General features: G+C 39.5%; 48 protein-coding genes and 2 pseudogenes (2 of these 50 cut by a window edge). 30 read left to right on the top strand and 20 right to left on the bottom strand.

Annotation, left to right across the window (positions count from 1 at the left end; genetic code table 11):
* Positions 1-702 carry the 5' portion of an MFS transporter gene (locus ACQV1I_RS24375; RefSeq protein ID WP_116333528.1) on the bottom strand. It extends 510 nt beyond the left edge of the window, so only the first 702 of its 1,212 coding nucleotides appear in the window; it begins with the start codon at positions 700-702; its stop codon lies off the left edge, out of view.
* A gap of 178 nt (positions 703-880) precedes the next feature.
* Here ACQV1I_RS24375 and ACQV1I_RS24370 point away from each other — a divergent pair, with 178 nt between their 5' ends.
* From ACQV1I_RS24370 to ACQV1I_RS24355, 4 genes and pseudogenes are all read left to right on the top strand, one after another.
* A complete protein-coding gene (locus tag ACQV1I_RS24370) occupies positions 881-1,255 on the top strand; it encodes a winged helix-turn-helix transcriptional regulator (protein ID WP_104031655.1) in 375 nt (124 codons plus the stop codon).
* Between the two features lie 906 nt (positions 1,256-2,161).
* Positions 2,162-3,225: pseudogene (locus tag ACQV1I_RS24365) on the top strand (NCS2 family permease).
* Between the two features lie 11 nt (positions 3,226-3,236).
* Positions 3,237-3,788 carry a phosphoribosyltransferase family protein gene (locus tag ACQV1I_RS24360; protein WP_116333529.1) on the top strand — a complete coding sequence of 184 codons (552 nt, stop codon included), beginning with the start codon at positions 3,237-3,239 and terminating at the stop codon, positions 3,786-3,788.
* Between the two features lie 139 nt (positions 3,789-3,927).
* Positions 3,928-4,224 carry a hypothetical protein gene (locus tag ACQV1I_RS24355; RefSeq protein ID WP_094700158.1) on the top strand — a complete coding sequence of 99 codons (297 nt, stop codon included), beginning with the start codon at positions 3,928-3,930 and terminating at the stop codon, positions 4,222-4,224.
* A 93-nt stretch (positions 4,225-4,317) separates the two neighbouring features.
* Here ACQV1I_RS24355 and ACQV1I_RS24350 read toward each other — a convergent pair whose 3' ends face one another.
* Positions 4,318-4,845 carry an NAD(P)H-dependent oxidoreductase gene (locus ACQV1I_RS24350; RefSeq protein ID WP_116333530.1) on the bottom strand — a complete coding sequence of 176 codons (528 nt, stop codon included), beginning with the start codon at positions 4,843-4,845 and terminating at the stop codon, positions 4,318-4,320.
* A gap of 205 nt (positions 4,846-5,050) precedes the next feature.
* Between ACQV1I_RS24350 and ACQV1I_RS24345 the strand changes: the two are divergent.
* A pseudogene (locus ACQV1I_RS24345) lies at positions 5,051-5,401 on the top strand (winged helix-turn-helix transcriptional regulator).
* A gap of 397 nt (positions 5,402-5,798) precedes the next feature.
* The gene (gene hmpA / locus ACQV1I_RS24340; protein ID WP_094700156.1) at positions 5,799-7,013 is read left to right on the top strand and encodes an NO-inducible flavohemoprotein; all 1,215 of its coding nucleotides are present in this window, start codon (positions 5,799-5,801) and stop codon (positions 7,011-7,013) included.
* A gap of 2 nt (positions 7,014-7,015) precedes the next feature.
* Here hmpA and ACQV1I_RS24335 read toward each other — a convergent pair whose 3' ends face one another.
* Entirely contained in the window at positions 7,016-7,531 is a 516-nt protein-coding gene (locus ACQV1I_RS24335) for a Crp/Fnr family transcriptional regulator (protein ID WP_094700155.1), read from the bottom strand.
* A gap of 167 nt (positions 7,532-7,698) precedes the next feature.
* On the bottom strand, positions 7,699-8,040 hold the full coding sequence (locus ACQV1I_RS24330; RefSeq protein WP_116333531.1) for a DoxX family protein: 342 nt from the start codon (positions 8,038-8,040) through the stop codon (positions 7,699-7,701).
* Positions 8,041-8,157: 117 nt separating this feature from the next.
* Here ACQV1I_RS24330 and ACQV1I_RS24325 point away from each other — a divergent pair, with 117 nt between their 5' ends.
* The 7 genes from ACQV1I_RS24325 (at position 8,158) to ACQV1I_RS24295 (ending at position 16,206) form a co-directional block, all read left to right on the top strand.
* Positions 8,158-8,877 carry a Crp/Fnr family transcriptional regulator gene (locus ACQV1I_RS24325; RefSeq protein WP_094700153.1) on the top strand — a complete coding sequence of 240 codons (720 nt, stop codon included), beginning with the start codon at positions 8,158-8,160 and terminating at the stop codon, positions 8,875-8,877.
* A gap of 197 nt (positions 8,878-9,074) precedes the next feature.
* On the top strand, positions 9,075-10,370 hold the full coding sequence (locus ACQV1I_RS24320) for a helix-turn-helix domain-containing protein (protein ID WP_116333532.1): 1,296 nt from the start codon (positions 9,075-9,077) through the stop codon (positions 10,368-10,370).
* 16 nt (positions 10,371-10,386) lie between these two features.
* Positions 10,387-10,521 carry a hypothetical protein gene (locus ACQV1I_RS24315; RefSeq protein ID WP_255193636.1) on the top strand — a complete coding sequence of 45 codons (135 nt, stop codon included), beginning with the start codon at positions 10,387-10,389 and terminating at the stop codon, positions 10,519-10,521.
* A 166-nt stretch (positions 10,522-10,687) separates the two neighbouring features.
* On the top strand, positions 10,688-11,512 hold the full coding sequence (locus tag ACQV1I_RS24310) for a Cof-type HAD-IIB family hydrolase (protein ID WP_116333533.1): 825 nt from the start codon (positions 10,688-10,690) through the stop codon (positions 11,510-11,512).
* Positions 11,513-11,906: 394 nt separating this feature from the next.
* Positions 11,907-12,476, top strand: a complete 570-nt coding sequence (locus ACQV1I_RS24305) for an RNA polymerase sigma factor (protein WP_116333534.1) — start codon at positions 11,907-11,909, stop codon at positions 12,474-12,476.
* On the top strand, positions 12,469-13,971 hold the full coding sequence (locus ACQV1I_RS24300) for a DUF4179 domain-containing protein (protein ID WP_116333535.1): 1,503 nt from the start codon (positions 12,469-12,471) through the stop codon (positions 13,969-13,971). The genes ACQV1I_RS24305 and ACQV1I_RS24300 overlap by 8 nt, the downstream gene beginning before the upstream one ends.
* A 516-nt stretch (positions 13,972-14,487) precedes the next feature.
* Positions 14,488-16,206: a methyl-accepting chemotaxis protein gene (locus ACQV1I_RS24295; protein ID WP_116333536.1), complete on the top strand. Its 1,719-nt coding sequence runs from the start codon at positions 14,488-14,490 to the stop codon at positions 16,204-16,206.
* An 89-nt stretch (positions 16,207-16,295) separates the two neighbouring features.
* Here the strand turns inward: ACQV1I_RS24295 and ACQV1I_RS24290 are convergent, their stop codons facing one another.
* The 3 genes from ACQV1I_RS24290 to ACQV1I_RS24280 are packed head-to-tail and all read right to left on the bottom strand — an operon-like array spanning position 16,296 to position 19,224.
* Complete coding sequence (locus ACQV1I_RS24290) at positions 16,296-18,140, bottom strand: SH3 domain-containing protein (RefSeq protein WP_116333537.1); 1,845 nt, start codon at positions 18,138-18,140, stop codon at positions 16,296-16,298.
* On the bottom strand, positions 18,137-19,078 hold the full coding sequence (locus ACQV1I_RS24285; RefSeq protein ID WP_116333538.1) for a hypothetical protein: 942 nt from the start codon (positions 19,076-19,078) through the stop codon (positions 18,137-18,139). Before ACQV1I_RS24285 ends, ACQV1I_RS24290 begins: the two co-directional genes overlap by 4 nt.
* Positions 19,075-19,224 carry a hypothetical protein gene (locus ACQV1I_RS24280; protein ID WP_176452377.1) on the bottom strand — a complete coding sequence of 50 codons (150 nt, stop codon included), beginning with the start codon at positions 19,222-19,224 and terminating at the stop codon, positions 19,075-19,077. Before ACQV1I_RS24280 ends, ACQV1I_RS24285 begins: the two co-directional genes overlap by 4 nt.
* Positions 19,225-19,429: 205 nt before the next feature.
* On the opposite strand from ACQV1I_RS24280, the gene ACQV1I_RS24275 reads away from it, so the two are divergent.
* The 9 genes from ACQV1I_RS24275 (at position 19,430) to ACQV1I_RS24235 (ending at position 35,136) form a co-directional block, all read left to right on the top strand.
* Positions 19,430-21,211 (top strand): vWA domain-containing protein, encoded by a 1,782-nt coding sequence (locus ACQV1I_RS24275; RefSeq protein WP_094700141.1) that lies wholly within the window; start codon positions 19,430-19,432, stop codon positions 21,209-21,211.
* Positions 21,212-21,226: 15 nt separating this feature from the next.
* Complete coding sequence (locus tag ACQV1I_RS24270) at positions 21,227-24,616, top strand: tubulin-like doman-containing protein (protein ID WP_438769909.1); 3,390 nt, start codon at positions 21,227-21,229, stop codon at positions 24,614-24,616.
* Positions 24,617-24,635: 19 nt separating this feature from the next.
* Positions 24,636-26,984, top strand: coding sequence for a hypothetical protein (locus ACQV1I_RS24265; RefSeq protein ID WP_116333540.1), 2,349 nt, complete (start codon positions 24,636-24,638; stop codon positions 26,982-26,984).
* The gene (locus ACQV1I_RS24260; protein WP_116333541.1) at positions 26,981-28,267 is read left to right on the top strand and encodes a vWA domain-containing protein; all 1,287 of its coding nucleotides are present in this window, start codon (positions 26,981-26,983) and stop codon (positions 28,265-28,267) included. Before ACQV1I_RS24265 ends, ACQV1I_RS24260 begins: the two co-directional genes overlap by 4 nt.
* A gap of 19 nt (positions 28,268-28,286) precedes the next feature.
* Positions 28,287-28,922, top strand: coding sequence for a beta-mannanase (locus ACQV1I_RS24255; RefSeq protein WP_116333542.1), 636 nt, complete (start codon positions 28,287-28,289; stop codon positions 28,920-28,922).
* A gap of 11 nt (positions 28,923-28,933) precedes the next feature.
* On the top strand, positions 28,934-30,199 hold the full coding sequence (locus ACQV1I_RS24250) for a TRAFAC clade GTPase domain-containing protein (RefSeq protein WP_176452376.1): 1,266 nt from the start codon (positions 28,934-28,936) through the stop codon (positions 30,197-30,199).
* Entirely contained in the window at positions 30,199-32,700 is a 2,502-nt protein-coding gene (locus tag ACQV1I_RS24245; RefSeq protein WP_116333543.1) for a hypothetical protein, read from the top strand. Before ACQV1I_RS24250 ends, ACQV1I_RS24245 begins: the two co-directional genes overlap by 1 nt.
* A gap of 222 nt (positions 32,701-32,922) precedes the next feature.
* Positions 32,923-33,654 (top strand): alpha/beta hydrolase, encoded by a 732-nt coding sequence (locus ACQV1I_RS24240; RefSeq protein WP_116333544.1) that lies wholly within the window; start codon positions 32,923-32,925, stop codon positions 33,652-33,654.
* Positions 33,655-34,107: 453 nt separating this feature from the next.
* Positions 34,108-35,136, top strand: coding sequence for a fatty acid desaturase (locus ACQV1I_RS24235; RefSeq protein WP_116333545.1), 1,029 nt, complete (start codon positions 34,108-34,110; stop codon positions 35,134-35,136).
* Positions 35,137-35,234: 98 nt separating this feature from the next.
* Here ACQV1I_RS24235 and ACQV1I_RS24230 read toward each other — a convergent pair whose 3' ends face one another.
* The 3 genes from ACQV1I_RS24230 to ACQV1I_RS24220 form a co-directional block, all read right to left on the bottom strand.
* A complete protein-coding gene (locus tag ACQV1I_RS24230) occupies positions 35,235-35,702 on the bottom strand; it encodes a YecA family protein (RefSeq protein ID WP_116333546.1) in 468 nt (155 codons plus the stop codon).
* A gap of 93 nt (positions 35,703-35,795) precedes the next feature.
* The gene (locus ACQV1I_RS24225) at positions 35,796-36,488 is read right to left on the bottom strand and encodes a class I SAM-dependent methyltransferase (protein WP_116333547.1); all 693 of its coding nucleotides are present in this window, start codon (positions 36,486-36,488) and stop codon (positions 35,796-35,798) included.
* 91 nt (positions 36,489-36,579) lie between these two features.
* Complete coding sequence (locus ACQV1I_RS24220) at positions 36,580-37,635, bottom strand: methyltransferase domain-containing protein (RefSeq protein ID WP_116333548.1); 1,056 nt, start codon at positions 37,633-37,635, stop codon at positions 36,580-36,582.
* Positions 37,636-38,044: 409 nt separating this feature from the next.
* On the opposite strand from ACQV1I_RS24220, the gene ACQV1I_RS24215 reads away from it, so the two are divergent.
* Together ACQV1I_RS24215 and ACQV1I_RS24210 are read left to right on the top strand one after the other, a co-directional pair.
* Entirely contained in the window at positions 38,045-40,057 is a 2,013-nt protein-coding gene (locus ACQV1I_RS24215) for a methyl-accepting chemotaxis protein (RefSeq protein ID WP_116333549.1), read from the top strand.
* Positions 40,058-40,307: 250 nt separating this feature from the next.
* Positions 40,308-41,285, top strand: a complete 978-nt coding sequence (locus ACQV1I_RS24210) for an iron-hydroxamate ABC transporter substrate-binding protein (RefSeq protein ID WP_116333550.1) — start codon at positions 40,308-40,310, stop codon at positions 41,283-41,285.
* A 91-nt stretch (positions 41,286-41,376) separates the two neighbouring features.
* On the opposite strand, the gene ACQV1I_RS24205 is transcribed toward ACQV1I_RS24210, so the two are convergent.
* Complete coding sequence (locus ACQV1I_RS24205) at positions 41,377-43,059, bottom strand: family 10 glycosylhydrolase (RefSeq protein WP_116333551.1); 1,683 nt, start codon at positions 43,057-43,059, stop codon at positions 41,377-41,379.
* Between the two features lie 292 nt (positions 43,060-43,351).
* Between ACQV1I_RS24205 and ACQV1I_RS24200 the strand changes: the two genes are divergently transcribed.
* The 6 genes from ACQV1I_RS24200 to ACQV1I_RS24175 all read left to right on the top strand — a co-directional run bounded on the left by ACQV1I_RS24200 (position 43,352) and on the right by ACQV1I_RS24175 (position 48,657).
* Positions 43,352-44,080, top strand: coding sequence for an amino acid ABC transporter ATP-binding protein (locus ACQV1I_RS24200; protein ID WP_018671145.1), 729 nt, complete (start codon positions 43,352-43,354; stop codon positions 44,078-44,080).
* A gap of 36 nt (positions 44,081-44,116) precedes the next feature.
* Positions 44,117-44,965, top strand: a complete 849-nt coding sequence (locus ACQV1I_RS24195) for a glutamate ABC transporter substrate-binding protein (RefSeq protein ID WP_018671144.1) — start codon at positions 44,117-44,119, stop codon at positions 44,963-44,965.
* A gap of 91 nt (positions 44,966-45,056) precedes the next feature.
* Positions 45,057-45,710, top strand: coding sequence for an amino acid ABC transporter permease (locus ACQV1I_RS24190; protein WP_094700126.1), 654 nt, complete (start codon positions 45,057-45,059; stop codon positions 45,708-45,710).
* 14 nt (positions 45,711-45,724) lie between these two features.
* A complete protein-coding gene (locus ACQV1I_RS24185) occupies positions 45,725-46,375 on the top strand; it encodes an amino acid ABC transporter permease (protein WP_094700125.1) in 651 nt (216 codons plus the stop codon).
* A gap of 81 nt (positions 46,376-46,456) precedes the next feature.
* On the top strand, positions 46,457-47,743 hold the full coding sequence (locus ACQV1I_RS24180; RefSeq protein WP_116333552.1) for a sensor histidine kinase: 1,287 nt from the start codon (positions 46,457-46,459) through the stop codon (positions 47,741-47,743).
* Positions 47,725-48,657 (top strand): response regulator, encoded by a 933-nt coding sequence (locus ACQV1I_RS24175; RefSeq protein ID WP_116333553.1) that lies wholly within the window; start codon positions 47,725-47,727, stop codon positions 48,655-48,657. The genes ACQV1I_RS24180 and ACQV1I_RS24175 overlap by 19 nt, the downstream gene beginning before the upstream one ends.
* Before the next feature lie 53 nt (positions 48,658-48,710).
* On the opposite strand, the gene ACQV1I_RS24170 is transcribed toward ACQV1I_RS24175, so the two are convergent.
* The 9 genes from ACQV1I_RS24170 to qoxB form a co-directional block, all read right to left on the bottom strand.
* Positions 48,711-50,045: an MFS transporter gene (locus ACQV1I_RS24170; RefSeq protein ID WP_094700122.1), complete on the bottom strand. Its 1,335-nt coding sequence runs from the start codon at positions 50,043-50,045 to the stop codon at positions 48,711-48,713.
* A 3-nt stretch (positions 50,046-50,048) separates the two neighbouring features.
* Entirely contained in the window at positions 50,049-51,098 is a 1,050-nt protein-coding gene (locus tag ACQV1I_RS24165; protein WP_236645722.1) for an ABC transporter substrate-binding protein, read from the bottom strand.
* Positions 51,099-51,121: 23 nt separating this feature from the next.
* Positions 51,122-51,907, bottom strand: a complete 786-nt coding sequence (locus ACQV1I_RS24160) for a DUF3919 family protein (protein WP_094700120.1) — start codon at positions 51,905-51,907, stop codon at positions 51,122-51,124.
* Positions 51,908-51,991: 84 nt separating this feature from the next.
* Positions 51,992-53,413 (bottom strand): sensor histidine kinase, encoded by a 1,422-nt coding sequence (locus ACQV1I_RS24155; protein WP_094700119.1) that lies wholly within the window; start codon positions 53,411-53,413, stop codon positions 51,992-51,994.
* Positions 53,414-53,421: 8 nt separating this feature from the next.
* On the bottom strand, positions 53,422-54,093 hold the full coding sequence (locus ACQV1I_RS24150; RefSeq protein ID WP_018671135.1) for a response regulator transcription factor: 672 nt from the start codon (positions 54,091-54,093) through the stop codon (positions 53,422-53,424).
* 113 nt (positions 54,094-54,206) lie between these two features.
* Positions 54,207-55,157 carry a mannose-6-phosphate isomerase, class I gene (gene manA / locus ACQV1I_RS24145; protein WP_018671134.1) on the bottom strand — a complete coding sequence of 317 codons (951 nt, stop codon included), beginning with the start codon at positions 55,155-55,157 and terminating at the stop codon, positions 54,207-54,209.
* A gap of 248 nt (positions 55,158-55,405) precedes the next feature.
* Positions 55,406-55,690 (bottom strand): cytochrome aa3 quinol oxidase subunit IV, encoded by a 285-nt coding sequence (gene qoxD, locus ACQV1I_RS24140; RefSeq protein WP_018671133.1) that lies wholly within the window; start codon positions 55,688-55,690, stop codon positions 55,406-55,408.
* 1 nt (position 55,691) lies between these two features.
* Complete coding sequence (gene qoxC / locus ACQV1I_RS24135; RefSeq protein ID WP_018671132.1) at positions 55,692-56,288, bottom strand: cytochrome aa3 quinol oxidase subunit III; 597 nt, start codon at positions 56,286-56,288, stop codon at positions 55,692-55,694.
* Positions 56,285-57,671, bottom strand: partial view of a cytochrome aa3 quinol oxidase subunit I gene (qoxB, locus tag ACQV1I_RS24130; RefSeq protein ID WP_438769902.1) — the 3' portion only. It continues 557 nt past the right edge of the window; only the last 1,387 of its 1,944 coding nucleotides appear in the window; the start codon falls outside the window, past its right edge; its stop codon occupies positions 56,285-56,287. The genes qoxC and qoxB overlap by 4 nt, the downstream gene beginning before the upstream one ends.

The raw sequence follows: 57,671 nt of genomic DNA, 5'->3' as shown, positions 1-57,671 counted from the left end.
AAGTAACGGGGATAAATAAGTAAAGACAACAAATGTGCCCCCATACCCAATAGCAGTAATGATGAACGCAAGGAGCAATCTCCCATTAGTAACCAGTTTAAGCTGTTCTCGTAGTGGTGTTTTAGTTCCTTTACGCAAATCGGAAGGAATTAAAATCATATTGGCTATGAAAGCTAGGATGCCAATTACGACGATTCCAATAAAAGCAGCACGCCATCCTAATTGCTGTCCAATAAATGTACCCAAGGGCACCCCAGTAACAGTCGCCACTGTAAGTCCCGAAAACATAAAGGCGATAGCACTAGCCCTGCGGTTTTCTGGTACCAGATCAGCGGCGATCGTGGAACCAATTGACATAAATACACCATGTGAAAATGCGGAGATGATTCGTGCTATCAGCAGTATGACAATCCCATTTGCAGTGGCGGCAAGAGTATTTCCTATAATAAAAACCAGCATAATCCAAAATAATAATGATTTGCGTGGGATGCTAGAGGTTAGGGACGTTAAAATCGGAGCCCCAAAAGTTACCCCTAGCGCATATAAAGTAACGGTTAATGCTGATGTTGAAACGGATATATTTAAGTCATCAGCGATAAGCGGAAGTAGTCCCACACTGATGAATTCTGTTGTTCCAATTGCAAATGCACTTATCGCTAACGCAAGGAGCGCCAACGTACTTCTCTTTCGATCTAATAACATTCGCTCCACTCCTACAGTATGGTATTACCGGCCGGTAGATGCTATTATGATTTATTATAATAAAAAAGAATAGTACGCACTAAAAAGTAATATATGAACCGGAAAGTAATATACTTACTAAAAAGTAACATAGGTACTGAAAAGTCCCTATAGACATGTTTAGGAGGGATAAGCTGTGATTAAGAAAAAATATAATATTTCCGTTGAAGCGACCCTAGAAGTCATCGGCGGTAAATGGAAATGTGTGATTCTTTGCCATTTAACTCATGGGAAAAAACGCACAAGTGACTTAAAACGTATTATGCCAGGCATTACACAAAAAATGTTAACGCAACAGCTTAGAGAATTAGAACAGGACGGCATTGTAAATCGGATTATCTATAATCAGGTTCCTCCAAAGGTGGAGTATGAGCTAAGTGAGTATGGGTGGAGCTTAAAGCCGATATTGGATTCCTTATGTACATGGGGAGAGAAGCATATTGTTAAGGAATACGGAGATAAATTCGCTGTATTGGAAGATAACATATTAAATAATAGGGATAAAGACATGTAAGACATTACCTAAATAAAGATACTCTAAAAGCCTACGAAGGAATTACTCGTAGGCTTTTTCCTAACCCCTGATTATTCTTAAGTCCCCGTTTCGCTTCTGAACGGTTAGAGGTCGAAAACTCACTTATTCCACCTTCACATGAATCCAAATTTTAAAAAGGTTGTCTTTTGTCTAGTACATGTCGTGAACTGCAACATAGAATATAGCAAGTCAGACGATGGAGGTGAGACACATGAGCAAATTCCATCATAAAAAGAAGCATGTAAAGAAGCATGTAAAGAAGAAGGTAGTATTGTTCTGTAAATGCTGGGTCAAGAAAAAAAGAAAAAAACCTATTAGAAAGCCACATCATCCTTGCAAACATTAGTATGTAAGGGCAACAGCACAACGTGGTTTTGGGTGTAAAATGTGATAGGGTATATTGCACACTTCCAAATAAAAATCATGTGTAAAACAGCGTCTCACGTGTGAAATTACTGATTTACAGTATGAGCAAGGTGTTTACCTTGACTATTAGAGTTGAGGTAAACACCGTATCAAAGTCTATTCCGTAATAATAGATATCTAACCAATTGAAAAGCCTGTGATTTCCTAGAATAGATGGGGGATCATGGGCTTTTAGTTTTGATAACTTGTGTACGGAATAGCCAGTTATAAATCTGGCTATTTTTTTATGAAAAAAATGATTATATGTAACCTAAAATAAATGAAACGTACCCACCTTCAACTAGGAATCAAACCAATAAATTCTAGTTTTACCTTTAAAATACGAATGATACAACCTTTTGTTTTTATAAAATACATAAAAACACGAACGATTTAAAATTATAATTTGAAATAGATCGGATTCTGTGATATTTTACAGTTGTGAAAATTATTTAATATGACAGAAGGAGAAATTCAGAAATGGAATGGAAAGATATTATCGCGGCACTCAGCGTTGTACTTAACGGATTGCCACAGGGTCTACTTGCACTATCTCTGGGTTTTGCTTCCGTGCCTACAGCCTTAGCGTTCTTAATTGGTGCTACTGGAAATGCCATTACTGGCTCTGTAGCCGTTGTATCTTATCAAGTGGAGACGATTGCATTAGCTGGAACGCTGGGAAAAACGATGAGGGACAGGCTATCCATGATTTTTGTCGGGGGAGCAATTATGGCCACGATCGGTCTATTTGGTTTCTTAGAGAAAATCGTACACTTCATTGGACCTGTCATTACAAGTGGAATGATGGCTGGCGTTGGAATCATGCTGGCTCGAGTTTCTTGGGATATGGCGCGCAATAATATGCCTGTTGGGGTCGTTTCGATGAGTACAGGGTTACTCACCTATTTTGTAACAAGAGACCTAGTTTATACCGTTACAATTTCCGTTCTTATTTCTAGTCTCATTTCTCTACTTCTCTTACAAAAGGTACTACTATTAAACCGCTAGCAAATGACCGTTTTGCTTTTCAGAAACTATCGTTTTCAGCGAGTATTTTACGAGGGGCTATGGCGATGGTTTGTCTCAATATTGGCGCAAATATTGCTTTTGGCCAAATTAATGGTGAAATTGCCAAGTCGGATGTGAACATCGACACGCTTAGCGTGATTAGCAGTGTTGCTGATATGGTGTCGGCCCTATTTGGCGGGGCTCCTGTTGAAGCGATCATTTCTGCCACAGCAGGTGCTCCCCATCCTGTTGCCTCAGGTGTCTTGATGATGGTAGTCATGGCGGCCATTCTTCTAGCAGGCTTGTTGCCAAAAATCGGTCGTTATATCCCTAGTGAATCTATCTCTGGATTTCTGTTTGTTTTAGGTGCAATTGTAACTGTGCCTACCAATGCTATTTCCGCATTGACTGGTGGCGAAGCTTCATCTAGTTTGGTAGGTGGTGTAACCATGGTAGTTACCGCGATTTCAGATCCATTCTTTGGGATGATAGCAGGCTTACTTATGAGAGCATTAATCAGCTTATTTGGGATGTAGGAGGGAGTATAATGGAAAAGACTTATACGCTAGAGGTCGCAGGAATCACTCGGCATTTACCAATTATTCCGATTACAGAAAATCTTAGTATTGCTAGTTTTGTCATTCTTGGGGATACAGAGCTGGTAACCGTAGCAGCACCACTCCTCGCTGCAAAGCTACCTGAAGTTGATGTGGTAATTACCGCAGAAGCTAAGGGGATTCCCCTCATTCATGAGGTTTCACGCGTACTTCAGATGAAGAAGTATTATGTTGCTCGTAAAAGCACAAAGCCTTATATGCAAACACCATTAATTAATGAAGTGGAATCAATTACTACTCAGAAAAAACAGGTTCTCTGCCTAGATGGGGCAGACGCCAGTGAGATTGCAGGTAAACGTGTTGCCATCATAGATGATGTAATTAGTACCGGTAAGTCTTTGCAGGCTATTGAGGATTTGGTCATTCAAGCTGGTGGTATTGTGGTGGCTAGGGCGGCTATTCTTGCTGAGGGCGAAGCGGCCAAGCGAAGTGACATTTTATTTTTACAAGAACTTCCGTTGTTTCCTAATAAGATAGAGTAGGTAGTAGAAAATATCAATTGCATATTCAAGCTCGTATCCCCTTCTATAGGCTAGGCTGGAGGGGGTTTTTACATAGATAGGAAGAAAACATAAAACATCGGTAAAAAATAAAAAGTATAGTAATACCGAATTTTTAGTCATGTATTCGTATACCGGTTTTGAAGCTGTCACCTCTGCTACATATGTGTCTTTATTCCAGAACGACAAAGGGAAGGTAAAGCGAATTAGCACACTTAAAGTGTTTGATGCAAAAGAAGTAAAAGATCTTTGGCGTGAGCAGGATGTTGTTTACAATGACAAGACGAAACAAATATTTGCTTTTAACCATGCTATGAAGGTGACGCAGACAGGTGTTGGCAAAGGAGATGTGCTGGAGGCCTGCATCATTGGTTATAAAGAAGGAAAGCTAGTAAAGGTGAGCGACATAAAGAAATAGATAATAAAAACAGCCTATTTATTCTTAAAAAGGGTGAAATAGGCTGTTTTTGTATCATATGTTTTAAAGTAATAAAAATAGCAAAAGTAGTAATTAAGATTTCAAAATATGTGTCACATAATCTATAGCGCTTTGTTCTACTTCTTCATCTGTAAGGTGTTGTTCAGCACCGTAAATAGCAAATATAGGTATAAATTTCATGCCTGTATAAATGCAGGTTGCCTGAAAAGGTCTTGTCAGTTCACTCAAAGTGAATTGATTGGCTCCTCCAGCCTGATAATCAGCTTGAAGCCCACCAATTGAGATAGCGAGACCTAATTCCTTACCTTGTAGCTTATCTCCTAGAGAGCCATATGCCCATCCATGTGTAAAAACATCGTCAAGCCATTTTTTGAGTAATGGAGGTGAACTATACCAATAGAAAGGGAATTGGAAAATAACACGTTCATGCTCCATCACTAGTTTTTGCTCGTGTTCAATATCAAATGTCCAGTCAGGATAGGTTGAATATAATTGGTGAACGGTAATGGTATCTGAATGTTTCGTTAATTCCTGTACCCATCTTTTATTGATGCAAGAATCTCCAATATTGGGGTGTGCGACAATCACAAGAGTTTTCATGAGTTTGTTTTCCTCCTCGAAAAAGGTGTTTAAAAGGTGTTTAACAGAATACAGGAATGGCCATTCCGTAGCTTTATTTCTAATGCTAGTATGTAATAGATGTAACAAATTAGAAAGAACGTACTTAAAAGTGCTGTAGATACTTTAAAGTAACATAGGAACTTTTTTGTATGTAAGTACCTTAAAGTAACTATGGGGGCGTATCATGAAGAAATATAATTTTCCTGTTGAAGCGACGCTTGATGTTATCGGAGGAAAGTGGAAGGTTGTTATCTTGTGCATCCTATTGTGCGTTTAAGCTCGCAGGTTCTCTTTTTCTCTCCAGTAACCTGATATTACACAGAAAATGCTCACACAGCATTTGCGTGAGCTTGAAAGAGATGGGATTATTATTCGAACCGTATACAATCAAGTTCCACCAAAGGTCGAGTATTCCCTGAGTGATTATGGGAAAACACTTACCAAAGTTCTTGATTTTATGTGTGATTGGGGAGGAAGTCATATTGAAAAGAGGCAACAGGAGGGGGAATCAATTATGATTACCTGTACAAATTAGCAATATGAGAATGGTTGTAAGATAAATCATAGTTATGAAATCAAAAGGTTCTTATGATTTCATTTTTCTTCATGTCGTTAACCAGTTCATGAATAATGCATTGAAAAATAGTCATGAGGATATCCTGTTACTACCAATACGCCGAAGCGTCCAACCTATGTCTGTAATCCATTGGGCGAAAACAAACTATACTTCCGTTGTTGAGAGCATAGCTTACCAAGGAAGTTATTAACTCAAAATTCATTCCGCTTTGATGGATATTTGTATATGCGAGGTTACTAGAAGAAACTATCTTCGCAAATCTGTGCCTTTTACAGTGATCTTAATCACACAGGGTGACATTTCTCACTCTATATACTGAGGTCATACCACGCAAAACGAAAGTGAGGTAATGAAGATGCTAAGTGAAAAAACGATTCAAATCATTAAATCTACGGTACCCGTATTAGAAAAACACGGAATCGATATTACAAAACGATTTTATCAATTATTGTTTACAAAACATCCAGAACTGTTAAATATTTTCAATCATGCCAATCAGAAGCAAGGGAGACAACAGACGGCATTAGCCAATGCAGTGTATGCTGCGGCCCAATATATAGACAAATTAGAAACGATTATTCCTGTTGTAAAGCAGATTGGTCATAAGCATCGTAGTCTTGGAATTAAAGCAGAGCACTACCCAATTGTTGGGGAAAATCTGCTTGCTGCGATTAAGGATGTACTCGGTGATCTGGCTACAGACGAGATTTTGCAAGCATGGGCCGAGGCTTATGGTGTAATTGCAGATGCTTTTATCGGTGTAGAAGCTGAATTCTATAAGCAAGCAGAACAACAACAAGGTGGCTGGGAAGGATTTAGAGCATTCAAAGTGGACAGAAAGGTAAAAGAGAGCGACGTCATTACTTCTTTTTATCTTGTTCCTCAGGATGGAGAAGCGATCGCTTTATTTGAACCAGGCCAGTACGTTAGTGTGAAAGTGGACATTCCTGGTGAAGAGAACACCCATATTCGTCAATATAGCTTATCTGATGCTCCAGGCAAACCTTATTATCGAATCTCTGTTAAAAGAGAGGATGGCAAGCAGGATCAGCCTGCCGGTAAGGTATCTGTCTATCTACATGAACAGATCCAGCAAGGAGATGTGTTATTGCTTTCGGCACCGGCAGGGGATTTCGTTTTGGATCAAAAGGATGATCGTCCTGTCGTCCTCATAAGTGGAGGGGTTGGATTAACGCCTTTAGTTAGTATGCTTAACACACTTGTAGAGACGAATCCTAACCGCCAAGTAACCTTCATTCATGCGGCTCAAAACGGGCAGGTTCACGCAATGAGAGAACATGTGGAGGAACTTGCTCTTAAGCACTCGCAATTATCTGTTCATTGGTGTTATGACAATCCGACTGACCTTGATAGAGCAACAAAGGCTTTTCATAAAGAAGGCTATGTAGATCTATCTACATTAGAGCAAATGGTTCCATCTAAAGATGCCAGCTTCTATTTCTGTGGTCCGACCCCCTTCATGAAGGCTTTGTACCAGACACTGAAGGAATACCAAATTGCTGAAGCAGACATTCATTTTGAGTTTTTTGGCCCTGCTGATAGCTTGTAGGACTATGAATCCGGTTTAGAGGTAGATTGAGCTCGTAACAATCTATTTACAGTCTCACGGCGAAGTCCGATAAATTGCCCGATTTCATCCTGTGTTAGCACATCCGTCAAAGTGGTGGGAGCAATATAGAATTCAAACCAGGCTTGGAGCTTTCGCAATTTATCTGCTGCCGACACCTCAGTTAGTTGATCGATCCGATGCTGCATCATTCGTAGCTTTTCCTGAAGCTGTAAGGCAATGGTCCGGCAATTGTCTGGATTCTTCTGTAGCTCCTGATACCACTCCCGAGCATTGAGAACCTCGATCTCACAAGTTACAAGTGCGATAGCGGTTCCAAAATAGGGATTCGGACTAATGAGAGAATGGTGTGGGATGATTTCATTAGGCACAATAATATTAACCAAAGTTGTTGTCCCATCCTCGTGAATTCTAATAATTTTCAATAGGCCGCTTTTCAAATGGTACAGCGGGCCCGTTTCTCCTTGACGAAACAGAGTTTCACCCCTATGCAATCTCATAGTAACCTCCATAAGTAATAAAGCGAAAGTCGAACCTCCTGACTTTCGCTTTATTGTTTATTAATAGAGATTATAGCAGGATTAGCAGATATATGAAAAACTGATGTGAGGAAAAATGTGTTTACCCTTCAATTTTACATTACAATACGCTAAGTAAAGCTAATTTTTTACCCGGAAATCACTAAGATACATAAGATAAGTACAATAACAGCTCTAACTGACGTGATTGGTTTATGCTTCGCCCTAATGATATGAGCGTACAAGGCGGCAATCATAATTACAATAAAAATAGAAGCCGAAAACTTCAAAGTAGCAGGTATCCAAAAGGAGGCGATTACTCCAATGAAACCGATTAATTCGCAAGTGGCTGTGACGTACATGAGCCACATTGGATAGCCATAGTCATTCCAATGCTGAACCATTGTTTTTGAACTTGAAAATTTGTTGAAAATTGAAATGGAAAACAAACCAATACATACAATTTGGAAAAGTAAAATAGTGAAATGCATGACGGTACCCTCCTCTGATAAGATAAGTAAGATGAGATGTCTTTGAGGACAGTATAGTCGGGTTATTTGTAAAAAGATGTAGTCCAGACTACAATGGCAGCACTATAGGGGGATTGTATGGAAAAGATAAAATATTTATCAAGAATACAATTATTTAGTGAGCTTGAGGTAGAGGAATTAGAAAAAATTGAACCTGTTGCGCCGATTACAATTATGAAAAAAGGAACGCTGATTACAGCCCCACATCACACTCAAAAATTCTTATATTTAATCAAATCGGGAAAGGTTCGATTATATCAGATAACGTCAGAAGGAAGTGAGCTGACTCTTGATGTATTAGGTGTTGGACATATATTTGGAGAAGTCGGTACGTTTACAACAGGGTCTGAAAATCTGTATGCACAGACATGGGAGGATTCTCTGATCTGTACGATCGATAAATCTGAATTCGAGAAATTTCTGCAAAAGAAACCCGAGATTGCGTTAAAATTTATTGAAATTCTGTCTAAACGCTTACAGGAGGTAGAGGAGCTACTCGAATACATGGCGTATGGAAGCGTTCGAAAACGGCTTCTATTTTTATTACATAAACTATCGGATAAATTCGGAGTTAAAATATCCATAGGGGAGAGTCTGCATCAAGACGAAGGCTGGATTCAGCTTGATATAGCTGTTACGCATCAAGAATTAGCAGTAATGATGGGCAGTATTCGTGAGACAGTGACGGGATTATTACAAGATTTCACAGCAGAAGGTATTATTCGTAAAGGCGGCCATCGTAAACCGTTCCAAATCCATTGCTCTCGATTAAAACAAGCATTAGCAAAAGCAAAATAAAAGCAAATAACTAAATAAAGGGTAATTTCCCTTTAATTTTCATTAATAAATTACTTATTTAACAATAATTTCACCACTAATCTTTATTTATATTTACAATAATATACAATTAAACTAGAATTATAGAGGAGTAATTGAATGGAAGAGGATACCATTGGCGAATATTGTCCTGAGAAATTATGTCCTAAGGTGGGAATATGATGGAAGGAAATGGAGCAGTACTTTACTCCTCTCTAGGTGAATTAATAAAAAATAAAAGACAACAAGCAAATTTGAGTTTATCAGAATTGGGAAGGCTATCTGGTGTCAGTAAGGGCGTGCTCTCCAAAATCGAATCATGTGAAACCAAGAGACCAGAGCTACGAACCATAAAGGCAATTACAACTGTATTAGTATTGCCATATGAAGAGATTATCGAGAATTATATAGAAATACAGCAACGCGTGGAAATTTTATATGAGCTTCTTTTAGAGATGATTGAACTATCTAATACAACGTTAATTAGTAAGGTTGCTCAAAAAATTCTTGAAAATCCCCAAGAAGATACATATACAGCTTTAGAGCGTCTTTATGATCTATGCAATAGCATTACTAGCGATGAGATTAGACTTATTTTATATAGCGCTATCATTAAGTATGCTAGAGTACATGGAATACCAAATTATATAGCCAAACCGTCCTTACAAAAATACCTAATAGAGAGACAAGATTTCAAGAATTTAGAGGAGTCATTTAAAATTGGAGAAGAAATCAGTCATTATGCAGATTTTTTGTCTGAGGAAGAAAAAATCACTTTCTATTTTAGAATGGGTCTTCATGCATTTGCGATAAAAAAATATCAGCAATGTATTGAATTAACAAAGATGGGGCTTTTACGAGACCACACAATAAACGAGTTAAAAGTTAGAGCCTATCTAGCTATGATTAATGCCCTCTTATTATCAGGTAAATATGAGGAAGTAGAAAAGCATCTTTCTATCTATAAAACTTTTAATTTCCATTTTGTCCATGAATCAGCAATGTTAACTGGTGCAATCGTAAAGGCAAAGAAGAAGGACTATGAAGTAGCCATTCCATTATTACTAGATTGCTTACAAAATACGAGTGAGGATTCAAGAATTCATGCAGTAAATGAGCTAATTGAATTATATTTGCAAATGGAAAAGTTTGATTCCATTGCAGAATTACTTGCACAAGAAGATAACTTTTTGAAGGTTGAATCGAAAACACCTTATAAATATTATTCAATGGGATTATATTATCAATACAAAGGAAACTATCAAATTGTAATCAAATCATATGAGGAAGGATTGGATAGCTATCTTGTTAGTATGGAAATATACGGAAAAATAAATGCTTATCAAGAAATTAATGAATGTATGAAAAGTATTCTCTCTTTTTATTTCTCTATCAATAAATCTATAGATTTACAAATGGTGCAGAAGCTTCAAGACGTATATAATAGGATTATACAGAATAAAGATATTAATTAGCGTAGGAGGGATTGAGATGAAAAAGGCAATTTTAACGATTTTCATGACTTTAGCAATGGTAATTTCTATAGGTTCTATTGATTCTTTCTCTCATGTCGCAGAAGCTAGTAAACCTCATGTTATTCAGTATGTATATGATCCAGGATTTTAATTTTATCTCTGCTTAGAACGCTCCTAGGAGCGTTCTTTTTTATGAAAAAATACTGGTGGTCTATGAAACCAAAGTCATCCATCTAACTTTTTTTACACATAAATTACAAGATCAATGATATGATTATAGCGATTTATACAACTAGATTAGATTGGATGGTTTTGTCATGCAAAATTATAGAATGATTGTCCTCGATTTAGACGATACATTACTTCAAGATGATCACACCATTTCAACACGTACAAAAAGTGCACTAATGAAGGCACAAGAAGCGGGAGTAAAAGTAGTTCTCGCATCTGGTCGTCCCACGTATGCAATGACGCATGTTGCTGAAGAATTGGAGCTGGGGAAATATGGTAGCTTTATTTTATCCTTCAATGGTGCAAAAATTATAAATTGGAAAACAAAAGAAGAATTATTTAGTAGCACCCTACCAGTAGAAACTGTACATGAGCTATACGACATCAGTAAAAAAGAACAAGTTGGGATTCTCTCATATGATGGGGATGATATCGTAGCTGAAACCGTTACTGCTTATACCAAAAAAGAATCTGAGATTACGGGAATGAACATTAAAGAGGTAGAAAGCTTTACCCAAGCGATTACACGACCAGTAGTAAAAGTACTAATGGTAGACGATCCTACTAAACTAGCAATTGTGGAAAAGAAACTGCAAAAACAGCTAGAGGGTCAATTGAGTGTGATGCGGTCGAAGCCATTTTTCTTGGAGTTCACAGAAGCGGGTGTAGATAAAGGAACCAGCCTACATCAGCTTATTAATAAATTAGGGATTGAACAAGCAGAGGTTATTGCGATCGGTGATAGCTACAATGATCTTGCTATGATTACCTTTGCAGGGCTTGGTGTCGCCATGGGCAATGCACCAGATGACATTAAGGAAGTAGCTAACTATGTGACAGATACTAATATGAACCATGGTGTGGCAAAGGTTGTGGAGACATTTATTTTAAATAAAATGCTACAAGCATAGAAATCGGATTAATGATGATTTCTTTCCTGTACGTGTATGAAAGAAGCGTCAGTGAACATTTTTGTTCCTTTGACGCTTCTTTTTGTTGGTAACGTTTCTGACAAAGCTTATTTTTTAGTACAGTGTTTATAGTAATGCAATAGCAACCAAAGATTTATTCAAGTAAAGCCCTTATCTCCTGACGAAGCAACGGCTGTTGGGGGCGGAAATACCACGATGATTCACCTAAGTGTTTGAATTATCGATCACTTCATTAAAGAAAAGAATACATAGATTGCATCAATGGTCCAAGTACCGGTTTACCAAGTGAGGGAAAATTTTTTTCTCTTCCGATGAACCAAAGTACGAGAACTGGTGAATAAGGAGTGAAAGGGAAAACGAGGAGGTTTTTTACGTGGAGGAAAATCATCATTTTCCAATAGCTAGAGGAGGAGGGTCAGTTGGTTTTGAAGCACTTGTTCAGCCTCACTTAACTACGGCATTTCGAGTCGCTTTTTTAATCGTTCATGATTACCATTTAGCTCAGGATGCCGTTCAAGAAGCACTGTGGGAGGCGTATCAATCACTTTATCGCTATGATGAACGAAAAGGGACATCGTTTCGAGCTTGGTTTATGAAAATTGTGACACATCGGGCGCTTAATATGGTGCGTAGAAAGAAAAAAACGGAGGAATACGCAGACTCCATTGATCCTGACCAAAACCCATTGGAGAGTATTCTGCAAAAGGAGCAAGAGCAGCAGATTTGGCGAGCGATCCAATCGATGACGCCGAAGCATCGCTCTGCTGTTATTCTTTACTATTATGAAGAGTTTAGTATAGCTGAAATTGCTAAAATCCTTGGTGTGTTTGAGGGTACGGTAAAATCAAGGCTGCATAAGGCCAGAAAGCTAATCGCTGAGAAAATACAGGCTGAAAAAGAAACACAGGTAATGACCGAGATAGGAGTGATCATGCATGACTAATCTAGATAAACAGATTGCACAGACTCTAAAAAAGGTAGCTGGAGAGTTGGATCAGCCTACTTTTGTAATGCCTGACCGGGCTGTGGCCTATAAAAGAAAAAGGTCGCGTCTGCTAGGCCCTTTGATTTTGCCAGTCTCAATTAGCTGCGCCCTGCTTTTAACGGTCTCGGTGGGTTCATATGTATCGCCCACATTTGCAGCCTATGTGAAATCGTTATTTGAAGGCAGTTCTGATAAAGAGCTGCAAAATGCAGCAGAGGAGGGCTTTTCACAGAAGGTAAACGCCTCTGTTACGGATCAAGGCTATACTCTTGAAATAAAGGAGATATTGGCCGACCCAATGAGAATTGTGGCCGTATATTCGGTCAAGGATCAGCAGAATAACTTTATTCATCCGGATAAGATAGATCTAGGGAATGTAGAAGTAACTGATTTGAAAGGGAATCCATTTAAGAGGGTATCTAGCGAATTATTTACATTAGGATATGACGATGATAGTCAATACGGCTATATCACTCTGAAAAATCCAGTGGGGGAAAAACAACAGAAGCTTTTACTGCAAGTCAAGGGTAGTGAGATTGCCTCTGTTAAAGGGGACTGGTCCTTACAGATTCCTTTTGATTTAGAAAAATCAATTACGGCTTCAAAGGTGCTGCCAATGAATGGGACGTATACAACACCGCAGGGATTGCAAATCAATTTAAACAGCGTGATGTATTCACCGACTGCTGCGCGTGTCGAATATGAAACAAAATGGACGGAAGAGGCAAAGAAAAGATTAGTGCAGGAAAGCAAACAAGTGAAAGGAAAAATAGCTTCAGCTCCCCCTTATGTTCGCTATGATGATTATAAGCTGAATTTTCATGTTGAAAATGAAAAGGGAGAGAAAATAAAGGACCTAAATACGGAGATTGCTACTCCTCGCAAGTATCTAGATAAATATGGTCATTCTATACGGAAGTATGGATTTGCTCCTCTGTCTCCTGATCATCAATATACACTGGTATTGGATTCCTTAGTAAAAACAGAACCGTATAAGCTGGACATATCATTTGAGCCGAAGCAGCTTGGCGATAAACTTGTAAGAGTAGATCAGGATGGCAAAACGCTTGAGATCAAGTCAGTAACCTTTGACAAACCTCAAAATGAAGCATCTCCCAAGGATGAAAAGCATGCTACGATTACACTAGAGGCTTATGTAAAGGATATTGTTCAAATACCAAGTACAATTTTAGTGGATGATGATACCGATAAAATTATTAATCACTTTGATTGGACGATAAAAGATGAGAAGGGCAAAATATACAATGTAACAGGCGGAGATTTTAAAATGTTAGGAAAGGACGAACAAGGCAGAAACCATATCCGAATAAAATTGCAAAGTTATGAAATGAAAGAACTTCCGCAAAAGATCAGCCTTACATCCGAACTGGCAGAAAAGAGCTATGATCTGGATTGGAGAGTACCATTGCCAATGCCAAAAGAAGACAAATGAGAAGTGATGGTTGCGAGCAAAATAGTTGAAGCAAGGAAAATAATACTGAAATTTGTATAAGTAAGAAAATGGACAGGAAAATCAACTGTCCATTTTTTGTGTGATCCTTTTAGATTGAATATTTGTATAAGAGAGAATGGAAATAATCTACCTCATTCCATAAGAATGACAGCGCTTAGGCCTAGTAGCAAAAAAGCTATTAGGCTATAAATGTATATGCACATAGTAATCTCAGGAGTTACATAATTGTTGGATAGAATAAATTTTTACTATAAAAAGTTCGATAATAAAAAGAGAAGGGCTAGGTATACAAATACCTAAGAAAGGAGATTCATTTTTGTTTGGGTAAAGTAAATCATTATATTTATAATTTTTACTATTTGGATAAAAATTATAAATATCGACATTATTTTATTTTATTCGACAAAATTCATCACTTTTTTTAAATTACGTATCGTTTTTAGATTGGTGCATTATATAATTAAATTAGAAAATTCTACTAGTAAGGAGAACTCCATGCAAATATTTCAAAACTTGAAAATAAGAACGAAATTATTACTCATCATTTTAACGTCTATCTTATCTTTCGTAGCTTTATCGTCATTAGGGTACAGCGGATTAAAAAAGGGGGATGAAGCGGCTTTAGGCATGTATGAAGACTGTTTGCTTCCGATTCAGTGGCTAGGAGATTTAGAATCGAATTTCTTTAGGGTTCATATGAATGTTGTGGAATATATGATTACCACTGATGAAAAAAGGAACAATGAGATTGATAAAATCATCAATGAATTACGCGTAGAGAATGATGATTTAATCAAAAAATTGGAAAGCACCCGTATTCCAGTGGAAGAAAAAGAATTGTACGAAGGATTTAGTGCTAGTTTTGACAAGCTACGTGATCTTACAAGCAAAGCGATCTTATTGGCTAGTCAAAATAAAAACGCAGAAGCGTATGCGTATTATTTGTCTGAGCTTCGACCTTCTAGAACAGAAGCAATTGTTTCCCTTGACAAATTGCTTACCTACCTACAAGAAAAAGCAGATAAGATCCAAACTGAAAATTACAAGGAAGCCAATTTTACGGTCATCATGTTTGCTATTGTAGCCTTACTAGTTGTTATCTTTATTAGTATTATAGGCTACATTATCAGCAAATCAATAAAGCATCCTATCGATCTACTAGAAGCAGATATGAAGCAAGTAACCCAAGGAGATTTGACCATTCGCACCTCCTACGAATCAAAAGATGAGATGGGAAGTATCGTATCCTCTTTCAATAACATGTTAGAGAACCTTCAGCAGTTGATGGGAAAAGTCCAAGCAACAACAAATACGGTAATGACTTCAACAGACAATATGCTACATGAAACACAAAATGTTTCTGCTATTTCTAGTAATGCTGTAGTAACCATTGATGAAGTGAATCAACAAGTACAAAGACAAATGTTTAGTATACAGGAAAGTGCTAAGGCTATGGATGAAATGTCAACCGGAGTACAGAGGGTTGCCGAATCTTCGTCTACTGTTGCTGAATTAGCGATAACTACAGTGGAACAGGCAAAAGAGGGCAGTCAGGTAGTGGAACAATTCATTACACAAATGGATACGATTCATAATTCTGTAGAGGAAACATCGGCTGTTATAAGCCGTCTGCTGACTAATACACAGCAAATTGATAAAGCTTTGTTGTCCATCACTGATATTGCTGAACAGACCAATCTATTGGCGCTAAATGCGGCGATTGAGGCGGCACGTGCTGGTGAATTTGGAAGGGGCTTCTCTGTAGTTGCAGATGAGGTGAGAAAACTGGCGGAGGAATCAAAACAATCGGCAAGTGAAATCAATCATTTAATCACCTTTATCCAGCAGGATTCCAAAGATGCCGTTCATGTAATGGAGAAGGGGCAGCAAGAGGCAAAACAAGGAATCATTACGGCCAATGAAGCAGGCAAAGCCTTCTCTACTATTGTGGAAGAAATAAATGAGATTACGTATCAGATTCAAGAAGTATCTGCAACAACTGAGGAAATGTCAGCAGGTACAGAAGAAATAAATGCATCGTTAGCTGAAATATCATCTACTTCTACCCAAGTAGCTGGGTCTACCAATGAAACTGTACAATCTATTCAAGCTCAGTCAGCTTCTACAAATGAAATGGCTAATCATTCTATGAGAATGAATGAGACAGTCAAGGAACTAGAGAAGCTATTAGCTCAGTTTAAAATTCAAAACTGATAACCCCCTTTTATAAAAGTAGAAACAAAAACAAGCTGGCAGAATCTTGGATCTGCCAGCTTATTTACTACTAGGCTTCAATTTGCTTTTTATCTCTGGGTACCTACTTCACGCAATTGGTCAAGACGTACCCAACCAGAATTTCCGTTAAAAGAGATTTGGTACCAACCATTTTGATCAGCTACACCCTCAATCGAGCTTCCCTTTTTTATCTGACCAATTACACCATATTCCTCGCTTGGACCGGCATAAACATTGATGGATTCTTTAGAAGAGCCATTTACTTTAACGTTTTTGTTGGAATGTGGGGGCGAGTCATTGTCCGATGGCTCAGCCTCTTCTGTTCTTGGTTCAGCTTCCTCACTTGTTTCCGTGTCCGAATCTGTGTCAGGCTCAGTTTCAGGCGGTGACGACAGGTAGTCCCTTATCTTCTCTTCATATACAAGTCCATCAGCTTCTAGCTTAAAAGCTGCAACTTCATTTTCCCCTTTTCCCTCTGCATTTTCTACTATTACGGAACCCGGAGCTTCCACTGCAAATCCATCTGCCGCTATTTCAAATCGCTTTACCCAATCTTTTTTGGATAAATCAGGAACAAATCCATAATATGTAGAGAGACGATTTTTACCTGCTGCTTCCACAATAATGATGGGGGTCTCTTTACTAATTAATACATCTGAGATAGTGAGGTTTTTTAGTTTTGTATCTGAATCAAATGATTCATCTAAATACAGTACAGTATCACCATCAGGTATTTTCGCTGCCAAATGAAGATGTTGGTCTGCCTCTGAAATACCGGCTACATAAACGAGAGAACCCCATCGCTTCTCCCCTGTGAGGACTGATCCAAACGATTTATCTGGATATTTCTCCTTCAATAGGCGAGTCGGATCATACTTCGTCCAGTGTTCTTCTAATTCTGTTACGAGCTGGGATGTATCCTGAAGACCACTTAGCTTTTGATACAGTTCTCGTGCCTTATCAAACTGGTTTGCTTTTGTGTAACGTTCCGCTTGTTTTAGCTGAGAGGTGAGATGTTGGTCAAAGAGGCTGACTGCTTCAGAATTAGTAGGTAGCAGGTCACTAATCTGACGATAAGCCTTTGCCTGTGCAATAAATGTGTCTAGGTCTTTATTGCGTATCGAGCGCCTGATCTCAGAGCTAGCATACTTTTCTAGTAGAGTGATTAACCAATCACCTTGTATATCTACTTGTTTATAGGCACGTAAACTTCTGGAGGCTGATTCGATTATCTGTTCAAAGGTATTTCTGTTTGTTAGATCTCTATATTTCTTTTGATCATAGGAACGAAATAGGGTAATGAGCTCCTGTCTCTTCTGCTTTTCCCCACCAAAAAATTCATCTGGAATGGCGACAAGGGAATGAACAAAACGTTCATCACGATAATTCTTTTTGGTTAGGTTTTCCTGCATAGATGTGGTATAGGTCTTTTTGATAGTAAGGAAATAATTTTTTACAGTAGCTTCGATTGCATGACCATCTGAAATTTGCGTGAAAAAATGTACTAGTAACTGCTCTTCTTGCAGGGATTGTTGCTTAAACGTGTGATAGGTCGTATATAACCCTAGCATATTCTCTACATTGTTATCCCCTATTGCAGAATGAATCTGTTGGGAAATGGATTCTAGTTTCAGACGAATCGAGCGTAGTGCTGACAATGGCTTACTCCATACTTCATCGCCATACGTAATAGTCGTAATAGCTTCCGCTTTAGCGAAGCTTTCTTCCGCCGCGAGTAGATTTTTCTCCTGATAGTACTTTTTTGCTTGTTCATAGAAATCAATTTTTTTGAGGCTATATCTAATCTTTACACCCATGGCTACTAAAGCTAGTAGGAATAGAACTAGTAGGATATTCCGTATCCAAAGTGACCGTTGATAGACAGGGAGTAGTTTGCTAATAAATTTCTTCATAGCAAAACTTTCAGTTCGGGATCAAACGAGTAATGCTGATCCACTTGTTTCTTGGTAGCTTCATATAATTTGGCCCATTGACCATCTTGATGCGCACTAACCATTTTAGCTAAACGAATCAAACGCTCCTTAGGTAAGTATTCTATGAACTCAATAATAAAATCCTGATAGTGCTCTACATGGGCTCGTACTCGTAGGGATGCACCTGCGACCTGACCAAGGATTTGTGTACCATTACTTTCCTGAAGAATATACGACTTATTTGAAATAACATAATCTAGTACGGCCTGTTTTACTAGCCATGGCTGGACTTTTAGTACCTCATGAAGATAGGCAATAAAATGATGGTTGTAATCAGATGGAATCAGCGTATCTAACTCTAGCTCCATGTCCTTGCGCAGCACAAAGTGATTAAGATATTTAACCTTGAGAATTTTTACTAAATCAGAGTCGATAAAGTAGCCAACCTCTCGGATTTTTTCATAGGCATCCTTATATTTTTTTGCCTTTACATCAGCATCAATATCCTCTAGATGTTGATATAGAGCATTTTTTATATTCTCCTGCTCCGTGTTGATGAATTGTTCAAAATGAACATTTTGTTCGTAGGAGCCGTAGCGCTTCTGCATGAGCCAAAAGAGTACAAAGAAAAGAACACCTCCACTACAGGCGAGTATTAAATTCGTCGTTGTATCAGCAAAAATGGCTGCGAGACAGACAAATAGACCAATCCAAAGAAAGCTGATTTGAACGTTTCGTCTAGTAGTGGCAGCAGAGACAGCACGGATCGGAAGGAGTGTTACCGTTTTTTCGCAAAATGGGCATTCTGTATCCCATAAGACAGAATAGGAACGACATTTCGGACAATATTTTAAACGTTCAAAGGCATGGGTTGTTTTGATCGTCTTCCTGAATTGAACACCAGTTTTTGTCTTCATTTTTGTTCACCTTCATTATTTAACAGGGCATGAAGATACTGATCCATCTCAGCTTCTGTTTTACTTTTTCGTTTACATAGCCATAGTTGAGTGAAACGATAGCCCAGTAGTACCAAAGCAATAGCCAAAAAGATATAAGTTATCATTTATCATTCTCCAAATATTCAATGTCGAAATATGTAACATAATAGTACATACGTCCGTATAACGTTATATGGATCTTACATTGCTTTTCTCTTTTTTATTGTAAAATATAGTGGTAATCTTGTCATATAGTCACATTCTTTGCAATAGTTGTTCAAAAATATGGGTATTTTTTACAAAAAAATTAGGTAGCGGAGGTTCAATAACATGCTTCAATGTAAGAGAGTCTTTCAACATATATTGTGCGTGGGACTTCTGTTGGCTTCTCTAACCACAGGTGCCACGTTTGGTTTTGCACAGACTGGTGGAGACAAAATGGACGCTGTGTTGGTTGTAGACGTCAGCAATTCCATGACTCAAAGTGATAAAAACAAAGTAAGTAACGAAGCGATGAAAATGTTTGTGGATATGACCTCTATTCAGGGGAATAAGATCGGGGTCATCGCCTATACGGATAAAATCGAGCGCGAAAAGGCACTAGTTGAGGTTAAATCCGATCAAGATAAGCAACAAATCAAAGCTTTTATTGATAGTTTACAAAAAGGAGCTTATACGGATATCTCTGTAGGGGTCGATGAAGCAGTAAAAATCCTAGATGCAGGACATGACCCGGCGCATTCTCCCATCGTTGTGTTGTTAGCAGATGGGAACAATTTTCTAAATAAAGATTCCAACCGTACGCAACAGATGTCAGATCAAAAATTGCAAGATGCGGTAAAAGTGGCGAAAAGCAAAGGGTACCCAATCTATACGATTGGACTTAATGCAGATGGTCAATTGAACAGAACAACTTTGCAACAGATCGCGGCAGATACGAATGGTAAATTTTTTGAAACAAGTACAGCTGACAAATTACCACAAATTTTAAGCGAGATCTTTGCTAATCATTTGAAGCTGAAGGTTGTTCCTGTTAAAAGCCTTACTTCAAATGGAGCCTTTCAGGACGTAACGATCTCTATTCCTAATACCAATGTATTGGAAGCAAATATTTCTATTATGTCGAAGAATGCCGTACAGGTAAACTTGTTTGATCCATCTGGTAAGGCGGTACCAATTCCGTCTAACCAAGTCCATTTCTCGAAATCAAATGCGTATTCCATGGTTAAAATGTTAAAACCCCAGCAAGGTGATTGGAAGCTACAGGTCAAAGGAGTAGCTAAGGACAAGATTGATATTAACATGATCTTTAACTATGACTTGCAGCTCGCAATGGAGCCAATCCCTACTAAGACATATAAAGCTGGCGATGACATCCAAATTAAAGCGGAGCTAGTTAGTAATGGACAAAAAATGACTAGCACTGACCTTTACAAAAGCATGAAAGCAAAGCTACTGGTTAACGATTTAACCGACAACAAAACAAATGAAATTGAACTAACCAATACTGGTAGTGGATTTACTGGAAAATTTACTATTCCATCCTCCCATCAATACGAGATTAAGGTTAAAGCGGAGGATAGCAGTTTTTATCGAGAAACGCAGCCTGTTACTGTGGATGCAACAAATACAGGGGCAACGGGAGCACAGCAACCTACAACTGATCCAACAGTGGAAGAAAAGCCATTCCCGTGGTTGATGACGGTTGGTAGTACACTTGGTCTGATTTTACTTATTGCGATCGTTTTATATGTACTGTCCATGTGGAAGAAGGCAAACAAAGGATTTATGGGGCAAATGGCTATCGAAATTATCAATGAAGATACAGGCGAAAAGTCGAGTCCGCAGTATAAAAAACTAAATGGCTTTAAAGGAAAGGTCAAATTGCATCAATTGTTGCAGCTTGCTCCAGAGTTTCAGGAGACAGATAAAATCATTTTTGTACCAGGCAAAAATGACACGCTTATCATTCAAAACAAATCTGAATGTCAGATTGAAAAGGCTGGAAGAGTACTAGATGCAAGTAAAGGAAGGGAATTAAAAAGGAACGATCGAATCAAGGTAACCCTTTCTGGTGTAAACAAATCAGTCTTTATTGACTACATCATCTAGGAGAGGATCGATTATATGAGAGCAGTTGTGAGAGAACATATTCAGCAGTTGGATGTATCATTAGGCGGGGGTATCGTTAGTGAGAAGATTCGTGTAGATACGATTGATAACCCTATGCTTGTTATTGGTTTAGGTGGAACGGGGATTGATGCTTTGCTCCGTTTAAAATATCAGGTTAATAGACGCTTTAAGCTACCAGTTGATTCTTTATCGAAAAAGCGGAAGGAAAAACCGGACAATATTGAATTTGTAGCCTTTGAAACGAATGAGCATGATCGTAACAAGCGCTACAAGGGTATTGGACTTGATCCCATTTCGGAGTTTGTTTTGCTTTCCAATCCAGAGATTGGTGGAGTATTACAGAACAGAAGCATTTTAGAACCATACATTACGGATTGGCTCTCGCCTGAGCTGACGATCACAGATGGGATTAGTGGAGCATCAGGAGTTAGACAGGCAGGTCGTTTACTATTATTCACCAAAATTACACAGGTAGTCCAAACCCTTGAGAAAAAGATCAAGATGCTTACCGAGGGCACTAACAAGAAGCTGATCGTATTTATTTTAACTGGTATATCGGGTGGAACCGGTAGTGGTTGCTTCATGGATATTGCCTATATTGTTCGTGGTATTTTGGAACGGGAATTTGGCAGTGCGGGAGTAGATAAGGTTAATTCACTTGGCTATTTATTTACACCAGATGTTAACCTGTCTAATAAGAGCCTTAGCTCGCATACGCGCGATTACATTATGAAAAATGGTTATGCAGCGTTAAAAGAGCTGGATTATTGGATGAATGCAGACGAACGTATGGATCGCTTTAAACAACAATACGGCAATGTATTAAACGTCTCTTCTCCAATGCCTCCGTTCAATCTGTGCCATCTTATTTCGGCAACAAATCTTGAAGGTAAAGCATTAGAAAATGCCTACGATTACTGCATGAATGTTACGGCAGAGAATATTACCAACTTCATGGCTAGTGAAGAAAAACGGTCAGGCGAAGAGTTTGCGATTCATGATTATATTAGTAATATTCGCACCAACATTAATCAGATGCCAAAAGCATATGCGGCCAACTACCAATACAACGTAATAGGTGCTTCATCTGCGGTACTACCGATTGAAGAGATGACTACTTATTTGGCGTATCGATTATTTAAAAAGATGGAGAATATGTTTACCGCTGCTCCTACACAGGAGGATGCAGAAAAATTTGCTCGCAAATTAGGCATTGATATCGACTCGATTTCCAAAAGGTTTGAAGAGCGAGTTCCTGAACCTATCCCAGGCTACGAAAATAGTGAGCGTCTCAGCTATAGCAATGTCATTAGCCAACAGGTTGTTAGTATTGATCATGAGCTGGAGCAGGGCTATCTGGCTAAAGCGAGAGAGGAATACATCAAGTGTAAGAAACAGCTACCAGGTGAGCTGACCACTACATTTGGTGAGATGATTACAAGAGTATTTTTACATGCACAACAAGGACCATTTTATGCATCGCGTCTGATTCATTCCGATAAAGGCTTTTCCTTACTTAAAATGATCCTGTCTTATATTGAAAGCCTAAAATTGAATCTAGAAGGTTTCCCAAGAGAGATTGAGGGAGCGCGTGAAACAGCTAATGAGAAGCTAGGTGATGCTCGTAGTGCATTCATCTCAAAAGAAAGAAAGAAAAATAGCTATTTGGAAGCAAAAGTCACCGAATACCAGCTCCTTGCTGATCATGAAAAGCTAGAGCAAATGATCGAATTCTACGAGGAGCTATATCGTCGATTAAGTGATGAAAATAATCGGATTTATAGTGTATTTACGGAGATTTTAAATACGCTCAACCAAATCTTTGAAAAGAACGGTGACATCCTCATCAACGGTGGGGAGGAGCTGGATCGCACCGGAAACAAAACCTATTACTGGAATATTGTGAGTGTGCCTGACATTGCGAAAGTTATAGCTACTACTATTGATGAGAAGGATACAGATGATTTAATACGTGATTTCACTGCTGAATTGCTGAAACGCTCCGATAATTGGATCAAGGAAACGGAAGTGGATATCGTTGGTGCTATTTCTGACTTCTTATCTGATAAGTTCAGCGAGTTGATTACAACTTCTATGGAAGAGTTTTTGCTGATGAAATACGGGCAAGACGAAACCCTAGATCGTATCGTAGAACGAAAAATAGCTAGCAAATTAGATGAAGAGGCCATTCCGGTTTTCCATATCAGTAATAATCTGGGTAATATGGATTTTCCTTCGTGGGGCTTTGTCTCTGTACCACTTCAGGCTCCTTCTATTTTGAAGGGGATCAAGAACTATCAGAATACGTCAATTAGTGGCTCCCGATTTACCGTTAAGGAGAGCGGAGTTAAAAACCGTATTTTCTGGTTGAACACGAAAAATGGTGTCCCTTTGTTTGCTTATACTCCACTAAAAGTGTATGAGGAGAGCTATGAGCGAACCATTCTTGAAAAAGAGGGGGTTGGTCGTCACTTAGTCCAATCAGAAAAGCATAACTGGGCGTACCTACCATCTCCTATTCCAGAAAAATCTTGGGGAGAAACGTATCTGAATGCTCGCGTAAAAGAGTACAATGCTAGAGTTCGTGAGCTATTTGACAGAGCTATTCGTTTCGGATGCATCGTCGAAAAAGACAGTGAAAATAAAACAAGTAACCGATACGACTGTATCATTACAAAGCCTTTTGAAATCACTGCCTTTTTAGCCAAATACCAACTAGACAAAGATCCTTCTAAAGGTAGCCCAGGAGAGATCAAGAGATGTCTAGCTGAATTGAAGGGCTTTATGGAGCAGGGATTGGAGCAGGAGTATACAAAGGATCTGTTTGGTAGCATCAACGAAGAGATGGCCAAAGAAAATTTAATTCGCTCTCCAGAACTTATTCGTCTACTTCAGCAGGAAGTGCGTAAATATGAAGACATCGAGAGTATAATCAGTGAACTACAACAGATCATCCAATCGATCCAAGGTGAGGAAGAGCTGATCAATCGATTCATTGAAGCATTATACACTGGTACCATTTGTAAAAAAGGTGCGCTGTACGTGTATGATAAAGATGAAGAAGAAGAGGCTTGGGAGCCTTTCGTCAATTTGATGAAGGTGAACAAGCATGTAGAGTTTGCTATCTATAATCAGTACCGTAGCTTGGAGGGCAAACAAATGACGGCTCTTCAACGTAAAGCGAGTAAACGAAGCGACCAAATGACATCAGCGATTGATACCCAGGAATTGATCACGAAGCTGGAGGAAATCACTGCTGCTTTTCAGGAAGCAAAGAACGAGCTTGAGTACGATCGGGATGACTATGTAAATGGGGAAGACATGTATCGTTTTTATAAAAAGGTGTGGGCTAAAGTAAACGATATGCGTAAAACATTACAATAATAAATTAGGGGAGAAAAGCATGAGGGATTTGATTGAACAGTTCGCAACTCACTATGTTTCGGATTTAGAAAAACAACTGGATAGTGAGAACGGACAGCGTAGCATTCAGAACCCTGTGCTTTTTCTCTTTCTAGGGGATAAGAGCTTAGAGGCACTTCAGGCGATATATGCTACCAATGAACAGAAGTGGCAAAATAGCGAAGGAGTGCTCTATGTTCACGCCTATTCGGAAGAAACTCTACATCTTTCGAATGTGTATAGTTGCCGCTTACCACAGCCTTCTACTGATAAAAAAACAATGCGGGCTTCTCTGCATGAAATGTTTTATCAAGATGAATCATTGCTAATCGAATTAAATAAAATGATGAAGATGATAAGTGTTCGCGTAGCCGAAATGGGTAAGCTATTCACTTATCATCAACAAATTAATATCGCAGTAGTCACAAGAGCAGATGATATTGCCAATGTACTATTACCGGAATTTACGTTGCTTGTTAAAAGTTATCTTAATGAATTGTTTAAAAATGTCTCATTGGATTTGTATGTTTTGATACAGGAAAAGAACAATGGTCAGGAATTTGGATTTTCTACGTCGATAGGTGTTAGCTTCCTAGACGAATTAAATGAATACCAACAGAGTGATTACCAATTCTGTGCCGATCTTCAGATGACTGAGGATCGAGTGAAACTAGCTGTGGAGCACATTCGTTCTCCGCTCTATTCGCTTGTGTATATCCTAAGTGATAAAAATGAGCAGGGAATGTTTATAGATAACGGTAAGGAAGATAATTATGAGTTGATTAGCGATATCGTGCTGCTAAACAACAAACGAGTTGAATCGGAAGTACATGAGGGTAGTGAAAGCTATAATCGCACCCAATTTATACACAATATTACTGGAGTTACTGGACGACCTACATTTGCTTCGGCTGGACTCTCTAAAGTGAAACGACCTACTCGCGCTATTGCACATACTGTACTTGCAAAAGTGTATGATCACTTTCTAGAACGATTAAAGCGAAATTGGACGTATGATATCTCAGAAGTACTAGAGAGACTAGAGATCACAGATTCCCACATTCTACGAAAAGTAAGGTCGATTTTACCAGATGAAAGCAAGCTGGAAGAAATGACAGGTTTGATGACTTCGGGCGTTAGCTACAAAGAACTTACAAGCATGACTCTTAAAGAGGCAGAGGTAGCACTGTTCGAGGATAGTAGTCAGACCTTTTTTGCAACGAATTTTCTGCTCGATGCTCGGTCTAAACGAGATTCGCTTCAAGACAACAATAAGCTCACTCAGCTTATTAAAGAGAGGATTCTTGGAAATCCAAAATACGGATTATATGCCGCCTATCAAGTAACCTCGGGACATGACGCAGAGAAGAGCCTTACTGGTGTGTTGCGTTCCAGAATCAAAGAAACAATTCGACAGCTAGAGTATAGCAAGGATCAGCTAGAGGATATTTATCGTCAGAGGGTTGACCGACAAGAGATCAAAACGGGTGGCCTTTTCACCCGAGATAAAGAGCGTGTACGGAATTTTATACGCCATTTTTTCCCGATGATTTATGGAAAGAAGTATGAGATTTTGGGTTTGGAAATGGAAGTAGAGCTTCTTACAGATTATGAAAAACAATTGGAAGACATGCATCAGAAACTAAAACAACAGGTCATGCAGCTAGAAGAACTCAAGGTACAAGTCAGTGAAATGTCGCGACAAAGCATCCGTGAGGCTGTAGACTATCTAGATAAAAACATAGAAGAATACTACGGGGCTGTGGTACAGGAATCGATTAAAATAGTAGAAGCTAAACGTGGTGCGGGCTTTTACTTTGAGGATAGATACATGGGGAGCATCTCTCTACTATTAGATAAAGGAGTTACTGAAATGATCCAGCGGCTATGTGATATGTGCCGTAAGGAGATTATGACCAGTGGGACGTTCTCTCTTTCCTTTGAGGATGAACTTCTAGCCAGAGCGAATGTGACGGCTGCTTACGACAACAAGACTGTTTTGACCAGAGAGCAGTTATATAGAGATTTGGCTTTAGAATTGGAAAGTGGATCATCTGTCCATATAGAAGTCTTTCAATTTATGCAAAAGTATAGATATGAGGAAAAATACTTTTTTGCTGATTATACGAATGATTTTGTTCAATATGTATTTCGTACAGAGCAGGGAATACGGACTTATAAGCAAGGCTGTGTTCATGAAGCAAATAAAAGTGGGATTGAGAAAATCAAGCTCATGGGTGGTTTCGGTATCGAAGACCTCATGTATTACCGCAATAATAGGAAATATTATGAATCCTATAGGGAAAATGGCTTTTTATTTCGCCGACAAGGAGGGGGGCAATTGTCATGAGTCAAAAAAAAATAAGTCTGCTCATGGTTTTCTGTAGCTTGATTGGTGGAATAATCGGCTTTGTAGTAGGCGAGATGATTTTAAACCTTTTGTCTAATGAATTACCACAGTGGGTGGTTATGGGACTTTATTTTGGACAGTATGCTTTATTTGTTGGACTTATGTGTTTAATAGCTGAATTAATTTCACCACAATTAAACGGGCAAGGCTGGAGACAACGCTACGTCGGATTTTCATGGAAGATGCTTGTACCAAGTACATTCATCATGCTAGGTGTAGTCGCGATGCTTTTACAATTTTTCTATGGAACTAGTTTCCAAAGGACGTCCGGTTCGAACAATATTGTTATGCTACTAGATATTTCCTCTAGTATGCAGGATTCGGATAAGGACGGTCAGCTTTTTAAATCGGCAGCCGATGTGGTCCGCAGAATGGATAACGATACAAGTGTAGCAGTGATTACCTTTAATCAACAAGCAAGCATTCTACAGCCCTTGGTGCGATTGAACAATCAAAAGGTAAGAGATGATGTTATTCAAAAACTAAATAGTCATAAAGGCCCTTCTGGTGGTACTGATATAGAAGAGGCATTGCAAACCGCGTTAAACCATATCAACAGTGAGACAAATAATTCGGGAAATAACACGGTTATCCTCATGTCAGATGGTTATAGTGATGTAGATTTAGATAAGTCTCTCCAGCCATTCAAACAATCTCAAATCATTGTTCATACAGTGGGGATGAGTACGGTTAGCGCAGACGGAACCCAGCTATTGAAGCGCATTGCAGAAGAAACCAGTGGTAATTACTACGATATTGAACATACAGATCAAATCACAGGTGTGTTCGGTAAAATTTATGATATGAGTCGTCAAGATCGAGAGCTTGTAAAGGAAAGAACAGGCACAACCGAAAATAGCCTTTTCTACGCAATACTGCGTATTGTGAGCTTACTTGTGATTGGAGCATTATTAGGTTTGGCAGTAGGGCTATTCTTTGATAACAAATATATAGCCAAGGGCTTCACATTAGGGGGAATAGTGTCAGGTCTTCTCGCTGGATTGATACTTGAGAAGGGATTGGCATCTGGTATGTATCCAGCTATGGGTGTTCGGCTTGTAGCTGACTTGCTGTTAGCTGCTGTCATGCCTTTGTTTACGATTTTTATTCCTATGCCCAACCAAGGTCTATCCCCTGAGAAAAGTCGCTTTACCGGTGGTAGATATTTACCAGCGAAAAACAAGGAAGCTAGACAGATAAGCAATAATAAGTTTGATAGGTAGAGTAGGAGCATGATGTGTAATGAGTAGAACGGAAGAACTATCCAATGCGCTTATTAAGGATGTCACCTCCCACATGCAGGGTAACGAATGCGTTTTAAATTGGCACTGGGCAGAATCCGTTCCCTGCGTCTGCGTGTACAAATCTCGATTTGACACGCCGTTTGATTCTGACCAAATCAATGAGAAGGATATGAAGCTATATACACGTGAAGAGTACAAGGTGCATAGGGGATACCGTGAATATATCGATGGATATGGAAGATATACGTATCGAATTTTTCCGTGTCAGCTACAGAATGGCAGACCGGTTTTGCTAATCCCAGATGGTGAGGATCACATCATCCATGTTAGTTCAGGTAAGGCTAAAATCTACTATTCCTTTAAAAAGGGAAAAAAATGGTTTAGTCAGTATCAAACTTTACAGATTCGCATTTTTTCGGAGATTCTCATTCCAAAGGAAGCTTTATGTTATGTGAAAAAAGAAGGCTCTCCTCCAGCGAATAAGGATGATGGTACTCAGTATGCCTTTATCCGTGATCTTGAGCCGGGAGAGAACGTTATGCCTGAAATCGAGATCAAGAAAAAAGATTACATTCGCCTCTTTTTTACAGACGGAAAAAAATATGGGCAAAGCTATGAACTGATTCCTGAATAGGAGGGAACCACGTGTTTACATTTTTGAAGAGTATGTTTGATAAAAAACAGCCAATCAAGGAACGGCTTCCTTTTTATGATATTGTTTGTCCCTATTGTTTTGCGAAGTATTCCCCTGATCAGGTAGTATTTAGAGCCACACATCATCGTGATGATGACGAAAATTACGCGTTGCAGGAAGATGAAATTCTAAATCAGTATAGAGATAAATTTGGACTTGATTCGATTGAGGAGCTGGAGGCGGTAATTGACCCGGCTACGATACCGCATGAGAATCAGCTTTATGTTGATCAGGTTTTGGTAGGGCTGACTGATCGATACGGTATGGTTACCAAACGCAGACTTTGCCCGAAATGTCATAATGAACTCCCTATTACAGCGGGGAAGGCGCCAAGTAATATTATTTCGATCGTTGGTGCTTCTCAAGTGGGTAAGTCTGTCTATATGACTTCACTGATTCACACGCTACAAAATACAACTGCAAATCATTTTAACGCTGCCTGCATGCCATTAAACGCACAGATTAGTCGCAAATTCCGGGAAAATTACGAGGCGCCCTTATTTGAGAGAGGCCAACTGCTTGATTCTACTCAAAAGGAAAAGCGGCAGGAGCCATTTATTTTTCAATTTATTTTTAAAGATAGTGAACAAGCCCCGCTCATTCTGGTGTTTTTTGACGTTGCGGGTGAGGGAATGGTAGATCGTGAATATTTAGAGCTATATGCCTCCCATGTGAAGAATTCCTCAGGTATTCTATTCCTTGTTGATCCTCTGCAAATTAGAACGATACGCGACAAGATCATGTTTAATGTAGGCGATGAGCCAGGGGAGTTTACAGCGAGATATGATGAGCCACGTGAAGTTCTCATCACTCTATTTGAAAACTTCATCGGCTATGAGGAGCACAGTAAAACAAATATACCGACAGCTGTTGTTCTGACCAAAAGCGACATGCTGCACATGCTGAAGGAAGACGACAGTGAGTACATTAAATCAAATAGTAATGTGTTTCGAAATTTCGTTCATGAACAGTACCTTAACACGAGTGAATTTGAAAACATCAATGGAGAGATACGTCGCTTCATTGAAAAAGTAGATCGACCCTTTAAGGATGCACTGGAGGTTTATTTCACAAATACGGCTTATTTTGCTGTATCTGCACTGGGAAGTAACCCGGTTAACCAAAAGGTGACTGGCGTAGTGACGCCTGTTCGTGTAGATGAACCATTTATTTGGCTGTTACATCAATTGGATTATATTGATGGGAGGGAGCAATAGTGGGACGGCAGCATATTCAACAGCAGTACTATACGCGAGGGCGGCAAGGGATTTTCCGCTCAAACGAAGGATACGACACCGTCTCTAAATCTGCTTCTCTGGACAATTCATTTATCAAGAAGACGCTCCATCCGTTTTGTGTCTACAATGCTCCTAAAGAGCTACAGGAAAAGGGAGAAACACAGGTAGATAAGTATCCAGAGGCACTTTTCTGTTTTCGCGCTGAATCAGGCGAAATGGTAATCGGGAAAAGCGTTTATGTAGGAGCAGACTTTACAGGACAACGGAATACATTCTTTACGCATAATTATGTGATTCCGAGTGTACAACGGGATGAATTTTGCAAAACGCCAGCAAAGATTTTCGGTATTAGTTCCTTTACAAATCATCATGAAGAAACCAATGGGAAAGAGCTGCCTGAATTAGAGGATTTGCCATATCACAATCGTAGTACTGGTGATAAAAAGCAGATTTTAGCTCGGTTAGGGATTGATGAACAAGCATTTAAACAACTGCTATTCGCTACCATGAGCTCTCTATCAACAAAGAAAAAGGTATTTATTAGCTTAGATGTTGATATCAGTGAGACCTCTGAAGCTGCTACTCAATTAGTAGAGATTCTGTATGGGTGCTTACCTTATGAGATGCGTAGACAATTGGGGTTCCTTACCTATACAAATGAACCGGAGAGTAAAAAGTATCTTCATGTTATTTTTGTTGAAAAGGGTAGCATAAGGTCTGGTAACGGACATATGAATAAAGATTTTCTGTTTGATTTTGCAAACAAATCAATACTCCATGCTGATATTCAAGGTGAGCACGAGTATCTTACCTTTGCGTGGAATAATTTGAACGAGGCTGTTGTGCTCAAGTCATTTTACGAGTTTGCTGACGAAATTCTTGCAGGAGAGGATCTTGCTAAGGGCTTGAGCACTACCACCTATTATGAATTGTGTACGCTGTTTTTGATAGAAACAGGTCAGATGAACGTCTATGAGCGTAATAAAACGGCGGTATGGCAAGTACTTCTACAGTATATTCGTAATGAACGCTTGATGAACAAAAAGAGATTATTTGCGCTGTTTGGGCTTTTATTTGAGGCGGAAAAAATGGCTGTTGCCTCCAAGAGTCTCCCTTCCGTCGAGCTGATTACATTGATCAGCGAAGCGTATAATGTTGTAGAGAATCAAGATTCCCGTAAAGAGATCATTATGTATCTGATGGATATTCTTCTCAAGGGGAAAAGCTCTCAACAAACAGAGTACGTTACTCAGATATACAAGCAACTCTCAGGTAATCATGAATTGTTCAGGTTTATGATGAGTACCATTTTGAGCTATGAAAAGGTCGTGAAGCCTTTATTTGAGGAATATGTGGCCCAGCGCTTAGTAGGCTGCAACAAACTAGACGATGTAGTCAAGGAAATGAATTTTTGGGCGAATCATGCTTCCCAAGCATTTCAAAATCATTTTTTCATGAACAGAACGGAGCAAAAACTGCTGAGCTTATTGAAAGAAGAAAAACAAAAGGTAGAAGCGACACTATCGATTCATCAAATGTTGGGTAAGTGGCGAGTAGGTCACAGCTATACGAACAGGATTTTAGAAGAGATAGACAAATGTTTACTAAAGCATCTTTCTTTGGAGGCGTTATCCAAGGAGGATGTTAGGAAGGTCGTCTCTTTGTTTGAACATAAACCGCAAAGCTTTTTCACAGCGCTAGATTCACAGAGCGAATATAAGCTTGAGCTACTAATGAACGTCTTTTCCCTGGAGAAAGAGCCAGGTACTCCTATGCCCGAAGAGTTTTATCGGAATTGGGACAAGGATGACATCCAAATACAGCAGAAGCTGATTCGAAAGATGTTGGGCAGTCCATTAGACGAAGGTAGCTTTCCAAAGGTAGCGCTTGTTTTTTATCGTGGTGATTCCCAGAATTCACATGCGGTGTTTGATTTTGACGGTATGCTTACTTTTGTTGAGCAACATGGTGGAGACGAGACTACCTATCTGTTTATTCAGTGGCTATTGAAACAAAGGATGTTTTTGGTAGACAGAAAGCTTGTCCCTTCTTATCGTCTCGTATTGAAACAGTATCTTTTGCATGATCATGCTAAAAGGCTACGGGATAAAGAGTGGCGAAAACGTTGGTATGCCATTCGTAACCCGGAGTTTAGAGAAATGCTACATGAGGCAGAGAAGGAGTCGTCAAATGCTGTGGCGAGATTCTTTCGCCAGAACAAAGGTATGGCTGTGATCGGTTTGCTAGTGATGCTTACGGTAGGTACAGTCGGAGGTGTAATGCTTTATTCCAAAAGTCAGGCTCCTATTCCAGCGACGCTTCCTGCTACAGAAACGACGCCTGTTACTGGTGCAGTGGAGGATGTCACTCCGATATTTGTGGAGAAGGGACAAGCTGATTCCATAGAAAATACACCAATTTATATGCTTTTGCAGCCAAATGTTAAGCAGGTTATAGCGTCGTCTGTTCCAACTAAATAGAGCTAGCATACAGGAAAGAAGCCGTAGGATAAGATCAAGCTCCAGAACCCTACGTGTTACAAAGGGGACTAGTCATTTTCGACGGGTCTCCTTTTTTTAATTGAAAGCTCAAATCCTCCATTATGATTCGGGATTTAATCCATGGTTGTCTTACCCCTATTTCAACTACTATTTATAATGAATGAAATGACATGGATACGTGCTAGAGAGGATGATGAGTAGATGAGAGAGACATTCATTACAGAGATCGTGGGCGATAGACAGATTATGATTTATTTGCCTCCTACTTATAATAATGGAGGGCACTTTCCTGTGGTGTACGTACAGGATAGCAGCTATTTAGTCCATAAATGTATGAATCTACTAGAGCATCTGTTCATTACCAAGGAGCTACCAGAATTAATCTTTGTGTGTATTACACCACATAATCGTAATGATGAATACACGCCATGGCCTGCTAAAGCATTGCTTAGTAGCTACCCTGATTTTGGTGGTAAGGGTGCAGAATATCTTTCTTACGTTGTTCATACCTTAAAGCCCCATGTAGATTCAATCTACCGAACAAAAGCGGAAGCGGAATATACTGGGATAATTGGCGGTTCTTTTGGCGGAATGATTTCATTATATGCCGCTTACTTGTATCCCGAGGTATTTGGACGTATAGGGTTGTTATCTGCCTCCTTGTGGTTTGAAGGCCTATTAGAATTTATCGGTGACAATCAGATCGCTTCTAGTAAGCAACGAATGTACATGTATGTGGGAAGTCTTGAAGGCATTTATAAAAGAAATATCCAGGCTAATATGGTTCCGTATACGTATAAGGCTTATGAGTTTCTGATCGGAAATGGATTTCCCAAGGAGCAACTGAAGTTCGTGGTAGAAGAAGGTGGGACCCACGATGGGCTTTTCTTTATTAAGCACTTCCCACAGGCGATGAAATGGCTGTTTACATAGTAGAAAAAAATACATCCAATAAAGGTATCGACAAGCCATGGGGGGCGAAGTCTACTTTAAAGGGTGTATTTTACTTACATGATAATGAATGAGATGAGTGATTGGATATCCAAAGCTCATAAATACTTATTGGTAGGCTATTTAAGCTGGGGTGGTATCAGCAGAACCATGAACAAAAAAATTTCTGACAAGTGGTGGATTTCGGCAAAAAATTATAAGACAATTGAGAACGGTTTTCGAATATAATGAGGAAAGGCAGTTAGGAAGTAAAGAGTACGATTTGTTACGAGTTGGACGTAACGTTATATGTCGCTAACAAAGAGAGGGTTAAAACTAATCGAACCCTTTCCAGTATTTATAGTGAACTATAGATGGGCATGAATCATCTTCTCCCTTTGATTCGGAATCCATGCGTTACTGTAAAAGTAAAGATTCAAAGAGAGGAAGATTACTATTAGCGTAAATCTGAAAGAACAAGTTAACTGGAGAAAGCAAATTGCCCCCTATGAAAAATCCCATATCAAGTATAGCGTACGACAGTTAATCAATACATTGATCCCATTTTGCCTGCTTTGGTATGGTGCTTATCTATGTTTATCGGTATCCTACTGGTTGAGTCTAGTATTGATTGTCCCTGCCGGAGGCTTTCTCATTCGAATCTTTATTATTTTTCATGATTGTTGCCACTACTCTTTCTTTAAAAATCGGAAAGCAAATGAGATTGTTGGTTTGATCACGGGTATTTTAACGTGTTGCCCCTATGAGCAGTGGAAGAGATCTCACTCTATTCATCACGCAACAAGCAGTAATTTAAATAAACGAGGCACGGGAGATGTATGGACACTCACGGTAGATGAGTACGTAGCATTGTCACCTAGTAAGCGATTGTTCTATCGGTTGTATCGAAATCCATTCATCATGTTTGGTCTAGGCCCTATCTATGTATTTTTGATTGATTACCGATTTAACCGTAAAGGTGTAGGGCAGAAGGAACGTTTCAATACGTATATGACCAATCTAGGTATCATTGCCTTATCAGGTGTACTTTGCTGGACTCTCGGTTGGCAAGCGTTTTTATTCATTCAGGGACCAATCTTTCTTATTTCAGGTGCAGCTGGTATTTGGTTGTTTTATGTACAGCATCAGTTTGAGGATACGTATTTTGAACAAGAAGAGAATTGGGATTATGTAAAAGCGGCCTTACAGGGAAGTTCCTTTTACAAATTGCCAAAAGTTCTGCATTGGATTACAGGTAATATTGGCTTTCACCATATTCACCATTTGAGTCCACGTGTGCCTAACTATTACTTGGCTTCAGCTTATCAGCATAATGCCTTCTTACAGGACGTGAGAAGCATTACATTGCTATCAAGTCTGCGATCACTCAGCTTTCGTCTTTGGAGTGAGGAAAGCAAGAAATTTGTGGGATTCAAAGATATACATCACAGGATCATGAAAAATAATCTGGAGAAAACCAGTTAGTCCGTAAGAGTATTAATTAAAATCATGAAATAAAAAGCCTAGCACAGATCAATAGGTACGGGATAAGTACCTGGTTTATGTGCTAGGTTTTATTGTAGTTAGGGATGTGTTTGATCGACAAACCAATCGTTATCAAGTATGTCCTGTACGCGCTTGGAGATCGTTCCAGCAGAGACATTATACTTGCTTGCTAATGCAGCCTGTGTGATAGGAATATCCATAATCGTCGCAATCGAATATTCAATTGACGCTTCTATGATTCCAGCTTTTCGGAGTACTGGTTGGGTAGCATGAGAATATTTATGCCATAGGTTGACAGCTGCGGCAACAACGTCAGCCCCGTAATCTGCTTGCATACTCTTCACGATATTGTGGGCTGTGGTTATATAATCTTCGTTAACCCATGTTAATTCTAGGTCAATATATTTATGCAACAATTGATTGGTTTCTGTTGACGATGAATGGAGGTAATTGCGTTGCTCATCTTTATGTAAACAACATTTTTTATATTTTTTACCACTCCCACATGGACAGAGTGAGTTTCTTCCGATATCCAAAATAACCACTTCCCTTTTATGTACTGATTGTTAATAATATGTAGTATAACACATAGAAAAACCATTCCTCGACTGATGACGAAGAATGGTCTGTTGTTCTTTTTAAACCTGTAAGGTCCATACACCCGCACACTCTGGTACTTGAAGAAGTGATTGGCTCATCACTTTGTCTGCTACTTCCATTCCGAAGAAAAATTCCGTCAAGTCTTTAGCTTCGTCTACACTCTCAAAATGATAATCCAATCTAATCCAAGAAAACGAGAAGCCATAATCTTGTTCAAGTAATCTGTAATAATCCTGTAAAAATACGGGCGGATGAGGAGTTTCATATCCGGTCCCCATCGTTTCAAAAATAATGGCTGTACCACCAGGACGAAGGACTCGCTTCATTTCTTCCATTATATGCTTGATATTATTTTCCCAAGCAGAGTCGGTAGAATTTGCTAGGTAGCCAATGCTCCAACCCGATACTAGTAGATCAGCGGAGTCATTGTCTACTGGAAGAGCACGATGATCAGCTACTTGTGTTCTCCAATTATGAAGACCGGCTTGTTTTAATTTATGTGCCGTTACTCGCAGCATAGACTCGGATTCATCGAGAGCAAGGATCGATTTAGCTTGGCTAGCCAGCACTGTGGTAAGTCTACCTGTACCTGCTCCCAGATCAATAATGTCTGTATTTTCAATCGGTTTTATTTTGTTGATTACATCATAGAGACTGGGTTGCTTTGAAATTAGTCGTTCGTATTTCTCAGCTTTATTCTTATAGATATCGGGATGATTTGGTTGTGACATGCAGAGCCCTCCTAATATGTTGTAGGGCTCTAGCATAAGGCTTAACGTAACGAGAAGGTCAATACAAAACGCATCTTCAAGCAGACATCTGTTATCTGATAGGGACCGCATACATGACATAGAGTAGCTCATGTAATTTCTGATACTTAACAATATATCCATTGGTAGTAAACCAAGCGAGAAGCTGTGCACTATTTGCATAATATTTATCTTGAATAGCTGTATAGGTTTCCATCTTTCCCTGTTTGAGTAAAGCATCTAGGTACTGCTCTTTGTGGATTTCATGTTCAAACATCAAATCGGTAATACAGATTCGACCACGTGGCTGTAAGACTCGACGCATTTCATCTAATGCCATCATCTTTTGAGCATCTGTTATGTGGTGGAATGCAAAGCTGGTCACAATAAAATCAAATTGACCATCCAGGTATGGAATGGCTAAGAAATTACCCAGTTTCGTTTCCATCTGTGGATGCTTTCTTTTGCATTGCTTCAGCATTTCCTTTGATTGATCTACACCTGCCATTTGAATGCCTTTATCAATAAAGCGTGCAGCTAGATTCCCCGTACCTGTGCCCAGATCCAATCCTTTTTCATTGGGAATAGGATCAACCCATGTAAGCGTCATCTCAAGCGCTTCCTCATAATTTTGATAGACATGAAATGTCTGTTCGTTACGTAAGACGTGCACATCATGGGTTCTAGCTTGATGGTCAAAATTCCACTTATCATGCCAGTTTTTACGTAAATCTCTTAGACGCTTAGAGCCCTCTGCCAAAGTAAAAATCTGATCCAACGAAAGTTCCTTGTTTTGTACCAAGCGCTCTATCATTTGATCGGTTGTACGAATGTTTTCCTTCAATTCCAGCCATTGTGCAAACATGACATAACGCTGTAGCTCTAAGTAATATTGAAGTTCATCATGATTGCCCTCATCAATTTGCTTCAAGGCTGCTTTTATATCGGGGATCGACATACCCACTTCTCGTAAGGCAATAATGGTTTGTAGACGCCAGGCGTCTTTTTCTGTAAAATCGCGATAGTTGTTTTCTTGATTTTTAGCTGGTGTTAGTAGCCCTTTTTCTTCATAAAAGCGAATTGCTCTTGGAGAAATAGTAAGTTTTTCGGATATCTCCTTGATTTGCATCTGTCAGTCACCTACCCAAGATTATCAAAACAGTAACGTAAGGGGAAAGTATAAAGTATGAAAGCCCGTAAAGGTACTTCTAAGACAGGATAAGATGGTACAAGTCATCTAAAATACAAAAATAGTTTTTCTGCAATCTAGTTTACTAGTTATTTCATCTTCATGCATCAGCTCCGCACTTTCGATGATAGATCGTCTACGTATCCTCTAATCTTGTAGGTTTCTTCCCTATGAATAGAGGCTTATTTTGCTTTCTTGAATAAACGTTTTATTTTTTTAAAAATATTTATAAAATTTAAATTTAAAACTGTAACAGTTTATCTATGGATTTTGTTACTCATTTGTACGATTAAAGTAGTGTACAAGAAAATTTCGATATACGGATATCAAAGAAAGTGGAGGGATTATTTTGACTTTTAGGCTTCAGTTTAAAACGATTAAAGCGCAACTGCTTTTCATTATTGGAGGGTTGCTCATTACCACCTGTATTGGTCTTTCGTTGCTGGCTTATTTTACTGCTCAAAAACAAATTGAATATACAGCTGAAATGATGCTTACACCTCTCGCTCAACAAACAGCCAATTACTATGAGGATAAGCTAAAAAATGAAGTAACGTTCATCGAGGGAGTGGCTTCCCGCAAAGAGATTGAAAATTATCAAGCAAACCCAGAAGAAGCTCAAGCTAGCGTTAACAAGCTTATAAAAAAACGTGGAGCAAGTAAATGGGGAATTGCTGATCTCTCAGGAAACGTTGTCTTGGGCCCTCAATCTAATTCTAGTATCGCACAGCGAGAATATTTTAAGAAGGCACTTGTTGGTCATTCCAATACATCAGATGTGATTGTTTCCATAGAAGATAATTCATTAATCATCATTTTCGCAACCCCTATTTACTTAGGAGAAAAAGTAAATAGCGTGTTGTACATGGAGTACAAAGTTGATAAATTATTGGAAATGATCTCAGACCTTACGTTTAGCCAAACAGGTCGAGCTTATGTGCTTAATAAACAAGGAACAGTAGTAGCCCATGAAAATATGGACTTAGTCTTTGCTCAAGAGAATGTAATAAAAGCAGCTGAAACTGATCCAGCTTTACGAGAATTAGCTGAACTAGAAGAAAAAATGATCAGTGGGGTCAATGGTACAGGGTCTTACGAATATAAAGGTGTAATTAAATATGTAGGCTTTGCCCCCATTCCACTTACTGGTGGCGGACTTGCTATCTATATCGAGCAGAGTGACCTGTTAAATGGAACTGTTATCATGCGTAACTATTTATTGGCTATCTCTTCCGTCTTCTTGCTTCTTGGAGGTATTGCTGTTTATTACTACTCTTACTCTTTATCACGTTCCATTCAAGGCTTCAAAAATATCTTCTCCTTCATGGCTAAAGGAGAGCTATGTACGGCTATTGATCAGAAGCTACTAAACCGTCGTGATGAAATCGGTGATATGTCACACATGTTGGAAGATATGAAACAATCCTTTAGTAGCCTAATTGGTGTGATTCAAAAGCAATCCACTGAAATTGACCGTTCTTCCCATAGTTTAAGTAATATTTCTCAAGAGATGAGTACAGCTACTGAAACTGTTTCCACTTCGATTCAAGAGGTAGCCACTGGAGTTTCCTCTCAAACAGAAGAACTCGTCGAAATTAGTGAAGTTCTGACTTCGTATGGTAAAGGCTTAGATGACATGGTAGTATCCATCGAGGATGTGGATCACAACGGGAAAAACATTCATGCAAGAGCAAGTGAAAGTAACGAAAACATGGACAAATTGATTGTATCGGTAGATCAGGTGAATCAAATTTTCAAAGAATTTATTGATAGAATCGTCGCAGCAAATGAGAATTTAAACGGCGTTCATCATATTACGACTGCTATAAATGAGATTGCGGAACAAACAAATTTACTGGCTTTAAATGCTGCCATAGAAGCTGCACGTGCAGGTGAGTCGGGAAGAGGTTTCGCTGTGGTGGCCGATGAGGTACGCAAATTAGCAGAACAGTCTCGTCAGTCAGCCCAAATGATTGCAGATATGATTACCTCTGTCTCCTCTGATTCCGATCAGATGCTAGAAAATGCTAGATCGATGAGTCAGGCTATGTCTGGTCAAAAAGCCGAAATGGATTTAGCGATGAGCTCCTTCCGGGAAATTATTCGTGAAATAGAGAACATCAATCCGAAGCTGGAGCAAATTAGTTACTCTGCACAACAAATGCAAAAACAAAAAGAGGATATTTTAGAAAAAGTAGAAACAAGCTCTAGCATTTCAGAAGAAGTAGCTGCTTCCTCTGAAGAAATCGCTGCGACTTCTGAACAAGCCTCTGCAGCAGCTCAGGAGGTCCATGCAACAGCAAGCTCACTTGCTGGCATGACAAAGCAAATGCAGGAGGAATTAGAGCGTTTTAAAGTGTAAGGATCAAATCGTGCTAGCTAGAAATAGACTTTTTCTAGCCACTTACAATAATGGATGATTACTGCGCACATGACTGCTTCTCTCTTGAAGAGGAGCAGTTTTTTATATTTTTTGTCCATCACTTTTCCTGATAGTTTTTATTTTGTAAGCTTAAATTGCCAGTCTTGCACCACTTTATAGAATCAGGTATGATTTGGTTTGTGATATTGATTATCATTATTATTAATAAATTTTAATCTAGGAGGCTTTTATGAGATTCGGAGGGTTCAAAATAGCTCGTAGGGTTATGTTTACATTTTTCCTAACAGGAGTCCTGACTGCTTGTGGAAATTCTAATACTGGCACTACCAATAACAATGTCTCTGAGACAACAGGAGAAAATGGTGTCAAAACAGAAAGTCAAACCATGTCCTACACAGCGATAAATGGGGAAATTCAAATTCCCAAAGACCCCAAGCGCGTGGTGGTTGCTGAAGAAATCTACGTAGGTGATTTTTTGGCCCTTGGCATCAAACCAGTAGGAGTCCCGCAAAAGGCTTTAGATAACATTTATCTTAAAGAAAGACTAGATGGGATTCAAAGCATCGGCGATGGTAAATCAACTGAAAAGATTATGGAGCTAAAGCCCGACCTTATCATTACATTCAGTGGGGCAGAGAACATTGATCAATTACAAAAGATTGCTCCTACAGTAGCAATTGAGTACGGTAAGAAAGAAGTAAGAGAGCAGGTAAGAGAATTCGGTAAGATGACAAATAGAGAGGATAAAGCCAACGAGTGGATTGCCAATTGGGATAAAAAGGTGGCAGAAGCAAAGCCAAGGGTGAAGGCATCTGTAGGGGATAAAACGGTATCTATTCTAAATCCCTACTCCAAGGGTATCTATGTATTCGGTCATAATTTTTCGAGAGGCGGCGAGATACTCTACAATGAATTGAAGCTAAAAGCGCCAGCTATTATTCAGAAGGAAGTAATTGATAGTGGACAGGGCTTGGGAAGCTTATCTCTTGAAACGCTACCTTCCTATGCAGGCGATTATATCTTTACAAGCGCATGGTCAGGAGATGATGCTAATCCTGAGGTTGTCTATAACAGCAGTATTTGGAAAGCACTACCTGCTGTGAAGAACAATCGAGTATTTTCTATGGATAAAAGCTCTTCTGTATTTAATGACCCAATTTCACTAGAAGGCCAGCTTGATTTTATTGTCGAGAAGCTAACAAAATAATTGATATGCTGTAGCCCCAAAAACACCAAAACCCTCCTTGCGCCCGTTTATGTGGACAAGGAGGGTTTTGGTGTTTTTCTATTTTTCTTTTCTATTTACCATAATAACTTCTCAGCAGATCGGCGATTCCAAGCGGGTTCTTACGAAGGTCTTTGGCACTAAAGAATACGTCACCCTTTACCTGAGGGAACTGAGTATTGAACTGTAACTGATTGATAATCTCCTGAGCTGATTGCCAGCCAGCTTCCTTTGTTCCCAGCTTATAAGGGGAATGCCCTACATATAGTTTCACATTGGTTCCATTCACTTCATTAGCCCACCAAGTAACTAGCTTGTCGTACTGGGCAACAGAGAAGGATAAGCTCCAGTAGATCTGTGGCATGACATAATCAATCCAGCCTTGTTTAATCCATGTACGAACGTCTGCATGCATGTTGTCATAAGCAGTTACGCCGGCTTTTGTATCAGAACCGGTACTGTCCATCGATTTATTGCGCCATACACCAAATGGACTTATCCCATACTGTACTTGTGATTTAGAGCTATGGATGGATTCGCCTAATTGACGAACAAATTGATTAATATTATCGCGACGCCACTCTGCTTTTGTAGCAAATGAGTTGTAGTTATAAGCTTTGAAGGTAGCGTCATCAGGGAATACCCCGTCAGATGGATAGAAGTAATCGTCTAAATGAACACCATCGATTTGGTATCGATTTACTACTTCCATAATCTCCGTGATGATTTGTTGACGTGCTTCAGGTATTCCTGGGTTAATGTATAGCTTGTTATTCGCATTAATTGTCCACTCTGGATGGACCTTCGCTACATGGTTAGCGGCTAACTGATCAGTTTTTGCATCAGTGTTAGCTCTAAATGGATTAAACCAAGCATGAAATTCCATACCGCGTTTGTGAGTCTCTTCAATCATGAAGGCCAGAGGATCATAGCCTGGGTCTTTTCCCTGTTTTCCTGTCAGGTATTTAGACCATGGGACTAATGCTGATGGATAAAGGGCATCTGCAGCAGGACGAACCTGTACAAATACAGCATTTAATCCCATTCCTTGCATAGAGTCTAGCAATTGTATGTATTCCTGTTGTTGTTTCGCCATATTGCTATAGGAGGCGGTAGACGGCCAATCCAAATTATAAACGGTAGATACCCAGACACCTCGCAGAGAACGATCGGTGGTATTAGGAGATCCAGGAATAGGAGTGGCACCAGGGTTTGTATTTTCAGGACTGATGTCATTGCCTGGATACCCGGGGTATAGTCCGTTTCCCGGACCTACAATATCTGGTGGCGGTCCCTGATTAGAAGTAGCTTGATTACCTGATTGTAGCGTAATGGTTTGTGTAGGCTGATCCCATGCTACTTGAAGACCTAGCTCCTGACTTACAAAACGTAGGGGAACGATAACACGACCTTCCTTGTTTACCACTGAAGAATCTAAGTGAACTCTGGCTCCGTTTACCGTTGCATAATTTTGTTTTACAGTCATGCTTATGTTGGTTTCTGGTTTATGAATTGTCACCGTTTGCTTAGACTGATCCCAATTTGCTTGGGCGCCTAGGCCTTCGCTGATAACACGAAGTGGAACCATGGTGACATTTACTTTTGGAATGATGTACGGTGGGACATCACTATTTATTCTTTGTCCATCCAGGTAGATACTGATCCCCTGGGAAGCCTGAGCTTGCACCGACTGGCCCGTCATGGGGACGCATAGTGTGAACAAAAGAAGCAGGGCGAATAACTGGCGAAGCTTCATTCTTACAATCCTCCCGAATCAATAGATTTTTTTAAAAAAATGCTCTATTAGCTTTAGACGTTCTAGTAGGAAACTTTGTTACGTTCAATTACCAAAACAGGATGAAAAATATTATATAGAACATGAAATACAGAAAAGAAAGTGATTATTGTTCACATGGATCAATATGGCAGTTAGTTTTCATTTTATTTAAAAATTCAAACAAAAAGAAAATTCTTTGTATTTTCCTGTAGAATCGGGTAGGTTCTCTTTACGATACGAAATATAAAAACATATATAAGGGGGATTCTGGTTGATTAGCTTTCATCAAGTGAACAAACATTACGGAAATTTCCATGTGCTTAAAAATATTAACCTGCACATCAACCAGGGAGAGGTTGTCGTGGTAATCGGGCCTTCCGGGTCTGGTAAAAGTACATTAGTTCGTTGTATGAATCGCCTAGAAACGATTTCAAATGGAGAACTGATTGTAGACAACATAAAGGTAAATGACAAAAGTACCGACATTAATCGGCTCCGACGAGATATCGGTATGGTGTTTCAGCATTTTAACTTGTATCCGCACAAGACTGTGTTGCAAAACATCACATTAGCTCCCATAAAGGTGTTAGGTATTTCTGAAAAAGAAGCAAAAGAGACAGCGATGTCCTATTTAGAGAAAGTCGGGATACCTGATAAAGCGGATAAGCTACCATCCCAACTATCTGGAGGTCAGCAACAACGTGTAGCCATTGCTCGTGGGTTAGCCATGAAACCCAAAATTATGCTGTTCGATGAGCCGACATCTGCACTTGACCCGGAGACAATCGGAGAGGTTCTTGATGTTATGAAGAAGCTAGCTAAAGAAGGAATGACGATGGTCGTGGTTACACATGAAATGGGCTTTGCGCGTGAAGTGGCTGACCGAATTGTCTTTATGGATCAAGGTCAGATATTGGAGGAAGCACATCCTGACCAGTTCTTTGCTAATCCGCGTGAAGAGCGAGCCCAGTTGTTTTTAAGTCGGATTTTAAATCACTAATCTTTTCGATATATAAAAGGGAAAAGGGGTAAGCAAATGAAAGCAAATAAAGTATGGAAAAGAGTATTGGGTGTAGGATTGGTAGTGATGTTGAGTGCAACGGCATTAACAGCATGTGGGTCTAGTAAACCACAAGATGGAACTGGTTCATCAGGAAAGACCGCAGCGACTGGTACAGTAGCTAAGATTAAAGAACGAGGTAAGTACGTAGTTGGGGTTAAATATGATTTGAATTTATTTGGTTTAAAAGATCCAGCCTCAGGAAATGTCGAAGGCTTTGATATTGATATAGCGAAGGCAATCGCTAAAAAAATCCTTGGCGATGAAAATAAAATTGAGTTGAAAGAAGTAACTTCCAAAACTCGTATTCCTATGTTAAAAAACGGAGAGATTGATTCCATTATTGCCACGATGACTATTACGGAGGAACGCAAGAAAGAAGTCGATTTCTCTGACGTATATTTCATGGCTGGTCAGTCCTTCCTAGTGAAGAAAGATAGCACCATTAAAGGTCTGGAGGACTTTACGAAGGGTAAAAAAGTAGTTACTGCAAAAGGCTCCACTTCAGCTAAAAATATACGTGAAAATGCTCCAGAAGCAGAAGTTCTTGAATTTGAAAACTATGCAGAAGCCTTTACTGCATTAAAAGCAGGTCAAGGTGATGCATTAACTACAGATAATGCTTTGTTATACGGGATGGCTAAACAGGATCCAAATTTCCGCGTCGTAGAGGGAACATTTACAGAAGAGCCATATGGAATTGCTTTGCCAAAGGGTGATACTGAATTCGTAGCATTGGTCAACGATCTCATAAAAGAAATGAAGCAAAATGGTGAGTATGACAAGCTGTATGAAAAATGGATTGGTGAAAAGCCAACAAATTAGACCGGTGTGACTTGAAGACTTGAATGGAATGGGCGTCCTCCCTACCGCTCATTCCTTTATGTCATGAAGATAAAGGGGGATTACATCAGAGATGATCGACTTTTCTATTCTTATAGAACACTCAGATCTATTTATAGAGGGTTTTGGAAATACGATTAAAGCGAGTTTGTTGGCATTAGTGGGAAGCTTGCTATTAGGGACACTTATTGCAGTATTTTGTATCGCACCGATACGCCCTCTAAATTGGGTAGGGGTAGCATATGTAGAATTTATTCGAAATATTCCTCTCCTCCTGGTTGTGTTTTTATTCTTTGTGGGGCTACCTGCATTGGGGATTGTATTAAAACCATTTCTTGCTGGTACTCTGGGGCTTACAGTCTACACTGCGGCGTTCATTGCGGAAACGATACGCGCAGGGATCATGGCTATACCCAAGGGGCAAAGTGAGGCAGCACGTTCATCAGGCCTTACTTATGTACAAACAATGCGGTACATTATCCTGCCGCAGGCTTTTAAAGTTGTAATTCCACCCATGGGAAACCAGTTTATCAATCTGGTGAAGAATTCCTCCATACTTGGGGTTATTGCTGGTCTGGATTTAATGTATTTTGGTGACCTGATATCTGCTGAAACCTTTGTTACATTTGATGTCTATATATTTGTTGCTATTTTTTATCTCGTGATAACTCTGCCGTTAAGCTTCCTCGTAGGATATCTAGAGCGACGCTTGGCGAGCCATAAATAAAGGGGAGGGCATATATGGATTTTATCGGGGCATACTCTCCTCAGTATCTTGTCTTTTTAGTAGAGGGATTTGGAATTACGCTTAAAGTAGCGTCTATCTCTATTGTTTTAAGCTTTGCTATTGCGATCATTATTGGAGTTTTGCGATATTCTCGGATTCCTGGTATTTCACAGGCACTTGCTACGGTGGTTGAGCTTATTCGCAATTTGCCGCTTCTGTTAATCATTTTTTTCACGTATTTTGCCTTACCAGAGGTTGGTATTAAGCTGGATAAAGTAGCAGCAGCTATCTTAGCACTGGTGATTTTTGAGGCGGCCATGCTATCTGAAATTGTTCGTAGTGGCTTGAATTCAGTTGATAAGGGACAGATAGAAGCGGCACGTTCATCAGGCCTAACTTATAGTCAAACACTCTGGCACGTGGTACTTCCGCAAGCCTTACGCCGAATGGTTCCACCTATTGTTAGTCAATTTATCTCATTAATTAAGGATACGTCGCTTGCAGTTGTCATTGCACTACCAGAATTAATGAATCATGCTCAAATTATTAACGGTAGAAACGTTAACTATGTGGTACCCACCTTTTTGATGGTGGCTGTCATGTACTTTGTAGTGAATTACAGCTTGTCACGTGTCTCTAAACGCCTAGAAAATAAACATATATAAAGGAAATGGTTTTGCTGATCTCTTTTTCCTAGTAAAATAGGGGAAGGGGATTTTTCTTTTTTTTTTAGAAAAGGAGGTTTTATGCGCGAACGTCTTCTGTTATTGCTGATTATTATGCTAGCGACCGCCTTTTTTGGTGAGATGAAGGTGAATCCATTTGGAGGGCCATTTCGGTTTTCTTTAGGGATTGCTGCCTTCTTCTTTGGTTTATTGTGGTTCCAGTCGGTGCCGGTATTGCTGACAGGATTGTTAACTGGTGCTTTTACTATGTGGTTCCGGGTGGGTTTGGACGTTGTGGCATACGGGGCGGTTTGGCAGGAAAGCTTGTTCATTCATGTACCTTCCGCCTTTTATTATTGTAGCTTCACTTTATTGTTTCAAGTAGTGAGAGCACGTCGTTATGTAGAATCTCCCTTGCTGTTAGGATTGATAGGAGCTACTGTAGACTGTGCTTCGAATCTAGTAGAGCTATTAGTACGCGTGATAAGTGGAGTAGCCCCTGCTATTTCGGCGGAAAGTATTTTGCTACTTTTGTTTTTTGGAGCCTTGCGTAGTTTTTTTGCGGTGGGTCTATATAACAGTTTTTCCATTCGACAAGTACGAGCGATAGGAGAAGTTAGACAACAGGAGCTAGAACGGTTGCGAATGATTAACACCGGCTTGTATGAGGAAACCTTTTACCTACGTAAATCCATGACACAACTAGAGGAGATCACCAGAGAGAGCTATCAATTATATCGGCAGCTTTTATCGTCAGAAAATACTGAATCATCGAGAGCATTACACATAGCGGAGCATGTGCATGAGGTAAAAAAGGATTCCCAACGCATGTTGGCCGGGTTGTTAAAAATTATTAATCAAAAGGAATTAGCTACTCAGCTTTCTATATCGCAATTATGTGGACTAGTTATACGCGCAAATCAGAAGTATGCAGAAATGATGGGAAAACAGATACAGTTCACTAAGAAGTGCAATGTCAATCTGTCTACTAGTCAAATCTATGAATTACTCTCTGTGTTAAATAATCTCGTAGCAAATGCAGTAGAGGCAATTCCTGCTGAAGGTAACATTGAGCTTTCTGTGGATTTGGAAGAGAGAGAGATTATTTTCCGCGTCATGGATAACGGGTCAGGTATTTTATATGAAGACCGGGAATGGGTGTTTGAACTAGGCTATACCACAAAGTATGACAGAGAAGGTAAGCCGTCTACTGGCATTGGACTTACGCATGCAAAAGGAATTATTCATAGCTTGGATGGTACGCTTAGGATCGTACATGAATCAGAGCCAATCACGCATTTTGAAGTGAGAATACCAACCGATCAATTGCTAAGAGAGGAGAGGGGCTTGTGCTTCGTTTTTTCCTAATTGAAGATGACGCTGTTGTACGTAGGATGTTGGAGAGACTCATTCATGAAAGTAAGCTAGGTGAAATCATTGGCCAAGCCAGTGATGGTATCCATGTTTCTATTGATCAGTTATATGGTGTAGATGTCATTTTGATTGACTTATTAATGCCAGGGATGGATGGAATACAGACGATTAAAAAACTACAGGGAGAAGGCTTCAACGGGAGATTTATCATGGTGTCTCAGGTAGAAAACAAAGAAATGATCGGGGAAGCGTACTTACAAGGAATAGATACCTTCATTCAAAAGCCGATTAATAAACTTGAAGTACTTTCTGTATTAAAACGGGTAGCAGACCATCTCTCGTTGGAAGCATCTTTACAATCCATTCGCAAATCACTCCAGATATTAGATATCAAGGGAAAGGATCATCTAAATCATGGAAACCAAGGTACAAATGCAATGCGTCTTGGATCATTTGAACAGAACCATTTGGAACAAAATGTACGCCAGCTCTTACTACAGCTAGGGATTGCGGGTGAGGCAGGAGCACGTGATCTTTTCTCGATGATTCAATGGCTGGCTACAGAAGAGCGTGGGGGCCATTTATTGAGGGATATGCAACTAAAGGAGCTATACACACAGGTGTTGCAGAGGATGTCCGATAAGATAGATGAGCAGGTACTCTTAAAAGAAGTACGGGCTATGGAACAACGCATTCGCAGAATGGTGTTGCAGGCCTTTACACATCTATCCTCGTTAGGATTAACGGACTATGCCAATCCTACCTTTGAACATTTTGCTCCTCGCTTATTTGATTTCAAAGAGGTGAGATTACGAATGAAGGAGCTTGAAGCCGGAGAAAAGAATACGAAATGTCGCATAAATGTAAGGAAATTTTTATCTATTTTTTTTATGGAAGCAAAAAAATGAGGGATGTCTCCATTAAAAGAGACTTCCCTCATCCTTTATTTTTTTAGCGATTGTTATGCTAGTTTTCCTTTTTGCTTCTTTTGGCCCATTTGAATGAGGATCAGGAAGACACTAGCTACAACACCCCCAGCTAGCATTAGCATGAAGCCACCGTCCCAACCAGAAGTGTCAACTAAAAATCCGATTACGGCATTAGCTACGAAGCTACCACCTACATAACCGAACAATCCTGTCATACCTACGGCTGTACCTACAGCGAACTTTGGTACAAAGTCAATTGCTGATAGCCCGATAAGGAATTGTGGTACATAGATCAAACAACCGATAACAGATACCGCAAGACTGATTGCTATAACGTTGGAAGATTTCCAATATACCAACGTTGCAAGAACAACACCTACCATACTGATGATACATAGTGGCATACGATTACCTTTAAACACACGGTCGCTCAACCAACCAACAAGTAGAGAGCTTGGGATAGCAGCCCATTCAAACGCTGCATACGCCATATGAGATTGTGCTTGAGTAAAGTCTTTTACATCAGTTAGATATAGAGGAACCCAGTTCAATACACCGAAACGAATCAAGTAAACAAATGCGTTAGCAAAACATAGGAACCAAACAAATTTGTTTTTCACAACATATTTCATCAAAATCTCTTTAGGAGATAGATCAGTGCCATTTGATTCATCTTTTACATCATCATAGTCATTACGATACTCGTCAATTGGAGGAAGTCCGCAAGACTGAGGTGTATCTTTACCGCAGAACCATACAAAAATGGCAATGAGAATAGCAAGAGCAGCTGGGAAGATGTATACACCCGCCTGCCAGAAATGTGTACCGAAAATACCTAGACCAACACCAACGATTGGAGCGATGATACCGCCACCAATGTTATGAGAGCAATTCCAGATACCCATTTTTGTTCCGCGTTCTTTCTTGGAGAACCATTTTGCCATTACGATACTGCACGGAGGAGCACCCATACCTTGGAACATACCATTCATAAACAATAGAACGATAAATAGACCAAAGCTAGAGGTGAAACCAAAGCAAATGTTAGCCAAAGCAGATAGCAATAAACCAAATGCAATAAAGCGTTGTGTATGAGCTTTGTCTGCCAAGTTACCCATAAAGAATTTACTTACGCCATAGGTAATAGCCATAACAGAGCTTAATAGACCAATTTGAGTCGTACTAAAACCAAAGTCATTTTTTAAGTAGGTTGTAGACAGTGCGAAGTTACTACGAACTAAATAATAACCAGCATAACCGATGAAAATTCCGATCAATGTACGGATACGGAAGATCTTGTACATCTTAGCGATCATATGATCAGGTAGACGAGGTGCAGCTGGAGCTTGCTTTAACCATCCAAACATGAATCATTCTCCTTGAGGTTGTTTTGTATCTCGTAATTTGTTCCAAAGTTTGATGATGGTATCATGCCATTTCATAGACTCATGAATCTGTATAACATCCATATTCAGCCTATTCATCTTATCTTGTTGCACGGTAGGAATTCCGTATGATACACGCTCTAATACCTTTGCTGCTTGTTTGGACAACGAATAATCGATAAATAAATCAGCAACAAGTCCGTTTGGTGCATGCTTAATCTTAGAGAGAGCATTGACAGCTAATCCTGTATCTTCAGGGACAATGCTGATCAGAGGGAAGCCAGCTTCGCGCAGCTTTCGCTGATCTCCTAGAAAGTTAATTCCAATTAAATACTCTCCAGAACTAACTAACTGAGCGGGCATGTATCCGTTTACAGTTAGAGCAGCAATATTTGGATGTAACCGCGTAATATAGTCGATTGCTTGCTTTTCACCCAATGTTTCAAACAAGGATAAAATAAACGTGTAGGCCGTGCCGGAGTAGTTAGGGTTGGACATCACGATTTGGTTCTTATAGATAGGATGTAACAAATCGTCCCATTTTGTCGGGAATGGAAGTCCTAACGGTTCAATCTCGTCGTGCCAGCGGTCCGTGTTAATAGCTATGGATAACTGTTCGATCTCATAGCCGTACCAGTAACCATCCTCATCCTTTGTTTCCAAGGGGATGAGGGAGCCGTTTTTGCTGATAACAGGCTCTGACAGCTTCTCATTTTTCATTGTGATATGAGCGTCGACCGTGCCGCCGATAACTAAATCAGCTTGAGGATTATTTTTCTCCTGTGAAACCCGGCGCAGAATATCTTCTGTAGATAGACGCATGAATTCGTACGTACAGCCGGTTTCTTGGCAAAAGGATGATAGCAACGCATTTCCTACTTCTTCACGAGAAGCAACATAGGCAACAAGGTGATGTCCTTTTAAACGAGGAATCCCATGATTATCATAGGTAATAGGATTCGTTTCTTTGGAACAACTAACAAGTAATAAAGAACAAATGCTTACTAGCAAGAAAAAGAATAAATGTTTCTTCATCATAGATCAGCCTTTACTTTCTTTTATAAGAGTTCTGCTAAACGCCCTGTCATATAAATGGAATTTCCATTATCATCGCCTAAATACTGGACAATAAAGTATTTCTCATAAACGATAAAATTTAGAATATCGTTGCGGTCATTACTTTTCTGTTTTCCGTTCTTATAGACGGTGATGATACCGAGCGGCTGCTGTTTCTGGAAGGTGAGCTGCTGAATTTCGGACGTATCTTTAATTTCGTACGCTTGCCTTAGTTTTTCTGTTAAGAAAACCTTTTCATGAATGCGTTTACCAGAATCGGCAACCGTTTTTTTGACAAAAACGTCTTTAGCCTTTTGTGTAAAATCAGCAAACTGGTTCGATGAATAGAACAAGCGAAGCAGGTGTGTCCGAAAAGCGGATAAAATAGGCGTATCATGTTGCTGACCATACGTTAGCTCATCGAAGGTAAAAGCATTTTCTAACTGAAATGAATGCTCAACTCCATTAAGGTAACGAATCTTGCCAGAGAACATAGTCACCCTCTTATCTCCTGAAACAACGAGCGGATCATTTTCTTTTTTAATGAGATCAATATAAGAAATGATTGAGTATAGCAAAACCTCATCAGTAATGTTTACGACTCCCCATTTTTCGTGGTTAATGATAGCTTCCACAGGTAAGGAATCGCTTACTTTTTTCAACACTTCATTTTTATCTTCTATCACGACTACTTTACGATATAGACTTTCTTGCAATGAGTAGCCAAGGGAAGATAAAAGTAAAAGCATTATGATGAAAAGTAAAGCTGGTCCTAATATTTTTTTCATGTTTCTTGCTCTCCTCATAAGATACCCAACGATTATTTCGGAATTACATCTCAATTGTTTCGTAAATGTATTATTTAAGCGGTTTCACTTGGTGATATGTTCCAATCCGGCTGGAGTAGGGAAAACTAAACGAACTGTCGTACCGGTCATTTCATCAGAAGTAATATCCATGCTTCCGCCCTGTTTTGACATAAGTTCCCGGCATAGTAATAAACCGAATCCGTTGCCGAAACTAGACAGAAGGGCTTCATTTGGTGGAGCATGTTTTATTTGGTCGAGCAATTCCTCACTGATTCCAATACCATCATCGTGTATGACAAGGGTTAAGCTGTGTTCGGCTATTTCTACATGAAAATCAAGGAAGGAAGCGTCACTATACTTGATCGCATTATCTAATAGGTTTAAAAAAATCTGCTTTGTTTTATCCTGATCAGCTACTATTCTGACAGACTCGACATGATTATGAATCGTGATCTTGTATTTATTCAATCTTGGCTGGACGATAAAAATGGCTTCTTTTAAAATCGGTTGAATATCGCATATCGTGGGTGAGACGCTAAACTGACTGTTTCCATACTTAGAGGTTTTGAGCAATTCTTCTACCAGTGCGAGTAGCCGTTCGCTTTCGATAGAGATGTGCCTCAGACAATCCTTCACGTCTTGTTTATTTTCTAATCGAGGAATCAAGTTGGCGTATCCCATAATGGCAGTAAGCGGTGTCTTCAATTCATGGGTGACCCGATCTAAAAAATCCTTTTGTTTTACCTTTTCCTCTTGAAGCTGAGTTATGTGTAGCTCAATCGCATGGGCCATCACATTAAACGATTGGGCAAGCTGTTTAATCTCTTCATAGTCCTGTAGCTCGATTTTACATTGGTATTTTCCATTTGATAATTGTTGGGCCATGTCGCGTAATTTCTCAATCGGTCTACTCAAAGAAATCGCAAATCTATGGGCAAAGAGCGCCACAGCAACAAACATGAGAATACAAGAAATAATAAATGTTTTATTGAAGTTGCTAATTAATAAGTCTTCTTGTTCAAGCTTATGAATAAAGCGAACCACACCTATTACTTTTCCGTGTACATAAATCGGACTAGAGAATAGCAATACGGGTGCTGATGTGGACTTTTCTATGATGTATGCTTTTTTACCATCTAATGCTTGAACGATATCGAGATTTAAGTTTGGAAAAGCTGTTCGTTGTGTATCAGCTAGTACTTCACTATTTATACCGATGATTTGTGTACGAGTCCCTAAGCGTTTAGACAAATAAGAAGCGATTAGAGGGGCACCATTCTGCAAAGTAACAGTGACCTCCGATTGTTCTCGCTCTACATAGTTAATGCTATAGATTTGTGCCTCTACACTTAGCTTCTGGAAAGAGGTAACAGCATTTGTAAAAACATTTTTCTGTAACGTAACAATCAAGACAACGTACAACAAGAGCATGACAGGAATTAAGATAGCCAGAATCATTACATTTAAGTTTTTTTTAAGTGTCATACCCTCACCTAACAATCAATTTTATAGCCTACACCATATACGGTTTTAATTTTATCTCCGTATGCACCTAGTTTTTTGCGCAAACGTTGGATCATGATATCAACAGCCCGTGTATTGTCTGGATATTCGAACTTCCAAACCTTCATTAAAAGATCATCACGTGTAAATACGCGTTGTCTATTTTTTAGTAACAAAAACAATAAATCATATTCCCTGTACGTTAAGGTTATTTCGTTTCCGTCGAGAAATACTTTTCGCTCGTTAGGGTGGATCAGAAAGCGATCAATTTTTACATTATCATGATCTGGCTTCTCTTTCATTTTTTCCAAACGTCGTTCAATTATTTTGATTCGAAGCAGAAGCTCCGTACTATGAAAGGGCTTGGTGATATAATCATCAGCACCAAGCTGTAAGCCTAATAATTTATCATTAATTTGCCCTTTAGCCGTTAACATGATGATGGGAATGTCGCTATCCTTCTCACGGAATTCCCGCAATAGTTGATAGCCATCTATGTCAGGAAGCATCACATCTAAGATAATCATGTCCGGTCGTTGCTCCCATTGGGCTAGGGCTTCTTCTCCATTGGCTGCCACTAGTACCTGATACCCTTCTATCTCTAATGTCAGGCGCATCAGATTTTGTAAACTATTTTCATCGTCCACAACTAATACCTTCATAGCAATCTCCTCTCCAGTGAAGGGTAAGCAAGAATTCACTAGTAGTATCAATAAGAGCCAAAAAGTAGCCTAGTTATCCTACAGGCTACTTTTTGCTTCATGTATTTCTTTATTTATGGATGAGAAACCATTACTTCTAAGGAGCCAGATAGCGTATAAGCCCCAAACTTAGCTGGAAGGATAAAGTGGTCCCCTTTCTTTAATGCAAAAGAATCTCCATCTTTTTCAAGGGTACCTGCACCATCTAGCACACTTACTAGAAGGAATGCTTGATCTTGTTCAAAGGTTGCCGTGCCATTGATTTCCCATTTGTATACAGAGAAAAATTCATTCGTAACGTATGTCGTGATGGTAGCATCTTCGTTTTTTTGTACGGTAATCGTTGGATTTGTATCAACATGTGGAGCCGTTGTTACGTCAATTGCTTTCTTTAGATGCAAATCGCGTTTTTTTCCGTGATCATCCACACGATCATAGTCGTACACACGATAAGTGGTGTCAGAGCTTTGTTGTGTTTCTAGCACCAGTGTTCCTTGGCACAAGGCATGAATCGTTCCACTAGGGACATAGAAGAAATCACCTGGTTTGATTTTTACTTTACGCAAGAAATCATTCCATTTTCCACCCATGATCATCTCTTCTACTTCTGCTTTTGATTTTGCGTTATGACCAAATACTAACTCAGCATCCTCGTCACAATCAATGATGTACCAGCATTCTGTTTTTCCATACTCACCGTTCTCGTGTTCGTGGGCATATTCATCATTAGGATGTACTTGAACAGATAAATCATCATTGGCGTCAAGAATTTTGGTCAACAGTGGGAATTTTTCGCTTTGGTGATGACCAAATAATTCTCGGTTGTTCTCCCAAAGGTCTGCTAACGTTTTACCTGTATGAGGACCGTTTAGAACGACACACATACCGTTTGGATGGGCAGAAATGGCCCAGCATTCACCGGTTTTGTCAGAAGGAATATTGTATGGAAAGCGATCACGTAAGGCTGTTCCACCCCAAATGCGTTCTTGAAAAACAGGTTGTAAAAATAGCGGCTGTATATTCATTATGTTCACCCTTTTCGCTAACATATCGTATTTCTTGAGCTAAATAACAGTCTTCATTATACAAAAAAAATATAAAGGAACAACCTTATTTTAAGGAAATGTAGGTAAGTTATCATAGGTAAACCTATCCTGTGGGGTAAATCCTTCTAGTTTTTCTTTACACAAAAAAAGGTCAGCGTACAGAAATTGGTTATTTCTGCACGCTGACCCAGTAAACTAGCACCTATTTATTTTCTGTAGGGATAGAATTAATATCCCCAAATCATTGTGAATAAAGTACCAAAAATGGTGACTAAGCCTACAAACAGGGCGTAACCAACATTAATATATAGCGAGTTTGCTGTTGAGCTTTCTTCATTGATATGCATGAAGACAAACAACTGCAAGGACGCTTGAATAATCGCACATACCGACAGGATGGTCATTCCTACTACTGGTGACATGTCCCAAAAAACGACGGCTAAGGCAACCAGTGAAAGGATGAGGGAAAAGATATATCCCATGACGTGACGAATCGGGAATAGCTGTTTCATATTACATCAATCCTTTCAAGTAGACAAAGCTGAAGATGAAGATCCAGACAACGTCAAGGAAGTGCCAGTATAGGGAGAAGATGAAAGTCTTATTTGCTGTAATCTCATTTAGACCTTCACGCTTCATCTGCATGATGATTCCAATTCCCCATAATAGACCAAAGGTAACGTGCGCTCCGTGCGTGCCTAATAAAACAAATAAGCTAGATAGAAAAGCACTGGTTTGCAGGGTAGCACCTTCATTAACGTAAGTGATAAACTCAAAAATCTCAACACCTAGGAAGCCTAATCCTAGTAAAAGGGTAATGAGTAAAAAGACTAATGTAGGCTTTTTAAAACCAAGACGCATGCTGTGAATAGCTAATCCACAAACGAAACTACTGGTTAATAGGAGAATCGTTTCGATCATAACGCCATTCAGTTCAAAAAGATGAGACGCTGTAGGGCCGTGACCCGTGCGTTGCCACAAAGTAAAATATACGGCAAATAGGGTAGAGAACAGTACAATCTCGGCACCTAAGAATAACCAGAATCCAAAAATCTTTAATTGATTCTCTTCCGTACGATATTCAAGCGGAAGGGATTTATCTATTTTCATACACGATCACCCCGCAATCTTTCCTCAGTCTCGATGATTTCCTTAACGGGAATGTGTCTGCCATGATCTCGTTCAAACGAGCGAACAGCTAGCATGACGATCACAAGAATTCCTGAGATAATCGCAGGAGTCCACCAGCTAAATACTAGGAAGAATCCAAAGAAGAAGAAGATTATACCAAGAATAAACGGTTGGCCGCTGTTATTTGGCATATGAATCGGTTCAATTTTATCTGTAAACATCGGTAGATTTTTCTGTTTCGTAAACCAGAAAGAGTCACGACCAGTGTGATTCGGCATCACAGCAAAGTTGTACTCAGGTACAGGGCTGTGTGTGCTCCATTCTAGCGTACGTCCACCCCATGGATCTCCGTTTAAATCGCGTGGACTGTAACGGCAGCTCCAATAGATGTTGTAAACCAATAAGATAAAGCCAAGCGTTAGTCCAATTGACCCGATGGTAGCAATCATATTTAGTGGACCAAAGCCAGTTCCAGCAGAGTAGGTGTACATACGACGCGTCATTCCATTCAATCCTAGGAAGAATAGAGGTAGGAATGTCACGTTAAAGGAAATAGCAATGACCCAGAAACTGATTTTACCAAGACGTTCATTCAATTTAAAACCAAAGACTTTCGGGAACCAATAGTACATACCCGCAATAACCGCAAACACCGTACCTGGAATCAACACATAATGGAAGTGAGCTACTAGGAACATCGTGTTGTGGTATTGGTAGTCAGCACTGGCCATTGCAAGCATAACACCTGTTACCCCACCAATCGTAAAGATCGGGATAAAGGCTAGCGAATAGAGCATTGGTGTTGTAAATTGAATCCGTCCCTTACGCAGTGTAAAGAGCCAGTTAAATATTTTTACCCCTGTGGGGACTGCTATGGCCATTGTGGTGATCGAGAAGAACCCATTCACCGCACTGCCGTGACCCATTGTATAGAAATGGTGAGCCCATACTACGAAAGAAAGTAAGGAAATAGCCACCATACTGACAATCATGGAAGTATAACCATACAGGTTCTTTTTGGAGAAAGTAGCGATGATTTCACTATAGATACCGAACGCTGGTAGAATAACGATATATACCTCAGGATGACCCCAAATCCAGAACAGGTTGGCCCATAGCATGTCCATCCCGCCATTAGCCATTGTAAAGAACTGACTATCAAATAGACGATCAAACATCATTAGTGCCAACGCTACTGTTAAAACAGGGAAGGCAAACATGATGATAACGCAGGTGATAAGAACAGACCATGTAAACATCGGCATGTCCATCATTTTCATGCGAGGAGCACGCATTTTCAAAATGGTTGCGGTAAAGTTAACACCGGTCATCAGTGTACCAATACCCGCAATTTGTAAGGCA

The organism is Brevibacillus sp. JB24b (assembly GCF_051713385.1).
Classification (GTDB): domain Bacteria; phylum Bacillota; class Bacilli; order Brevibacillales; family Brevibacillaceae; genus Brevibacillus_B; species Brevibacillus_B laterosporus.
The sequence above is the reverse complement of the archived record's forward strand: the minus strand, read 5'-3'. Positions and strand labels throughout refer to the sequence as shown.

Coding starts and splice junctions, on each gene's coding strand:
- ACQV1I_RS24360 (WP_116333529.1), top strand. CDS start 3,237: ATGGAAAAGACTTATACGCTAGAGGTCGCAGGAATCACTCGGCATTTA.
- ACQV1I_RS24355 (WP_094700158.1), top strand. CDS start 3,928: ATGTATTCGTATACCGGTTTTGAAGCTGTCACCTCTGCTACATATGTG.
- ACQV1I_RS24350 (WP_116333530.1), bottom strand. CDS start 4,845: ATGAAAACTCTTGTGATTGTCGCACACCCCAATATTGGAGATTCTTGC.
- hmpA (WP_094700156.1), top strand. CDS start 5,799: ATGCTAAGTGAAAAAACGATTCAAATCATTAAATCTACGGTACCCGTA.
- ACQV1I_RS24335 (WP_094700155.1), bottom strand. CDS start 7,531: ATGAGATTGCATAGGGGTGAAACTCTGTTTCGTCAAGGAGAAACGGGC.
- ACQV1I_RS24330 (WP_116333531.1), bottom strand. CDS start 8,040: ATGCATTTCACTATTTTACTTTTCCAAATTGTATGTATTGGTTTGTTT.
- ACQV1I_RS24325 (WP_094700153.1), top strand. CDS start 8,158: ATGGAAAAGATAAAATATTTATCAAGAATACAATTATTTAGTGAGCTT.
- ACQV1I_RS24320 (WP_116333532.1), top strand. CDS start 9,075: ATGATGGAAGGAAATGGAGCAGTACTTTACTCCTCTCTAGGTGAATTA.
- ACQV1I_RS24315 (WP_255193636.1), top strand. CDS start 10,387: ATGAAAAAGGCAATTTTAACGATTTTCATGACTTTAGCAATGGTAATT.
- ACQV1I_RS24310 (WP_116333533.1), top strand. CDS start 10,688: ATGCAAAATTATAGAATGATTGTCCTCGATTTAGACGATACATTACTT.
- ACQV1I_RS24300 (WP_116333535.1), top strand. CDS start 12,469: ATGACTAATCTAGATAAACAGATTGCACAGACTCTAAAAAAGGTAGCT.
- ACQV1I_RS24295 (WP_116333536.1), top strand. CDS start 14,488: ATGCAAATATTTCAAAACTTGAAAATAAGAACGAAATTATTACTCATC.
- ACQV1I_RS24290 (WP_116333537.1), bottom strand. CDS start 18,140: ATGAAGAAATTTATTAGCAAACTACTCCCTGTCTATCAACGGTCACTT.
- ACQV1I_RS24285 (WP_116333538.1), bottom strand. CDS start 19,078: ATGAAGACAAAAACTGGTGTTCAATTCAGGAAGACGATCAAAACAACC.
- ACQV1I_RS24280 (WP_176452377.1), bottom strand. CDS start 19,224: ATGATAACTTATATCTTTTTGGCTATTGCTTTGGTACTACTGGGCTAT.
- ACQV1I_RS24275 (WP_094700141.1), top strand. CDS start 19,430: ATGCTTCAATGTAAGAGAGTCTTTCAACATATATTGTGCGTGGGACTT.
- ACQV1I_RS24270 (WP_438769909.1), top strand. CDS start 21,227: ATGAGAGCAGTTGTGAGAGAACATATTCAGCAGTTGGATGTATCATTA.
- ACQV1I_RS24265 (WP_116333540.1), top strand. CDS start 24,636: ATGAGGGATTTGATTGAACAGTTCGCAACTCACTATGTTTCGGATTTA.
- ACQV1I_RS24260 (WP_116333541.1), top strand. CDS start 26,981: ATGAGTCAAAAAAAAATAAGTCTGCTCATGGTTTTCTGTAGCTTGATT.
- ACQV1I_RS24255 (WP_116333542.1), top strand. CDS start 28,287: ATGAGTAGAACGGAAGAACTATCCAATGCGCTTATTAAGGATGTCACC.
- ACQV1I_RS24240 (WP_116333544.1), top strand. CDS start 32,923: ATGAGAGAGACATTCATTACAGAGATCGTGGGCGATAGACAGATTATG.
- ACQV1I_RS24225 (WP_116333547.1), bottom strand. CDS start 36,488: ATGTCACAACCAAATCATCCCGATATCTATAAGAATAAAGCTGAGAAA.
- ACQV1I_RS24220 (WP_116333548.1), bottom strand. CDS start 37,635: ATGCAAATCAAGGAGATATCCGAAAAACTTACTATTTCTCCAAGAGCA.
- ACQV1I_RS24210 (WP_116333550.1), top strand. CDS start 40,308: ATGAGATTCGGAGGGTTCAAAATAGCTCGTAGGGTTATGTTTACATTT.
- ACQV1I_RS24205 (WP_116333551.1), bottom strand. CDS start 43,059: ATGAAGCTTCGCCAGTTATTCGCCCTGCTTCTTTTGTTCACACTATGC.
- ACQV1I_RS24195 (WP_018671144.1), top strand. CDS start 44,117: ATGAAAGCAAATAAAGTATGGAAAAGAGTATTGGGTGTAGGATTGGTA.
- ACQV1I_RS24190 (WP_094700126.1), top strand. CDS start 45,057: ATGATCGACTTTTCTATTCTTATAGAACACTCAGATCTATTTATAGAG.
- ACQV1I_RS24185 (WP_094700125.1), top strand. CDS start 45,725: ATGGATTTTATCGGGGCATACTCTCCTCAGTATCTTGTCTTTTTAGTA.
- ACQV1I_RS24180 (WP_116333552.1), top strand. CDS start 46,457: ATGCGCGAACGTCTTCTGTTATTGCTGATTATTATGCTAGCGACCGCC.
- ACQV1I_RS24170 (WP_094700122.1), bottom strand. CDS start 50,045: ATGTTTGGATGGTTAAAGCAAGCTCCAGCTGCACCTCGTCTACCTGAT.
- ACQV1I_RS24165 (WP_236645722.1), bottom strand. CDS start 51,098: ATGAAGAAACATTTATTCTTTTTCTTGCTAGTAAGCATTTGTTCTTTA.
- ACQV1I_RS24160 (WP_094700120.1), bottom strand. CDS start 51,907: ATGAAAAAAATATTAGGACCAGCTTTACTTTTCATCATAATGCTTTTA.
- ACQV1I_RS24155 (WP_094700119.1), bottom strand. CDS start 53,413: ATGACACTTAAAAAAAACTTAAATGTAATGATTCTGGCTATCTTAATT.
- ACQV1I_RS24150 (WP_018671135.1), bottom strand. CDS start 54,093: ATGAAGGTATTAGTTGTGGACGATGAAAATAGTTTACAAAATCTGATG.
- manA (WP_018671134.1), bottom strand. CDS start 55,157: ATGAATATACAGCCGCTATTTTTACAACCTGTTTTTCAAGAACGCATT.
- qoxD (WP_018671133.1), bottom strand. CDS start 55,690: ATGAAACAGCTATTCCCGATTCGTCACGTCATGGGATATATCTTTTCC.
- qoxC (WP_018671132.1), bottom strand. CDS start 56,288: ATGAAAATAGATAAATCCCTTCCGCTTGAATATCGTACGGAAGAGAAT.